Consider the following 54,289-nt stretch of genomic DNA (forward strand, 5'->3'; position numbering starts at 1 on the left):
AGCGTGAATACCCGCCACAGCAGGGTCATTCACCACGAACCGCGAAGAGCCCCCATAGGTCTCAGCCATGCGCTCGATGCTGGTGCCGAACTGACGGTTCACCGATCCAGGGGTCTGGCGGTATCGGAACATCGGCTTCTCGAGCCGGTGGAAACCTACCCCGGCGGCCGTCATGCGCAGCCAGAGGTCGTGATCCTCGCGACCTGATCGCAGGGACTGGTCGTACCCGCCCACGGCGTCGTAGTCGCGGAGCCTGACGACCGCCGCGGCGTGCACCATGTTGTCGAGCACGATGGTACGCGGATCGTAGGGAGGCAGAAGCCAAGGCCGCTCGCCCTGTTCGTCACCGAACAAGACGGCATTGCAATAGACAACGCCCACGGATCGGTCAGCTGCCAGAACCGACATCGCCTCCTCCGCATACTCCGGGGCGATCAGGTCGTCGTCTGCGAGGAAGAGCATGGCATCGGTTCCGAGCTCGGCGCGGCCGGCATTGAATGCGCCTCCGGGACCCCGGTTCTCGATCCTGACGAGGCTGATGCCTCCGCCCTGGTCGATCCTGTCCAGGAACTCGATGGTCTCCTCCCGGGAGCTCCCGTCGTCGACCAGAACGATCTGGTCGGGAGGGAGGGTCTGAGCACGCACGGATGAGAGAGCCTCTTCGAGGTACTCATGCCTGTTGAACACAGGGATCACAACGCCGTAGGTCAGGGCACTGCCTTCTTCGATGTTTGGACTCATTGGCTATCCACTCTCCTGGTCTCGTGCAGCATGTCGTCGACCCGTCCACGGATCGCGGCGATGAACCGATCCTCCCCGAACGCTGCCACGTGGGCTCTGACGTCCTCCCGATCCTCGGGCATGGGAGCTTCCTGGACGGCACTTCGAATGCAAAGTGGGGTCGCTTCGTCGAAGAAGATCCCGTTCACGCCCTCCTCGATGGTGTCGAGATACCCCCCCGCCCGCAGAGCGATCGTTGGCACCCCGTGAGCACCCGCTTCCAGGGGGGTGAGCCCGAAGTCCTCATGGCTCGCGCAGATCAGGGCCGACGCGCGGGCGTACGCCCATCGCATCTGCGCGTCAGAAAGCCCCTCCACAAGGCGCACGTTGGCCGGTGCCATAGCTTGGAGGCGGTCACGCTCGGGACCCTTCCCGACCACCAGCAGTCGATTCTGGGGCATCGAACGGAACGCTTCGATCACCACATCCACGTGCTTGTAAGGCTGGAGCCTTGAGACCACAAGGAAGTAGCCGGGATCATCGGCCCACCCGCTGATCTGGGCGTCGATCCGTTCCTGCGGCCCCTCCGCGACGTCCGGGGAGAAAGGTGGGAACAGGGTTTCGGCTTCAAAGCCGTACACGTTTCTGATCCGCTCCTTCACCACAGAGGAGTTCGCGAGGTAGGAATCCGCCTGGTGCGCAGCTGTCCTGTCCCAGCGCCGCACGAACGGGGACAGGACGGAGAGCGCGAGCCGCTTGGGATCCAAGCGCCCGGCAACGCCGAGGTAATCCTCGGCAAGGTAGAGCCAACGGGCCGGCGAATGGCAGTACACGATCTTCCGTCCCGTGGTCGGGTAGGCGTGCGCCCAGCCAGACGAGGACGCGATCACGACATCCGCATCGATCCTCATCCGCGACGAAGCGGAGGCGAGAAGGGGCAGAGCGATGCGCGGGTCCCGCCGGAAGGCGCCGATGCGGTTCAGTCCGCTCGTGCGGATCCGCATCTCCCGGAACTCCGGGTAGGTCTGTTCGGGTTCGTAGAACAGCGTGTGGATCTCCGCCTCGGGGAACGCCTTGGCGAGGGAGAGCACCACCCGCTCGGCTCCCCCGCGCTGGGTGAGGTAGTCATGGGCGATCGCAACCCGGGGACGACCGGCAGCCGCTGTCCTCCGGGTAGCCGCTGTCCTCCCGGAGGTCGGTTCCGTGGCGGCACCTCTGGAGCTCTCTGCACCCAATGCAGCTCCCTCCACGGCCAGCGCCACCAACTTGCGGCCCACGGCGTTGGGAACCAGGGGGAGCACCTGATCGACAATGCCCGCCACGCGACGCACGCGGTCACCGGTGGAGAGCACATGTGAAGCGATTCCCACGGCCTTCCCCCAGATGCCCTTGCCAGGACCCGCCGCTGGGAGCAGCGCCCCGGGGTGCAGTTGCCTGAACATGGCGCTAGCGGCTCCTGACTCGAATGCCTTGTGCGCGCGGGATGCCGCGGTGCGCGCCGGCCCGTGATGCTCAGCCTCAGCGGCATCTGCGATCACGAGATCGAGCCCGGCCTCGGCAAGGCGGTAGCCGTAGTCGACGTCCTCCCACCCGTAAGCGCGGTATCGGGTGTCGTAGGGGCCCACCTGTTCCCAGGTGTCCCGCGTGATGGAGCAGTTCGCGGCCCACAGCCGCCAGCGCTCCTCAGCGGTCCGGTTCCGGGCAGCGCGGTGAGCACGGTCACCAGCATCGGTGCCATAGGCCCGAGCGTAGGCCGAGTCCCGGTGGATGTCCCGGGTGAGCCCGATGACCCCGACCGCGGGGCCCTGATGGGCGGAGACATGAGCAGAGACGAACGTGGGCGGCACCACCAGGTCGTCGTCGCAGCGGATCAGTACGCGGCCTCGAGCATCGTCGAAGCCGGCGTTGAGCGCCGCCACGCGGCCCCTGTTCTCGGGGAACTCGACGGAGCGCACAGCAATCCGGTTCTCGGCGTCGACCACCGCGGCGGATCCGTCATCCACCCCGTCGATCACCACGATCACCTCGAAGTCAGGGGTGCCCTCCTCCTGCGCAGCGAGTGAATCGAGCAGGGCAGGCAACCGGGCGGCACCTCGATACGAAGGGATCACGACCGAGGCCGCGGGCTCGCCAGCAGTCTTTGGCACCGATACGACGTCGAGCTCGCTCATCGGGCCTCCTTCCTGTCGCCCTGTGCAAGTCCCTGGAGCAGCGATGCGACCCGTCGCCTTCCCGCGGCAGGCGAGTAGTTCTGCTCCCAACGCTGTCGCGAACCCTCGATGACGAGGTCACGGGCAGGCTGCTCCGTCGTGACTGCTTCCACGATCACCCGGGCCAGGTCCTCCGCGTCCCCGGATCGCGCGATCCACGGGTGTCCGGGACCCACCACTTCCGGGAGGGCACCGGCGTCGGAGACCACCACGGGGACACCGGCAGCCATGGCCTCGGCAGCGGTGAGGCCGAAGGTCTCCGCCGCCCGGGATGGGCACACAACGAGATCGACCTGCGTGAAGAAGTCCTCGGGGCGAACCCAGCCCAACCTGTCGATGCGCTCGTCCATGCCAGCCAGTGCCTGTGCAACGGTCTGATCGTCGTTCGCGGTGCCGAAGCGGCTCTCCCCTGCCAGGACCAGACGGAGGGGACGGCCCTCGATGTGATCGATGCTGCCGATGGCGTGTGCGAGGAGATCGACACCCTTCTCCGGCGAGAGTCGGCCCAGGAAGCCGACCCTGATCGGCGCATCCGAACGGGTCGCGTGCGGCTCGTACGGCAGTTCTGCCGTCCAGTTCTCGAACACCTTCGTGTGGGGAAGTCGGGCTGCAATGGTGTGGGAGGGGACCAGTACTCGACGTGCGCCCTTCCGGGCAGGGCCGAGGGCATGCGCTTGCTTGCCCTGCGGGAACCGGTGCAGGTGCGCGATCCGAGGCCCCATTCCCGCAGTGGCGAGTGAGGGCACCAGCCCGTTGCACCACAGGGGAATCGCCCGGTGACGCAGGCGCCAGGCGGTGAGTGCCGCCATGTAGCCAGCTCGCCCGCGGCCGGGGAGGGCAGTCGTCGTGAATCCACGTTCCCTCGCGGCTAAGACCAGTGCGCCGGGCCGTGCCGGGCCGATGACCGTCACACCGATGCCCAGATCATGCAACGCCTCGGCGATGTTCAGGAGCATCACCTCGCCGCCGCCGATGTCACCGTTGTTGGTGGCGATCGCGATTCGACGCTGTGATGCGCCGCGTGCTGAGGCGTGCTTCTCATCGAGAACCAGCCGCCGAGAGGGAAAACCCTGGATCCGGTACTGGGCCACCGCAGTGACCCGGCCCAGTCCAGCCACGAGTCGAGACGCGGCGCCTTTGGCTGCGGGCCGGTCACGCGGAACCGAGCGGAGAAGCGCGAGTGCATCGTCCGCCACGCCACGGAGGGTCGACGTGAGTGTGTACTGGGTCGAGTCGTATGCGGGGAACCTCTTCGCCATCAGTACCCGGCCCTTGCCCAGGAGGTACCGCTTCCGTATGGACGCCCGATTGCCACTGACGGTGAAGCGCACTCGGGCACCGGGTACGTAGATGAGGGGGAACCCGGCTTCCTGCACACGCCAGGACAGGTCCACATCCTCGAAGCCGTACCGCGGAAGGGATTCGTCATAGCCGCCGACGGCGAAGAACAGGTTCCGTGAGATCGCGCAGTTGCAGTTCCCCACATGCGGGCGGTACGGGGTGGCGACGAGTTCTTCTCCGAAGATGTCCGGTCGGGGCTCGCCGTTCTCGCTGCACGCGATGATCCTCCCGCCGGCCAGCTGATCACCGTCAATGGCCGTGGCGAACGCCGAGACCCACTGTGGTTCCACCACATCGTCTGCATCGCAGAACGCGAGCACACGGCCGCGAGCCAGAGAGGCCCCCAGGTTCCGGACCCGTGGGATCCCGGGCTCTGTGCCACCGTCCACCAGCCGGGCTGCCACGTGCGCGTGCTCCGGCTCCTCGATCCATTCGCGGACGAGGTCAGCGGTGGAATCGGTCGATCCGTTGTCGATGACCAGGACCTCGAACGTGGCCTCGCCCTGCTGTGCGTCCAGGGCGTCGAGCTGGCGACGCAGGGTGGCCTCACCGTTGCGGACGCAGATGATCACGCTGACATCGGGTGCTTCGGTGTTGGAGGTGGTCACGAGTGAGCCCCGGCTGCTTCCAGAGCACCGCCCAGCCACGACAGGCTCGACTCCCGCGCGGCCTGGCTGATGGCCTCCGGTTCGCGAACCAGCGGCTGGTCCACGGGGTCCGATGCCGCCCCGAAGGCGGTATCCGCATCGGCACCGAAGGTATGGAGCAGTGTCTCCAGCCGGGCGTCCTGCCCAGGGCCCCGGCGCAGGACCCGCACTGGGGTCTCGAACATGATCGCGAACAAGGTGGCGTGGAAGGAGTCGGTGATGACCTGCTCCGAGTCCCGGATCACCCGCAGGAAGTTCGCTATCCCGTACCAGCGGGACGACAGGGCGAAGGGGGAGATGAGGTCGGCGACCTTCAGCTTCTTCGCCCGTGCGACGGCTCGGACTCCGGAGCGGGTGCTGCCTCCGCTGGACACCAGCAAATAGGTTCCCAGCGTTGGCGACGTGAGTGCAGGCGCCTGATCAGCGATCCGGCTCCATTCCTCGACGCTCAGCAGCAGCGTGGGATCCAGGACCACGGGGACTTCCCGGCCGGTGATCTCGGAGATCAGCCGGGACCCTTCGGACTCTCGGACCGAGATGTGCTCGAATCCCTCCAACATGCGCGCGTAATGGGCCCGGTACCCATCGCTGAGCTGAGCCGTGCCAAGACTTGCTGCGTAGGAGATCCGCTGATGCGGGTGCGCGAAGCGAAGGAAGTCGGTCGGACACCCGCCCCGATACGCCGGGTTCCACACCTGATCAGAGCCCACGATGAAGGAGCCGTAGCGATCCTTCAGAGGTGCAGCGTCACCTGGGCCGCGCACATGGGTGCTCTCGAGGCGCATCCGCGACAGTGTGAACTCCGTCAGGGGGCTGCGCCGACGTTCCTTGGTCGCGCGGGCCGGAACAGTTCTCAGCTCACCGTCGCTCACCGCTTTGAGCACCTTCGCCCCGAGGTCGGTGCCACGCCGAGCTGCTTTGAGAACGACAGAACGATGGCCCTGCCTCGCCGGGGATTCGACGGCCTCCTCCCCGGGGGCAACGGCCTCCTCCCCGGGGGCGACGGGCTCCGCCTCCCGGGGAGCGACCGTCTCCGTCCCTTCCCGCGAGTAGTGGTAGGGCTCGTTCGGGATGACGAAGGGTTCGTGGCCGAGGTCCTCCAGAGCCCGGTACAGCGCAAAGTTCTGCAGCCGGTTGCCCACGTTGGCCATGTCGTGGATGGTGACGATGCCAACCTTCATCAGCAGCTCTCCCTCAGCAGATCAGCCATCAACGTCCACGCACCTTCTTCACCCATCGCGTCAAGCCCGGCAGCCTCGTCCTGACGAACCGCTTGGCACGGGGAACGAGCCCCGCACTGTAGATCTCGCGATACCGCTGGATCTCCGGGGTGATGCGAGAGCGGAACACCTCGAAGCTGCGGGCTCGGAGCGCATCGTCGTACGCTTCGTCGCCAAGGACCACGAAGCGTCGGCGCGCATCGTAGATGCGCTTGCGCTTCGCAGGGATGTTCGAGTTCGGCTGCACTCGCTTGGTCGGCACCGGCTTCCCGGCCTCGATGTCCTGGGCCAGACGGTACGAGAGCCCTTCCCTGCGATGCCGGAGGCCGGCCTCCTGCGACTTCGCAGCGGAATCGGCAGTGATATCGGTAAGGGTCAGCTGCTCCCGCCCGCTGTCGAAGATCGCCGCTGCGTGCGACGACCGGGTGATGACGATGTTGTCGCCTGCGGGATCGGGGGTGAACTGCGAGAGCCAGGCATCGCCGAAAGTGATGTCGGCGGTCTCGTTCATGACGTCATCGCAGTAGTCACAGGCGTTGTACTTGAAGAGTCCCACTCCCCAGTCCGTAGCCAGGTAGTCGTCCTTCGACTCCGTCCTCGTGGTCCCCCCGCCGGACACCGATACGTCGTAGAGGTCGGCGCGAACATCCCCTTCGACGCGGAAGTCGATCTTCTCGAGCTCTCCCGGCTGGATTCCCTTCTCCCAGCCGAGGCTCTCTGCGAATCGGGCCGACTTGAAGTGACCGCAGACGATACCGACGCAGTAGCGCACCCGCTCGCGGAACACAGGGTCCTCCAGCTGAAGCAGGCGGACCGCCTTGATGAAGCAAGGAACACCCACCACCGCGTAGCGGCCGGGATTCTCCCGAACGTGGGACAGCACCCCACTCATCTCGACCGGGTAGTACCGGGTTCCAGCGCCTCCCGCGGCCGACTCGCGGCTGGTGGACACGGAGTACTTGAAGAGCGGACCCGCCGCCCCTCCGCGCGGGGTCACGTGGAGGACACCGTCTATCTCGTCCTCGGCGAGCAGACGGTCCAGGAACCAGCTGGTCATGCCGCCTGAACTGCCATCGCCTCGAAAGCTCCCCGCGTGGACATGGCCTGCGGCCACTGTTTGGTGAACACCCACCTCGGGGTGCTGCTGAGCAGCGGTCGGCTGGATGAAGGCACGTGCGAGGGCGTCCTCGTCGACCTCCGACGAGAACGGACACACCTTCAGGAATGCCCCCTCGGTATCGAGATCGCCGTCTGCAGCCGGGGCTGCCTGGTACCGCCCTTCCGCGTTCATCCGGACCGTGAGGGGCGAGCCGGGAGCACGGCACATGCACCGCAGCCGATGCAGAGACCGGGCTCGACCACCTTCTCAAGCAGTTGCCTGGCTGTACTCATCGCTCAACCCCTTCTGTCGATCTGTCACGTCAGCGCCCGGCGCGCTTCGCACCTTCGGACTGGAATGGACCTGCAGGGCGAATCCGATTGCTATCGCCCAGGAGAGAGTGAGGAACACTTCCCCGAGGCGCAGCGCACACAGCAGCAGCACCAGACCAAGAGCTTGACCGATGATCTGACCGTGAGTGAGCTCGGACTTCCAGGGGCGCACCATGACAGCCACGGTCAACCCGACGATGACAGCGGCCCAGATCCACCCGCCCTCCACCAGCAGCGTCCAATACGAGTTGTGGAAGAACCACACCCTGTACGGCTCATCCGTGAAGGTGATGTACGCCTCCCCCAGTCCGGAACCGAAGAATCCGGCGTCCTGCACCTTGATCTCAGAAGCGGCATCGATGCGCTCTCGGAGCAGGTCCGAACCCTCTCGGTCAGAGAAGGCACCGATCTGCGAGTAGTCCTCCTGCAGCAGTTCTACGAGCCAGTAGATCGCGATCGCAAGGAGGACCCGACCCAGAGCTTTCAGATGAGGGGCGGCAAGCGACCACACGAGCGCTGCGCCCAGTGCAGCGATCGAGGTCCGAGATCCAGTCAGCCACACGGAGTAGGCCAGGAATGAGAAGAGGCCGTACTTGAACCAGGGATTTCTCACGAGGTACAGGACAAGCACGCCTGCGACCGCATAGATGAGGCCCGCAACGTTCTTGTCTCCGATCATGCCCGTCAAGTACTCGCCATACGGGGCCGGCAGCAGCCCGGCCAGGAAGAGCGGCACGTTGACCACCAGGGCAAGGACGAAGCCCCAGAGGCCCGACCTCAGATCAATGCGCCCCGACGCGATGACCATCGCGAACGCGAAGGTGACGGTGAGTCGGATGACCCTGCCCTGCCAGTCCGCGGCGAGTTCTGTCGGCTCCTGGAAGACAGAAAGCGTAGCGACGTAGAACAATCCCAGCGCGAAAACGGGGATGACCCACTGATTGGAACGCAATTCGAAGGTGGGGCGCCTGAACACCGCCAGACCAACGACCGCCGCCATGATGAGATTGCTGATCGGAAAACCGATGGACGGCAACGGGAGCACGGAGTGCGCGATGAGGAGGAAGAACAGCGCGAACTCAAGGATCTTGATCGAGGAGATCTCGTCGACCGCGCTGCGTGCGCTGTCGCGAAGCCGTGCCCCCAAAGCATCCGTGCGATAGTCGGAGGTCGCGCTCACGCCCCCACCTCCTGGTACACCCTCGCGATTCCCTGACACATGTCTCGCACCGATTGTCCGGTACGCCCCGCCTCCGGTCGAGCCTCCAGCTGCATGCCTTGCGACACGATCGCGCTGGCCACGGCGTCGGGATCCGCTGCATCGACAAGGCAACGGGCGGGCACGATCTCTCGGTTGCCCCCCACATCCGTGGCGACCACACCCAGGCCGTAGGCCACCGCGTCCAACAAGGTGTAGGAGAGGTTCTCCCACGCCGAAAGCTGCACCGCCACGTCATGCTCGCGCAGCGCCTGATCGGCATCCACGTGCCCGCAGAACGTCACCGCGTGCTCCACGCACAGCCGCTTCGTGCGCTCCCGCAGCTGCTGTTCCCGCGGCCCGGTACCGGCCACGGTGAGGCTGGCCCCCGGGTGATCCTTCGTGACCAGTGCGAACGCGTCCAGCAGAGCATCGATGCGCTTCTCCGGTGCTAGGCGTGCCAAGGACAGCACCCGCAATCCCGGCGAGCGTTCCGCCCGCTTCCCTGGCCCCTTAGCATCTGGCCCGTCCACCCCATTGCGCACCACCGTCACCGGAGCTCCGCTCCCCCACTGTGCGAGCACCTGCTCTCGCGTGGACTCGCTCACCGCGATCACGTGGTCGGTGCGCCACAGCCGCACCCGGTGCACCCCGGCCTTCACGCGCGCAGCTGCGGCGGAGCCCTGGTACAGGCCCTTCACCCCGGCGATGCCGTGTTCGGTGCTCACCACTCGGATCCGCTGACCGGAAGCACTGCGCACCCCTTGCGCTGCCGCGGCCCCGGCGATGTCCGCGAACGCCAAGTGCGTGTGCAGCACATCCGGCCGCAAACGGCGCAGCGACCCGCGGATCGACCGCACGGCCGTGGCGGCACCGTCAGCCGGGCTCACAGGGCCGGTCACGACGGGCACGCCACGCCCTCGCAACTTGGTGACGAGCGGGCCCTCCGGGCACAGCACCACCAGCCGCCAGCCGGGGATGCCCTCGGTGGCGGCGTCGAGCACGTGGCGCGCCACCCCGGCGAGCTCCGCCACCGGCACCACCCACAGTGCGGTGCGGATCAGAACCACTGCTCGAGCCGGTCCAGTGCGGTGAAGAAGCCTTCGCCGTTGTTGACGTGCCCCATCCATATCTCCGGGATGAACGGCGCGTCAGGGGCGAGGCGGTCCATGCGCTCGGCGAGGTCCTTGAAGTCGACCTCGCCCTCGCCCACCTGAACGCCCTCGCCGTCCACGCCCACCGAGTCCACGATGTGCAGGTGCTCGGTGTGCGGGCCCATCAGGTCGATGTACTCGCTGAAGGGGCGCTGGTAGAAGTTCGCGGCGAGCTTCGAGTGGGACACGTCGAAGGTGAGGCGGCGGCCGTAGGTCTCGCAGAACCACACCGTGTCCTCGGGCTCCATGAACAGGTTGTGGAACTGCTGGCCGCCCATCAGCCACGGGAACGGCGGGACGGTCTGCGGAGTCAGGCGCACCCCGGCCTCGTCGATGCGCTCAAGGCCCCGCTGCACCCGCTCGTACAGCGGGTAGCGCTCCTCTGCGCACAGGTGACGATCGGGCAGGAAGCCGCCCATCGTCACCACGACGATCGGATCCTCCTCGCAGGTGAAGTGCTCACGCATGTCGCGCGTCATGTCGATGACGCGCTGCACCTCGTGGATCGAGCGCTCCCAGATCGCGTCATCCGGGGAGGCGAGGTCGATGAGGAAGTCGCCGGGGTACAGGTCCGGGGCGTGCACGGTGAAGAACTGCGGCAGCTTCTCCCCCGCCTCGAAGAACTGGCCCAGCTCGAGGTCCATGTCCTTCCCGCTCTGGTGGAACTCGAGGAAGTCCGGCTCGGACACCTCCAGCAGTGCGCGGAAGTCGTGGAAGCGCACCGGCAGGCCCCAGGGGCGGTGGAAGCTGTAGTCGCTCCGGGACTGCGGACGGCCCGCGAGGTCGCCGGGGTAGAAGAAGTCCCCGGCGGGCACGTCGCGATGCAGGGTGACGCCGAGAAGTGCCTCCCGGCGATGGGGCTGCAGGCCGCGGCCGGGGCTCTTGACCTCGACGTCCGTCGCGGTGACGACGTCGCCGATATGCAGATCCCGTGCGGCCACGAGCGACTTGGCGAGGTTGACTCGGTTCATCAGCTCTCCGGTGGAGACCTCGCGCGGCCTGTCGGTGCCGAGAGCTTCTTCCACCTCGCGGATCTCGCGAACCATCGTCGTGAGCTCCTCGGGCAGCAGGGAGACCTTGTGGTCCGTGCCTTCGAGGGTCTTGTCCAATGTCACGTGCTTCTCGATGATGTTCGCCCCGCGGGCCACCGCGGCGACCGGCACGTGCCAGCCGCGTTCGTGGCCGGAGTAGCCCACCAGGCAGTCGCCGAGCTCGGCGAGCCGCCCCATGTACCGCAGGTTCAGGTCCTTGTAGGGCGCGGGGTAGGTCGACTGTGTCTGCAGCAGGGCGAAGGGTGCACCCTGGCCGCGCAGCACGTCGACCGCGGCCGTGATCTCCTGTTCGCTGCTCATACCGGTGGAGACGATCATCGCCGCTCCGAAGCCGGCCACGTGGCTGAGGAGGTCGTGGTTGGTGAGATCGGCGGAGGCGATCTTGTAGCCGGGCATCCCGTAGCGGTGCAGCGCACCGGCGGAGGGGATGTCCCAGGGCGTGCAGATCACGTCCATGTCCCGCTCAGCACAGTGGTCGAACACGCGATACATGTCCTCCACTGACAGGGAGTACTTGCTCAGCAGGTTCATCGTGTACTGCGGACCCAGGTCCTCACCGGCGTCCCCGGCGCTGCTGGTGCGGTAGAGCGCCTCCATATCCCGCAGCTGGAACTTCACGGTATCCACACCGGCTGCGGCGCACTCGTCCACGAGCTGCTTTGCGAGCTCGACCTCGCCCTGGTGGTTGTTGCCGATCTCGCCGATGATCAGCGCCGGATGGTCCTCGCCCACGGTGCGGCGGCCGATGGTGAGGGTGCGAGTGTTGGGGGTCGCGATCGCGGTGAGCCGGCCGCGCTCGTCCACCACCGGGATGCGGTCCACGCCGCGCCCGAATAGTGCGGTGATCTCCTCCACGGGGGCGCCGGGGGCGACCGCGACGAAGTCGGGGTTCGCGGCGTCCACGGCGGGGGCGCCGAGGTCCGGGGTGGGCTGGGCCACCAGCCAGCGGCGGAGATCCCCGTCGCTGAGGGTGCCCCGCACGGTGCCGTGCTCGTCGACGAGGAACACCACCCGGGACTGGTTTTCGGTGATGCGGCGCAGGGCGTCGAGGACTGTGGCCTGCACGTCCACCGTGTAGGGCGCGGTCTGGCGGTCGAGGATCACGTGGTTCTCCATCCGAGTCGGGTGAGCATGCTCTCTGCGGCGGCGACGTCGGTGAGGGTGTCGATGTCCACGCCCTCCACCTCGTCCAGGACGAACAGTCCGGTGCGGCCGCCGATGCGGTTCTCATGGGTGCGGTAGATGTGCGGCGCCGTGACGTACAGGCTGCCGTTCTCGAAGTAGTGGAGCTGCTCGGGGGTGAGCTCCTGCCGGCGGGGCCGGGCGGTGACGTCGTAGGCGGGGCGGGCGCTCTGTCCGGCGGATTCCGGCAGTCGCCAGAAGAACGGCGATTCGGGGACGACGCCCACCAGGGAGTCCACCGCGGTGCGGCGGAACTGGGCGATGGCGCGGCGGATGGTGTCCGGCCGGCGCACCGGGGAGGTGGCCTGCAGCAGCACCACCGCGTCCAGCTGCGCACCGTCACCCTCGACGACGTCCATGGCGTGCAGGACGGTCGGCTCGGTGGGGGCGGTGTCGCCGGCGAGCTCGGCCGGGCGGTCGATCACGCTCGCGCCGTGCGCGCGGGCCACGGCTGCGATCTCGGCGTCCTCGGTGGAGACGGCGACGATCACCTCGCCGTCACCACGGGCTTCGAGGGCCTGGGCGATGGTCCAGGCGATCAGCGGTTTCCCGCCGACGGGCAGGAGGTTCTTGCGGGGGATGCCCTTGGAGCCGCCGCGGGCGGGGATCACTGCCAGCACGCTCATGCGGGGCCCTCGAGCACCTGGGCGATGACGCGGGAGGGTTCGTCGGCCGGGACCTGCGGGGGCGGGGTGGGCTCCCCTCCGAAGCGGCGCATCCCGTAGCGGTCCCAGAACTCGTGCATCCAGGCGGGGGCCTGGATGGCGTCCACCCACGCGGGCAGGCCGCGCATCGCCGCCTCGAGCACGCCGGTGGAGAACACGCCCACCACCGGGTTGCGCAGCTCATGCAGCGAGAGGGCCGGATCCTGGAACTCGATGCCGCGCCGTCGCATGAGGGAATGCGCGCTGCGGGAGAGGACGTCCGTCTCGGCCGGGTGAGGGCGGTACAGGGCGTTCTCGCGACGGCAGAAGCGATAGGCGGTGCCGGCGGTGATGCGTCGCGGCAGCTCCGCGCCGTGCATCTGGCCCAGGAACACCATCTGCTCGTCGATCTCGTCGCCGAGTTCGTCGGCGTCATGGCCTGCCTGCCACAGCAGCTGAGAGCCGACGGTCCGAACCTCGAGATCGTCACGACCCGAGCGGTAGAACTGGGCGTCCGCATCGCTCCAGGCGAGCAGGGTGGTGCGGGGCGGCAGCGGCGGGGCGAAGGGGGTGAGCGCCCCGTGCTGCACGACGGCGGCCGGGATGTCGTGCTCGAGCGCCCAGGCGTGGGCCAGGCGGCCCACCTGCAGGTGCCAGCCGATGCTGAGCACGGAGGCGATGCCGCGGGTCTCCAGCAGCTCGCGGGGTGAGGCGACGGTCTGCCGTGTCCATTCCTCGCCGGTGAGTTCGGGCAGGTCCACAGCGGCCGGGGCGAGCACGTCCACGGCGACGCTGAGGTAGGGCAGGGCGGTGAGCAGGCTGATCCGGGAGGTGGGGGACGCGGAGTCCACCGCGATCAGGATCCGGTTGCTGGTCTCGGCACCGTCCCGGGAGTGCAGCACCAGGCTCGGCTGCTGCGGGGCATCGCCGCGGCGGGAGCGGATAGCCCCGGTGACGGTGTGCTTGAGCTGGCGGGCGCGGTGGCGAGACGTCTGCCATTCCTGCCAGCGCTCGAGGCTGCGGGGGTGGATCAGTGCCATAGGGCGTCGACCTCCTCGAGGCGATGGTCGAAGGTGTGCTCGGCCAGGGTGCGTCGGCGACCCGCCTCGCGCATCCGCTCGGCCCAGGCGGTGTCGTGCAGGGCGCGGCGGGCGAGGTCGGTGAGCTCGTCGATGTCGTGCCAGACGGCAACTTCTGTGCCCACTTCGTAGAACTGGTCCACGTCATCGCGGTCCACGAGCTGTACGCCGCCCATGCCGGGGATCTCGAACGTGCGCATGGCGTGGCCGTTCTGGAGGCCGTGGATGGCCACGGCCGCGGCTGCCTCGGCATGGATCTGGTAGGCGCGCTCGAGCGGCACCTCCCGGGAAGAGGTGAACGGGGGGCGCTTCCAGGAGAAGGTGCGGGCCCGATCGATCACGTGGCGGGAGAAGTCGCGGCCCCAGGCGTGGACGGGCAGGCCCCGCTCCCCCAGGGTCTGGAGAGTCTCGAGGCGGTTGTCGTAGCCGGAGCCGATGAACACGATCTCGCCAGAGCGGTGCCCGGTGGGCGCGGCGCGGTGCGGGTCGAAGGCGTTGGGGACGAAGTGCGCGTCCACTCCGCGGCGCTGCAGCTCCTCGGTCTCGGAGCGCGCGTAATCCACCACGGGGCCCACCGAGCGCAGGAAGTCTTCGGTGTAGTCATGGCGGTGCAGGTCGTCGTACAGCCACAGGATGCGCGGGGTCTCGCCCAGGGCGTCCCAGAAGCGGTCGTCGAGGCCGTCACCCTTGATGATGACCACCCTGTCCGGTCGGACGCCGCGCATCATCGCGATCACCCGATCGGTGAGGCGGCGATTCTCCACGCCCTGGCGATCGCGGGCCAGGCGCAGGCGCTCGGGCAGCTGCACGGTCGCCTTGAGGCGCACCTTCTCCGCCATGGTGTCGTAGGCGTCGTACCGCGCGGTGTGGACCTCGTAGCCGCGGCGGGCGAAGGCATCACCGATGCTCTGCCAGTAGCCGTGGAAGGAGGGGGAGATCAGCAGCAGCCGAGGTGCGGTGCTCATCGCGGCAGCTCCTTCCCGGCCTGGTGGATCAGCTGCAACTCCTCGCGGGCCACGGCGAGGGGGCGCACCTCGCGCCCAGCTGCCCTCCTGCCAGCATTCCACACCAGGTTCGCACCCGTGGCCAGGGACATCCCAGCTCGCAGCAGGTGCAGATTGCCGTGCTTGCGGGCGTAGCGCATGCGGGCGCCCACCAGCCAGCGGCGCCGTCGCTGCTCATTGCCCGAGGACGCGCCGCCCACGTGGCAGACCTCGAGGTCCGCGTCGAGCAGGGAGGGGATCCCCGCCCGGCGCAGGCGCAGCTGGAGATCGACTTCCTCCGTGTACATGAAGTAGCCCTCGTCGAAGCCGCCGATGCTGCGTACCTGCGTGAGCGGCAGCAGCAGCACGGCGCCGGAGACCCAGTCCACGGGGATCATCCCGGCGCCGCGCTCGGCATCGAGATCATGGCCCACGGCGCGGTGCAGCACATCGCGGTGACGCTGCGAGGCGAGCGGGACGAGCCACTCGACGATCTGGTGGCCGATGGTCGGGAAGTACCGGGCGGCGTAGCCGGAGTGGCCGTCGGGGCCCACGATCCGGCAGCCGACCACGGCGGGCTGCCACGGCGCGGCATGCGCCAGAACTGCCCGGCAGAATCCCTCTGGGATCTCGAGGTCCGAGTTCAGCACCAGAGCCTGATCGATCACGGGACTCTGCGCGAGGGCGGCGAGACCGGTGTTCACCGCGGCGCCGAAACCTCCGTTGGCCCCCCGGCGCAGCAGCTCGACCCCAGCGGGGAGGTCGCCGGCGTCGACCGGCTGGGGGCTGGCGTCATCGACCACCACCACCCGGGCAGCTCGATCCGCGGTGGTGACCGAGGGGCCGGCCAGTGCGGTCAGCAGGGGCAGCACCGGGGCGATGTCGCCGTGCACGGGGATGACCACCCCGAGCTGCTCGAGGGTCACTCCTGTTCCCGGTCCGCGGGAGCGGCGCGGCGGCGCCGGGAGCGCTGGGGCGGTTCGGTCGGGCTGGACGTCGTGGGAGCGAGCGGCTCGGCAGGCCCGTCGGCCTGCTCGACGTCCACATCCTCGGCGTCCGGTACGAGCGCGCCGTCGTCGTAGCCGGTGGCGGCGCCGTAGCCGTAGGTGCCGTAGGCGGCGTACCCGTATTCGGCGTCGCCGTAGGCCAGGCGGGTGAAACGGCTCGCGGATGCGCGGTTCAGGACCACGCCGTAGACCTTCGCGCCGATCCCGCGGATCGCCTCGACCGAGCGGGTCAGGCCGATCATCCGGCTCTTCCCGGGCACGCCTACGAGGATCGCGCCGTCTGCGTGCCGGGCCAGCAGCTGCGCATCGGTGACCGCGAGCACCGGGGGCGCATCGATGATCACGAAATACTCGCGGGAGAGTTCCGTGATGAGCTCCTTCATGCGCCGGGAGCCCAACAGCTCGGAGGGGTTCGGCGGCACCTGCCCGGCGGGCAGCAGCGTCAGCTTCGCCACCGAGGAGTGCTGTGCGGCGTCCTCGAGGCTCACCGAGGCGGCCAGCAGCTGCGACAGACCGATCGCACCGTCCACGCCGAACTGATCGGCCACCATCGGGCGGCGCAGGTCCGCATCGATCAGGAGGGTGGGCTGACCGGCGCGGGCCATCACCCGGGCCAGGTTCGCGGCCACCACGGACTTGCCCTCGCCGGGGGCGCTCGAGGTGACCACGATCGAGCGCGGAGGCTCGTCCACATCCACGTACCGCAGATTGGTGCGCAGCTTGCGGATCGCCTCCCGGGCGCCGAAGGCCTTCGGCTCCGGCAGCGTGCCGTCCTTCGCCCGGATCATCTCCTTGGCCTCCGGCAACGTGCCCAGGACCGGCAGATCGAGGGCTTCGGTGATGTCATCGGCGGTACGGATCCGCGAGTCGTTGCGATCGCGCAGCCAGGCGACGCCGAGCGCGATCAGCAGCCCGGCCGCCGCGCCGGCGGCGAGATACCGGTTGCGGTCCGGGGAGACCGGCGCACCTGGCACCACGGCGTTCTGGTACGTGGTCAGCTGCACGCTGACCGCAGCGTCCTCGTTGCCGCCGGTCTCGAGCGCATGAGCTTCCGCGGCGGTCGCCTCGACTGCTGCGTTGGCGATCGCTGAGGCCTCCTCCGGAGAGCCTGCCGTCGCGCTCACCGTGATGATCGGGGCGTTGGGGTCCAGCTGGGTCTGCAGGGAGCCGGCGACGGCATCGGGGTTCGAGGAGAGGCCCAGCTCGTCCACGATGCTCTGCCCCACCGCGCGAGTGTTGAACAGCGGCAGGTACGACTGCGCCTTCGAGTACTGGAACTGCATGTTCCCGCTGGCCTGTTGGATCGGGTTGCCGGCCTCGTCCGTCTGCGCGCTCGCGGAGACATAACCGAGAGCACTGGCGGAGTAGACCTCCGGTTTCGTGTACGAGAAGCCGAAGCCGGCGGCGGCACCGATCACGGTGATCACCACGAGCAGGACCAGGTTGCGCAGAAGCAGCCTGAGGAAGTCTTCGATGGTCACCAGCACACACCGTTCACAATGCAGGAGAGGGGTCCTGGCTATCGTAAGTGAGCGCGGCAGAACTCTGTCCGGTTCGACCACGACCAATGGTCACGACTTGGGAACCTGTGCCCCGGATGAGCCGCTACTCACCGGTAACGGGCTCGTCGTCAGCGCTTGAGGTGCTCTCCCAGCGCCGCGAACTGGTCCCTGGGAACGCAACCCGCCTCGCGGATCTTCGAAAGGTCCAGCGTCGACTGCGCCGGGCGCGGCGCGATACCGGTCTTGCCGGTGTAGTACTCGGCCGTGGTCACGGGCCGCACCCGCGCGGGATCGTGGCCGGTGAGCGTGTAAACCTCTGCGGCGATGCGGGCCCAGCTGACGGGCTCGCCCTCGCAGGTGACGTTATAGGTCCCCGCAGCGGGGCGAGCGGTGAGCAGGTGATCGATCGCAGCGGCGAGATCGGTCGTGAAGGTGAGCCGGCCGATCTGGTCATCGACCACGGCCGGGTCGATGCCGCGCTCGGCAAGGCTCGCCATCGTGGCCACGAAGTTGCTGCCCTCACCGATCACCCAGCTGGTGCGCACGATGTAGTGCTCGGGCAGTGAGCCGGCCAGCTGATCGCCGGCAGCTTTGGTCTGCCCGTAGACACCCAGCGGACTCGGCGGCTCATCCTCGTGGTGCCGCTCGGCGGTGCCGTCGAAGACGTAATCGCTCGAGACGTGCACGAGCGTGGCGCGGTGGGTACGGGCAGCCTCGACCAGGCGCGCAACAGCGGTGACGTTCACGGCCCAGGCCTCGCGCCGGCCCTCGACGGTCTCGGCAGCGTCGACCGCAGTGAACGCGGCGGCGTTGATGATCACGCCGTAGGGCGAGAAGTCGAAGGCATCGAGGCTCGAGGGATCGACGAGGTCCAGGCGGGTGCGGTCCACGATGTCGACGTCGGCCCGCCCGGCCCAGAGCGCGGCGAGGGCTCGGCCCAGCTGGCCGTTCCCGCCGGTCACCAGGGTGCGGCGCGGCGGGACGGGCACCACATCGGCCAGGCGCGGGTGGTGCTGGTCCTTGGCGGAGAGCTCCGCTTGCGGCAGCGGGATCGGCCAGGGGATCGCGGCGGTCTCATCGGCCAGGTGCAGGAAGGTGTACTGCGACTGCGCCGCCGCAGTCCAGTGGTCATTGACCAGGTAGGTGTAGGCGGCGGGCGCCTCTAGAGTCTGGAAGGCGTTGCCCACACCGCGGGGCACGAAGATCGCCACGTCGGGGGTGATCTCGTGCCAGTAGGTCGCACCGAAGCTGAGCCCCTCGCGCAGATCCACCCAGGCACCGAACACGCGGCCGGTCGCGACCGAGATGTACTTGTCCCACGGCTCGGCGTGGATCCCTCGGGTCACGCCCACGGCCTGGTTGAAGGAGATGTTGTTCTGCACCGGCCCGAAATCGGGAAGTCCGGCCGCGAGCATCTTCTGCCGCTGCCAGTTCTCCTTGAACCAGCCCCGGGCGTCGCCGTGCACGGGCAGGTCGATCACCAGCAGTCCCGGGATCGGGGTGGAGCGGACGGCGAGCTCGGTCATGAGGTCCTCTCGAGCGCGGTGGTTCGACGGGGCGATCGCGCGGTCACTGTCCGGTGACCTGATACTTCGCCTCGGTGGCGGTCTTCTGCGGGCGCCACCAGTCTTCGTTGTCGCGGTACCAGTCGATGGTTGCGGCCAGGCCCGCCTCGAAGTCCTCGAACTGCGGGGACCAGCCCAGCTCCTCCCGCAGGGCGGTCGCGTCGATCGCGTAGCGCAGGTCGTGGCCGGGGCGGTCGGTGACGTGGTCGTAGTCGTCAGCGTCCCGGCCCATCAAGCGCAGGATCAGTTCGACGACCTGCTTGTTGCTCTTCTCCCCGTCGGCCCCGATGAGATAGGTGCGGCCGATCTCCCCCGCCTCGAGGATCCGCAGCACCGCGCTGGAGTGGTCCTCGGCGTGGATCCAGTCGCGCACGTTCAGTCCCTCCCCATACAGGCGGGGGCGGATCCCGTCGATCAGGTTCGTGATCTGGCGCGGGATGAACTTCTCCACGTGCTGGCGCGGGCCGTAGTTGTTCGAGCAGTTCGAGAGCGTCGCCTGCACCCCGAAAGACCGCACCCACGCCCGCACCAGCAGGTCACTGCCCGCCTTCGTGGCGGAGTAGGGGCTGGAGGGGTTGTACGGGGTGGTCTCGGTGAACCGCTCGGGCGTATCGAGGGCGAGATCGCCGTACACCTCGTCGGTCGAGATGTGATGGAACCGCGCCCCGTGCCGGCGCACCGCCTCCAGCAGCATGAAGGTCCCGATGAGGTTCGTCTGCAGGAACGGCGAGGGGTCCGAGAGGGAGTTGTCGTTGTGGGACTCGGCTGCGTAGTGCACCACGGCGTCGGCCTGCGCGACCAGCGGGTCCACCGTCGCCGCATCCGCCACGTCCCCCACCACCAGGCGCACCCGAGCCTCCGGCAGATCCGCGAGTGACGAGCGATGACCGGCATAGGTGAGCTTGTCGAGCACCGTCACCGTGTCCTCGGTGTGCGCGATGACGTGGCGGACGAACGCGGAGCCGATGAACCCAGCCCCACCGGTGACGAGCAGATGACGCGACATGGACGTACCTCCAGAACAGGACCCGCGGGTCAGAAACGCACGGGGTGGTGGGCGCGCTCGCGGGCAAGCACGTCGAGCAGGTAGCGGCCATATCCGGACTTCACCAGCGGTTCAGCGCGCTCTCGCAGCTGCTCATCATCGAGGTAACCCATGCGCCAGGCCACCTCCTCGGGAGCGCCGATGGTCAGGCCCTGCCGCTGCTGCACAGTGCGGATGAAATCGCCGGCCGCCGCGAGGTCGTCGAAGGTGCCGGTGTCCAGCCAGGCCGTGCCCCGGGTGAGCACCTCGACCTGCAGACTGCCGTCCTCCAGATAGGTGCGGTTCAGGTCGGTGATCTCCAGTTCGCCTCGCGGCGAGGGCTGCAGGGCCTTGGCCCGCTCGACCACCGTCTCGTCGTAGAAGTACAGGCCCGGCACGGCGAGGTTCGATCGTGGCTGCGCGGGCTTCTCCACCAGCGAGAGCGCGCGGCCGTCCTCCCCCATCTCGACCACGCCGTAGGCGGCGGGGTCCGTCACCCAGTAGCCGAACATGGCTGCGCCCTCCAGGTCGCTGAAGCGGCCCAGCTGCGCGCCCATCCCGTGCCCGTAGAACAGGTTGTCGCCCAGCACGAGCGCGGCCTTGCCGCCTTCGAGGAACTCCTCGCCCAGGGTGAAGGCCTGTGCGAGCCCGTCCGGGGAGGGCTGGACCGTGTACTGCAGGTTCACGCCGAAGCGGTCCCCATCGCCCAGCACTCGCTGGAAAGCAGACTGGTCCTCCGGGGTGGTGATGATCAGGATGTCGCGGATCCCGGCGAGCATCAGCGTGCTCAGCGGGTAGTAGATCATCGGCTTGTCATAGACCGGCATCAGCTGCTTCGAGACACCGATGGTCAACGGGTGCAGCCGCGAGCCGGTGCCCCCGGCGAGGATGATTCCGCGCATGTGGCCAGTATGTCAGCGTTCCCCGGTGGAAGGGTCGGCGCCGCAGGCAGTGTCACCGCGGCATATTGCGCAGGTTCGTCGCCGCCATGTCGATCATCCGGCCCACACCGCCGCCGAGGACGATCTTCGTCGACGCCGCCGCGAATCCGCGGATCTGCTGCGCGGTGATCTTCGGGGGCATCGAGAGGGCGTCCGGGTCGGTCACCACATCGATCAGCACCGGGCCGGGCGTCGCGAGCGCCTCGGCGAGCTGCTTCTTCAGCGTCTTCGGGTCGGTGATGCGTACCGCGCCGATGCCCACTCCTTTGGCGATCGTCGCGTAGTCGACGTCCTCGTGGTCGGTGCCGTAGTCCGGCAGGCCCTCCACCAGCATCTCGAGCTTGACCATGCCGAGGCTGGAGTTGTTGAAGACGACGATCTTGGTGTTCAGCTGATGGAGCTTCACGGTGAGCAGCTCACCCATCAGCATGCCCAGACCGCCATCCCCGCTCATGGAGATCACCTGGCGCTGCGGGAATGCCATCGAGGCGCCGATCGCTTGCGGGAGCGCGTTGGCCATCGAGCCGTGGTGCCAGGAGCCGAACAGGCGACGCTTCCCGTTGGGGGTGATGTAGCGGGCGCCCCAGACGTTGCACATGCCGGTGTCCACGGTGAACACTGCGTCCTCCTCGGCGAGCGTGTCGAGGGTCGCCGCGAGGAACTCCGGGTGGATGGGCGTCATCTTCTCGACGTTCTTCGTGTACGCGGCGACCACCCCGGTGAGCGCCTTGTGGTGGGCCTTGAGCATGCGGCGCAGGAAGCGGGAGCTCTTGGTCCCGGTCAGCAGCGGCAGCACGGCCTGCAGGGTGAGGGCCACGTCGCCGTGGACGGCGAGGTCCAGCGGCACGCGCCTGCCCAGCCGCGACGCCTCCGCATCGATCTGGACGATCGTGGGCGGCTGCTTCCCGTCGGCTCCGGGGAGGAACTCCGGGTAGGGGAAGTCGGTGCCCAGCAGGATCACCAGATCCGCCTCATGCATGGCGTCGTAGCAGGCGCCGTAGCCGAGCAGCCCGCTCATGCCCACGTCATACGGGTTGTCGTACTGCATGAACTCCTTCCCGCCGAAGGCGTGGCCGATCGGGGCCTTGACCTGCTCGGCGAGCGCGAGCACCTCCTCACGGGCGTCGCGCACCCCGGCCCCGGTGAAGAGGGTGACGGTGCTGGCGGCGTCGATCAGCTCGGCGAGGCGGCCGACGGGGGCTGCGGCGGGCTGGACCCGGCCGAGGTCCGTGGCGAGGTCCTTGGTGAGCGGGCCGTCCACCTCCTGGTCGGCGACATCGCCGGGGACCACCAGCACGGAGACGCCGCTCTTGGCGATCGCGGTCTGCACGGCGATGTGGAGCAGCCTCGCGCCGTGCTCGCCGGAGTTGACCATCTCGCAGTAGTGGGAGCACTCCTGGAACAGGATCTCGGGATGCGTCTCCTGGAAGAAGCCGGTGCCGATCTTGCCCGAGGGGATGTGGGAGGCGATCGCGAGCACGGGAGCGCCGTCGCGGTGGGCGTCGTAGAGGCCCTGGATCATGTGGGTGTTGCCCGGGCCGCAGGACCCGGCGCATACGGCGAGCTTCCCGGTCAGGCGGGCCTCGGCGCCGGCGGCGAAGGCTCCGGCCTCCTCATTGCGCACGTGCACCCACTCGATGCCGTCGGTGGTGCGCACGGCGTCCACCACAGGGTTCAGGGAGTCCCCGACCACCCCGTAGATGCGTTCGACGCCGAGGCCACGGAGCTGGGTGACGAGGAGCTGGGCGAAAGTGCTGCGGGCCATGGTGGTGCCTCCAAGGGTGATGAGTCCGGATGGGCACCGTCCGGGGCGCAGTGCCCGACCCCACCACCCTACCCTCGCACCGGCAGGAGCTCGGGTGCAGGCCTGGACGCGCTCGGCTCAGCGCTCGGCGTCGCCGCTGAACTGCTCGTAGGCCCTGAGGATCTCTGTGAGGGAGGGGTGCAGCAGCGCCGGGTCCAGGCTGAGATTCTCACCGGGCAGGCTCACCCGCAGCCGGTCGTTCCCCTCCCCGGTCTGTCGCCTCAGCTCCGTCTCCGCGTAGGGGATCTCGAGAGGCGGGCCGTCCCCGGTGGTGCGGCGCACGCCGTGCGGCGTCAGCACCAGCAGGGAGGTGTCCGGCGCAATGGGGATGTCTGCGGACTTCTTGGCCAGGCCACTCAGAATCCGAGGCATCACGACAGCGCTCGCAAGGCCGTAGGCGCCGCCGATGATCGCCAGCAGCAGGCTGCGGGGCTCCATGACGAACAGGGCGACGGCGACGATGACCGCACCGACGAGAAGGCTGGTGCCGATGAGCAGCGGCTGCATGCGCCGCATCTTCTCGGCGCGTGCCGCCGCGCTCTCTCGGTTGAAGTACACCGTCAGGTCATCGCCGGTGCCGTAGTTCGAGTGCATGGTCCGGAAGTATGCCAGCCGCACCATATGGTCGGAGGCCTCAGTCGCCGACCGGCGCGAAGAGCTCAGTCGCCGACCGGCTCCTCGAGCGAACTCTCGGCGGCCGGTTCCTCGGCGGGGCTGAACCGCACCGTCTGCACCCGGCGCTCGTCGACCTCGACCACCTCGAGCAGCCCTCCCTCGACCTCCACGCTGTCGCCCGCCACGGGGATCCGGCCCAGCTGGGCCATCACGAAGCCGCCGACCGTCTCGTAGCCGCCGGTGTCGGGCAGGGCGATGTCGGTGGCGGATTCGAACTCCTGCAGGATCAGCCCACCCTCGAAGGTGCCGTCGGCCGCGAGGATCCGGTCCAGACCGCCGGGGACGGGCCAGCTCTCACGGTCGAACTCGTCGTAGATCTCGCCCACCAGCTCCTCGAGCAGGTCCTCGAGGGTCACGATGCCGTCGGTGCCGCCGTACTCGTCCACCACCACCGCGATCTGGTCGGCGTGGGCGCGCATCCGGTTCAGCGCCTCGAGCACCTGGACGGTGCCGGGGATGTGCTCGATGGGACGCACCAGCTCCGACAGCAGCGTCTCGCCCGGCTCCTCGACCAGCAGCATGTCGCGCACATGGACGAAGCCGAGCACGTCATCGACGTCCTCCCCGGTGACGGGGTAGCGGGAGAAGCCGGTCTCCCGGATCTCCTCACGGACCTGCACGACCGACCGCTCACCGTCGAGGAAGCGCACCTGGTGGCGGGGCTGCATGACCTCGACCACCGTGCGCTCGGACGCGTCGAAAACATCGGCCAGGACCCGCGACTCCGCCTGGTCCAGCGCCTCCGAGCTGCGCACCATCGACTTGATCTCCTCCGCGGAGACCGACTCCCGATTGGCGTGAGGATCCCCGCCCAGCAGGCGCACCACGATGTTGGTGGAGGTGGACAGCAGCCAGATCACCGGGCGCATGAGCTTCCCGAAGACACTCAGCGGGGGGCCGACGATCTTGGTCATCGCCATCGCGTTCTGCATCGCCAGCCGCTTGGGCACCAGCTCGCCGAACACGAGCGAGAGGTAGGCGATGACCAGGGTCATCCCGATCAGCGCGACCGTGCCGGCGCTCGACTCGGCGAGCCCCAGCTCGGTGAGCATCGGGACCAGCGAGGGGGCAATGGTGGAGGCGCCATAGGCGGAGGAGAAGAACCCGGCGACGGTCACGCCGATCTGCACGGCGGAGAGGAAGAGGTTGGGGTCCCGCACCATCTCTGCGGTGCGCTCACCGCCGGGGCCGCTCTCCTCGAGCTGCTTGATCTGCGATTCGCGGAGGTTGACGATCGCCATCTCGGTGCCGGCGAACAGGCCGCCGACGAGCACGAAGGCGAAGACCAGGCCGAGGTTCAGGAGCGCTGTCCAATCCATGGGGCAACGCTACCTGGGGGCGGAACCGGGAACTGGGCTGATCCTGCGCGTCTCACCGAATGCGCACACCGTTGCTGCAGTTCACAGCAGCGGCAGCAGCTCCTGCCAGACGGCGCGGAGGATCTCGGCGGCGCTTCGGCCCTCGAGCCGCGAGGTGACGGTCAGGACGGCGTCCTGTTCAGGAAGCACGATGAGCAGCTGGCCCATCGCGCCGTCGGCCCGCCAGGCACCGTCGGGCGTGCACCGCCAGATGCCGTAGCCGTAGTGAACGCTCTCGGGCTCGGCGTCCCCGGTGTCCACCCAGTTCTGCTCGGCGTGCATCGCGTCGATCCAGGCGGCTGGGACCAGCTGCGCCCCGTCGTGCTCCCCGCGCTGGAGCAGGAGCCTCCCGATCCGCGCCAGCTGCCCGCTCTTGAGGTGCAGCCCGCTCGCACCCCAGCTGTAGCCGTCGCGGGTGGTGTGCCACTGGGGGTTGAGGATCTCGAGCGGTTCGAACAGCCGCGGCATCAGCCAGTCGCGCAGGCTCTGCCCGGTGCGCTCGCTGAGCACCCGCGAGAGCAGCAGGATCGAGCCGTTGGAGTACTCCCACCGCTGGCCTGGCTCGGCGACCAGGTCGGTGCTGAGGAACAGGGAGGAGAGGTCGGCGTGATCGCGCTGCTCGTCGAGGAAGCCGAGCACCGGGGAGCCGGAGGTCATGGTCAGCAGGTGGCGCAGCCGCACCTGCTCGATGCCGCTGCCGTACCCGCCGCTCGGCGCGGGGAGATGGTCGACCAGCAGGTCCTCGGGGTCCAGCAGCCCTTCCGCGGCGGCGATGCCCACGGCGAGCGCGGTCACCGTCTTGGACACCGAGTAGATGTTCTCGGCAGTGTCCCCGGCGAAGCGGTGGCTGATCTCCGCGTGGCCGACGCGGTGCAGGTGCAGCGCGCGCACGCCGAGATCCTGTTCGAGGATCCGCTGTCGCAGCGGGAGCAGCAGCAGCTGATCGGGGACGGCAGGACTGGCAGTGGCAATCGGAGTGGCAGGGGCAGGCGGAGTGGAGGTGACGGCAGGGCTGGCGGCAGCGGCGGCGTTCATGGGTCGACAGTACCGCCCGCCCCGTACTCCGGGATCCCGGATCTTCCCCGGATCTCCACCAAAGTCGGTGGTCAGGGTGTTCTGCAGCAGGTAGAATGAGCGCACTGCAGGTGCCGAGCACCTCCTCGCGCTGCTCGCAGCACCGCAGTCCCTTCCCCCGTCGGCACCGCCGTCGACCTGAACGAAAGGCGCCCATGGACGCCCTGCGCCGCTATGTCTTCCCCGTGATCTGGATGCTGATCCTCGGTCTGATCGCCCTGGCTCTGGTGAAGATGGCCTTCTTCCCCTCCGGTGCCGATGCCGCGGGCGAGGATCCGCTCGTCCCTGGTGCCGATTTCGATCAGTACGCCGTGGTCAGCGTGGAGACCGCAGACCTCTCCTCCGAGCTCGTGCTCCCGGCGATGGTCCAGCCCGATGCGGGCAGCGCCCTGAAGGCCACCACCGATGGTGAGATCAACAAGATCTGGCTGAAGAACGGCGACGCCGTCGAGAAGGGGCAGCGCATCCTGCAGGTGCGATACGAGGTCGAGCCGGAGATCGTCGACCTCCCCGCGCTGCCGGTCGGGGAAGACGGTGAGGAGGACGGGGAGCTCGCCGCCCCGCAGCCCGCGCCGCAGCCCGCCGCGGCCGAGCACCGCTACGTGAACCTGGTGGCGACCACCTCCGGTGTGCTCAGCGGGATGGAGGTCGCCGAGTGGGATGCCCTGGCCAAGGGCGACACCGTCGCGACCATCTCGCCCGGTACCTACTCGATCGTCGCCGACCTCACCCCCGAGCAGCAGCTGTCCCTGCTGGACGTGGAGCTGAATGCGACTGCCGAGCTGCCCAACACTCCGGATCCGGTGGCCTGCACCGCGCCCGCCATCACCGAGGACTCCGAGATCGAGGAGCCCGACGCTCCGCCCGCGCCCGAGGTCGATCCCTTCACCGGCGAGGTGATCTCCGGGGGCGATGCTGGGGTCTCCGCCGCACAGCTGGTATGCCCGGTCCCTGCTGAGGCTCGGGTGGTCCCGGGTCTGAGCGTCGAGGTGACCGTGGACCTCGGCACCCGCACCGGCGTGCTCACCGTCCCCACCACCGCCGTGGAGGGCGAGGGCACCGCCGGCACCGTCTACGCACTGGACGAGGCCACCGGTGAGCCCACCCCGATCGACGTGGTCCTGGGGATGCGCGGCGATGGCTCCGTCGAGGTCACCGAGGGCCTCGAACAGGGCCAGGAGATCCTCGAGTTCGCGCCCGGCATCGACGGCGCCGACGACTCGATGAACGTGGAGATGTGGTGAGCGCGCCTCTGCTCGAGCTGCGCGATCTGCGCCGCTCCGTGCGCCTGCCCAGCCGGGAGGAGCTGCACATCCTGCGCGGCATCGACCTCACGGTCGAGGCCGGGGACCATGTGGCGATCGTCGGCCGCTCCGGTTCCGGCAAGACCACTCTGCTGAACCTGCTGGGCCTGATCGACCACCAGAGCGGCGGCGAGCTGCTGTTCGACGGGGTGGACGTCTCCCGGCTCGGGGAACGCAGGCGCGCCCGCATGCGCGGCGCCTCGATCGGCTTCGTCTTCCAGCAGTTCAACCTGTTGGACAAGCGCACCGCGCTCGAGAACGTGATGATGCCGCTGATGTACGGCACCGCTGGCCAGTTCTGGCGGCGGGAGAAGCTCGCCCTGGAGATGCTCGACCGGGTGGGCCTGGCCGACCGTGCGCAGCAGCAACCCTCCCGTCTCTCCGGCGGCGAGCAGCAGCGAGTGGCCGTGGCCCGTGCCCTGGTGCGGGGGCCCCGGCTGATCCTGGCCGATGAGCCCACCGGAGCTCTCGACGTCACCACCGGCGAGGCGGTGATGGCGCTGCTGGACGAGATCGCGCGCGACTCCGACGCCGCACTGGTCACCATCACCCACGACTTGCAGGTCGCCGCGATGTCCCGGCGCTCGTTCCTGCTGAACGAGGGCACTCTGCACGACGTCGGCGGGGCCGACGCTCGCGGGGCGCTGTCGGCGACCGTGGGAATCCGCGCCGGACGGGAGGCGGTGGCATGACCGGCCTGATCGCCTCGATCGTCGAGGCCTACGGCGAGCTGCGCGTGAACAAGGGCCGCATCCTGCTGTCCCTGATCGGGGTGGCGTTCTCCGTGTTCGCCCTGACCGCGGTGATGGGCGGCGGCGGCATGCTCACCAGCGCCCTCACCCAGTCCACCGAGACGTGGGCGGGACGCGATACGACCCTGACGATCTACCCGGCAGGCTCCGCGGCCGAGGTCACCCCCGAGGAGCAGGATGCGGTGGTGCTCGAGCAGATCGAACGGCTCGGCATCGACCAGCGCACCCGCCGCATCAACGACTCGCTGCGCGTGCAGACCCCGCATGGCGTGAAGTCGGCGCAGCTGACCGGGGTGGACCCCGCCTACGGGAACATCTACCGCACCACGGTCGCCGACGGCCGCTGGCTCGCGGACTCCGACGCCCGCCGCCTGGCCCCTGCACTGGTGGTCAACGCGCCGATGTACGAGCAACTGGGACGCCCGGACCTGGGGACCGAGCCGGTCACGATCTACGGACCCACGGGAGCGACCGACTCCGACCAGGCGATCGTGGTCGGCGTGCTCCCCGCGGCCGAGGAGACGGACTGGGGACTGCAGGCGTACGTCGCCGCCGGCAGCATGAGCGCGCTGCCCGGCCGGACCGAAGCCCCGGTGGTCTCCGACTACATCCTGTGGGTGCCGCCGGAGCAGGCCGACGAGATCCGCGAGCGCCTGGGCGCCTCGCTGCGGAACACCGCGGTGGGATCCTTCGAGGTCCATCCGAGCTCGATGTCCGCCGAGGATCTGGGCTTCCAGTTTCTCGCCTATGCGGTCATCGGCGTGGCGCTGGTGATCCTGGTGCTCGGCGCCCTGGGCCTGGTGAACATCTCCCTGGTCACGGTGCGCTTCCGGGTGCGGGAGATCGGGATCCGACGCTCCTACGGCGCCACCGGCGGCCGGATCTTCGTGGGCGTGCTGATGGAGTCGGTGGTCGCCACGGTGCTCGCCGGCGCGGTGGGGGTGACCGGCGCGATCGCCCTGGTGAAGGCCCCGTTCGTCTCCACCTTCTTCAGTGGTATCGGGCTGGTGGAGCTGCCTCCCTTCCCCGTGGAGGCGGTGGTGGTGGGCCTCGGTGCGGCGACCCTGGTGGGTGTCCTCGCCGGCGCCCTCCCCGCGCTGATCGCCACCCGGATCAAGGTCATCGACGCGATCCGCAGCTGAGGAAGGGCAGGCCCGTCAGTCCCCGTCAGTCTTGGGGCAGCGCCGCAGGTGTGACAGGTCAGATCAGCACGGGCCCCGGAGCCGGTGCATCCGCAGCCCGGCCGACGGGCTCGAGCAGGCGCAGCCCCTCGCGTCGGCTGATCATCACGACGATCAATGCTGTGAGCAGCAGGGCCGCGACCGCGGAGGCCGCTCCCCCGGCGAGGGCCGCGTCATCGAGGCCGGCGAATGATCCTGCACTGGCCAGCTCGTCATAACCGGCAGCCGCCCCGTGATCGGCGAGCGCCGCGGCCGAGGTGCCGGGGGCGGCCACCGCGGCGCTGAGCGCCGAGGCACCGGCACCCGCACCGGTGCCGGCGGCGAGCGCGGAGACGATCAGCGAGCCCACGGTGAGCGTGAGGGTGAGGATGATCGACAGCTCGAGGCCGCCGCTCTTCCAGGCGAGCACCGCGGCGGCGAGCGCCAGGGCGAGGGCCGGGATCACCACGGCGGGTGTGAGCTGACGGCCGATCAGAGAGATCCCGGCGACGACCACGAAGGGCACCACGGGGCTGCGCAGCCAGGTGCCGACGGCCTGGAGGATCATGCCGCGCAGCGCCAGTTCGAGGCCCACGGCCTGGAGCGGGGCCAGGACCAGCACGATCACCACCACCAGCAGCAGCTGGAGCACCGAGACTCCGCCGCCCGGAGCACCCGCCGACTCTCCGGAGCTGGCGAGATGACCGGCCACCGCGGCGATCGCGACCGTCGCCAGCGCCCCGGCCGCCACCCATGCGCCGAGCGGGCTCAGCAGGTCACGACGGAACCGGGCAGCGACGGACCAGGCCGGGCCCAGAGGCCGCCAGCCGCCGACGCGCACTCCCACGATCCCGGCGGGGAGCCACAGGGCGCCCATCAGCAGCGCGAGCACCGCATCCAGCGGACTGGTCGGATCACCGCTGGTCACACCGATGGCGACGTTCACGCCGGGCGCGACGGCGAGCACCAGGATCATGAGCACGAGCACCACGGAGGCCAGCACCACATAGGCGATGAAGGCCGCGACCACGGTCAACAGTGGCCGTGCCCGCGCAGACCATTCCGGTCGCAGCGTCGCGAGCCGGTGATAAGGGATGGGACGCTCGGTCCCGAGGTGATTCATGCGGCGTTCTCTGCACTCTCGTGAGGGCGCGCGGGATCGGCGCCGGCGGGGTGGGCGGTGCTGGCAGTGCCGGCAGTGCCGGCGGGGTGGGCGGTGTTGGCGGTGCTGGCGATGTTGGCGGTGCTGGCAGTGTTCTCAGTGAGGTGCCGGCGGCGGGCATCGTGGGCGCGGGCCTGCGCGGCATGGGCCTGGGAGGCTGCGGCCGACAGGCCGAGATCCTCGATGCTGAGCGCGTGGGCGAGCGGACCGAAGGGACGGTCGCTGCGGACCCGCCCGTCGGCCGTGAGGTGCACCAGCTCGCCGGAGTCGAGGAGTCGCCAGGCGGGATCGTCGTCCAGGGGTTCGCTCGCGATGACGACGGAGCGTGCCCCGCGTGGGTCCTCACTGCGGGCGCGCACGGTGAGCGAGTCCGAGGACTGCTCGAGGGCGTCATCCCGCGTGTCCACGACAGCAGGGCGATCGAGGATCCACAGCTCGTTGGTCGCGGGCAGACGCACGGCGATGAGCTCCTCCCCCTTCATCACCAGGACGTTCACGGAGTAGACGGGGACATGACCGGCGATCCAGCACAGCGCGGCGGTCACCCCGGTGCGCAGGTCACCGCCGTGGGCGGCCACCTCACCGGTGATCAGTGCGGCCATCCACTCGCTGTCGGTCGAGCCCTGGACGTGGTGAGCGGCGCCGAGCGCGGCGACCCGCTGCCGCATCTCCTCGGTGATCTCCAGGACCCCGTTGTGGGCGGAGATGATGCCGTCCTGCAGGAACGGGTGCGTGTTCTCGTCGCAATGCCCGGTGCCGGAGGAGAGACGCAGATGGGCGAGCATCGCGCGGGAGCGGAGCGTGGTCGCGAAGCCCGTGAACGCTTCCGATGCGTACGCCGCGACGGGGCGCTTGCGGATCCGGGGCTGTCCCTCCTCATCGATCCATCCCAGGCCGGTGCCGTCGGCGTTGAAGCGCGACTGGTTCAGCAGGGAGTAGGGCGCATCGAGCAGCCACAGATCGGCGGTGACGGGGTGGTCGGAATGAAGAGCGAAGAGTCGGCACATGACCCGTCCACTCTAGAACTCCCTGGCTGAGGGTGCAGTGAGCGTCACCACGAGCACCGTGTTCCGCGCACCTCGTCCGTCCCGCAGCGGTGCCGGGGAGCCGCCCGCTCCTCAGCCCGGCAGAAGCATTACCTCCGACGCTGTTCCGTCCGTCGGCCGCCGGTGGCACGATGACCCGCACGAGGGATCGCAGCGCGACCCCGCACCTGAGGAGGAACCGTGCCCAGTTCCACGCCGTACATCTCGTTTCCCGGCAATGCCGCCGAGGCCATGTCGTACTACCAGGAGGTCTTCGGGGGAACCCTCGACGTCATGACGTACGGCGACAACCCCATGGAGGGCATGCCGTTCACCCCTCCGGCGGAGTCCATCGCCCATGCTCAGCTGCAGGGAGGTCTGGTCACGCTCGCCGGTGGCGACGACATCGGCGAGAGCCCTCAGCCGCTGGACGGCTCCGCCTACTCCCTGATGGTCATGCCGAGCTCCGTGGCAGATGCCCGAGCCCTGATCGAGAAGCTCACCTCCACCGGCGCCAGCATCGAGCTCCCGTTCGAGCAGGCTCCCTGGGGCGACCACTACGGGCAGGTCAAGGACCGCTTCGGCGTTCTCTGGCAGATCGACGTCCCTGCCTCGCAGAGCTGAAGCGCCCGCACTGCCGGCCACCCGGGGCTGCGCGAGCTCATGCAGGGTGGGCCCATGCAGGGTGAGCTCAGGCAGGCCCGGCGGGCGAGCGCGAGTCCGGTCACGTCCGGGAAGGTCGCGCCCGCCCGGCGCGTTGCTGGGGGCATGAACTCCTCCCTCCCCCGCACCCTTGGCATCCTCGGCGCTGGCAAGGTCGGCACCGTGCTGGCCCGCCTGGCCCTCGCCGCCGGACACGAGGTGCTGATCTCGGGCTCCGGTGATCCCGCCGAGATCGAGCTGATCACCGAGGTCCTCGCCCCCGGGGCCCAGGCCGTGACCACCCGGGAAGCCGCCGAGCGCGCGGATCTGGTGATCCTCGCGCTGCCACTGGGGAAGCACGCCTCGATCCCCGCCGACGCCCTCCAGGGCAAGCTCGTGGTGGACGCCATGAACTACTGGTGGGAGACCGACGGGATCCTCGAGGAGTTCTCGCATCCCGGCGCCTCGACGAGCGAGTTCGTGCAGGGTCTGCTGCCCGGCGCGACCGTGGTGAAGGCTTTCAACCACATGGGCTATCACGATCTCGAGGACCTCGCCGGCCGTGCCGCACCCCGGGCCGCGATCGCGATCGCGGGCCCCTCCCCGCAGGCCGAGACCGTGGGCGCGCTGGTGGAGGAGCTGGGCTTCGATCCACTGCTGATCGGCCCCCTCGCCGAAGGGGTGCGCCTGCAGCCGTTCAGCGAGGCCTTCGGCAGCAGCGGCGACGCCGCGACGTTGCAGGAGATCGTGGACCGCTTCCCTCAGACCGAGCACGGGCGCGAGGTCATGGCGGCCCTGGGAGAGCGGGTCTGAGCTGAGACGCTCCGAGTCACGACGTTCTACGCCGCGAGGGTCTGCACGCTGCCTCGCTGCGGCTCCCACAGGCCCAGGCCGGCGCGCCGCGAGTACCACCACCAGATCCCGGCCGAGAGCAGCAGCATCGGCACCATCGCCAGCACGAACCCGAGCAGCTGGACCTCTCCCTGCTCGGTGAATCCGGGGATCAGCGGCGCGATCGCGAACAGGGTCCAGTTGTTGGCGGCGTGCAGCAGGATCGGGATCTCCAGCCCTCCGGTCTTCCAGGCCAGCAGCCCCATCACGATCGCGAAGACGGCGATGTCGATCTGGCCCAGCCAGTTGTAGCCGTGGCCCAGCATGAACAGCGGCACCGGGACCAGGATCCCGATCAGCGGCCATCGCAGCCAGGTGCCGAGGAGCTGCATCGGCAGGGCCCGGAACGCGAGCTCCTCCCCCGCGCTCTGCAGCGGGGAGAGCAGGAGCGCCAGCAGCCAGGCGATGATCACGCCCGCCTCGAGCGGCGGCATCACGATCGCCTCGCGCTCCAGGATCAGGTTCAGCACCAGGTTCAGCAGCACGTACACCGGCACCACCACGAGCGCGGCGCGGCCCAGCAGGCCCCAGCGGAACCGTCCTGTCACCGAGAGCGCGATCCCGGCGCGACCGTACCCGGCGAGGGTTCCCACCAGCACCGCCGGGACCAGCAGTGCGAGCATGCCCAGGCCCATCAGCTGCTCGACGGGGTTCAGGGGATCCATCAGGGTGGCGCTGGGCGCCAGGTTCGGCCAGATCACGCTCGCGATCACCAGCGGCACCAGCAGCTGGAGGTTCATCACGACATAGGCCGCGAAGGCCACCACGATCGTCACGAGGGGACGCCACCAGTAGCGGCGGTGCGGGATCGCACGAGCGGCGCGATGGTAGGGCTGCGAGATCGCACCGGAGCCGCGCTGGGAGATCTGAAGGCTCGCAGGGGCAGTGCCGTGGGAGACGCGAGTGTCCATCGCCGGCAACGGCCCCGCGGTGCTGCGGAGCTCGCTGGCAGCAGCAGGAGGGGAGGACGGCGGGGACGGGGGAAGCAGAGCGTGCTCGTTCATGCCTCGATCCTGTCTGTCCCGTCGGCCGCTCCGCATCCGCCCCGCGTCGGGGCCGCCCTGACCGATCGACCGACCCTGCCGGCCACACCATCAGCCGCGCGGACGATCCGTCAGCCGCCTCCCGCTCTCTACGCTGGCTCCATGACCCTCCCCGTCCTGCACCCCTCGGCCGCACCCTCGGTGCGCAGCCCGCACCAGTGGGCGATCGCGGTGGTGCAGAGCCTCGTCGGCACGGCGCTGGGACTGCTGCTGTTCCTGATCAGCTTCGGGTCACTGCTGATGGAGTTCTCCGACCAGCCTCCCGGCGGCCTGGTGGCGCTGTACGCCGTCGATGCGCTGGTGGGGATCGTGGCGACCCTGGCGATCGGGCCGCTGCGTTTCCTGCGGCCGGGGCGGCTGCACAGCGCGGCCCATCTGCTGCTGGCCGCTTCTGTCGGGCTCAGCGTGTGGTCGATGCCCGCGGCGGCGCTGGCCCTGTACCGGATCGGGCTGCGACGCCGCACCGTGCTCGATGTCGGGACGATCCTGCTGGTCGCGGGCACTTCCCTGACGGCGCTGAGCCTCGATGCCCGGCTCCGCGAAGACCAGCCGGACGCCGTGGTGCTCTCCGCGGTGGGGGTGATGGTGGTGCTCGCGCTGATCCCGCTGCTGATCGGCCACGTGGTGGGCACCCGCCACGAGCTCCTGGCCTCGCTGCGGGAGCGGACCGCCTCGGCGGAGCGGGAGCGGGAGACCGCTCAGCGGGAGCGCGCCGCCGCCGAGCGCGAGGCCACCGCCCTGGTGCGGGAGCGAGAGGCTGACACCGCCCGGGTGCGCGCGGAGGAACGGGCGGCGCTGGCCCGCGACATGCACGACAGCATCTCCCACCACCTCGCCACGATCGCCATGCACGCGGGCGCCATGACCTACCGCGAGGACCTCTCGCCCGAGGCGCTGCGCCGTTCCGCAGGCACGGTGAGGGACGCCGCGCAGCAGGCGAACCGGGAGCTGCGCACAGTGCTGACCGGACTGCGCAGCACCGAGGGTGATCAGCCGCTGGCCACCGCCCCGACCCTGGAGGGCATCGTGGACCGCTGCCGGGAGGAGGGGCAGGAGGTCGAGCTGAACTGGGAGGGCCTGACCGCGGAGGATCTCCTGGCCCGCGACCGCAGCACGGTGGTGGCGCTGGCCCGGATCCTCGGCGAGGTCACCGTGAACGCCGCCAAGCATGCCCCGGGCGCTCCTCTGCAGGTGACCCTCCTGCGCGAGGACCAGCGAGTGGTGCTGCAGGCACGGAACCCGCTGCCCTCCGCGCCGATCACCGCGGCAGCCTCGACCGGTCACGGACTGCTCGGGGTGCAGGAGAGAGCACGCCTGCTGGGCGGAGACGCACGCTACGGAGCACACGACGAACTCTTCGAGGTGGAAGCATGGATGCCATGGTGAACAGTGCAGAGAGTCAGGACGGCATGGCTGCCCGTGGCCCGGAGAACGGGGTCCGGGTGCTGCTGGTCGATGATGAGGCGCTGATGCGCGCCGGCCTGCGACTGATGATCGATGGTGCCCACGGCATCGACGTGATCGGAGAGGCGACCGACGGCGGCTCAGCCCTCGAGCAGATCCGCTCCCTGGCCCCCGACGTGGTGCTGATGGACATCCGCATGCCCCGCATGACCGGCCTCGAGGCCCTGCAGATTCTCCGCACCGAAGGCAGCGCCGCCCGAGTGGTGATGCTGACCGCCTTCGACACCGACACCTTCCTGCTGGAAGCGCTGCGCGGCGGGGCGGTGTCGTTCCTGCTCAAGGACTCCCCACCCGAAGAGGTGGTGCAGGCGGTGCTCGACGCCGCCGATGACCGTCCGCGCTTCTCCCCCGAGGTGCTCACGCGCCTGGTGCGGCTCGCCGCCTCCGGCACTGGCGGTTCCGCCGCCGCGGAGGTCGAAACGGCCGACGGCACCGAGACCGCTCCCGCTACCGCTCCTGCGGGCATCACCGAGCGTGAGTGGGAGGTGGCGCGCCTGGTCGCCCGTGGGCTCGCCAATCAGGAGGTCGGAGAGAGCCTGTTCATGTCGGTCGCCACGGTGAAGACCCACCTCGGCAGGCTCTATCACAAGCTGCAGGTCACCAACCGGGTACAGCTCGCGATCCGGGTGCTCGAACTGGGTGGCTGACGGGGCCGGCTGGGGTCGGAGATCAGAGGTCAGAGACGACCGTGGCTGCGGCATCAGCGCGTCGTCGACGCAGCATCGACGCAGCACGGACGCAGCGGCAGCCCCGCGTCAGCGCAGGTCGTCGCGGCCGCGGTCGCTCAGCTGGGCGACCAGTCCAGCGAGCCGCTGGGCGTCGTCGTCGGCGATCACGAGCAGGGCATCCTCGGTGTCGACGATGCTGATCCCCTGCACCCCGACCAGCGCGATGAGGCGATCCGTGGATCCGTAGACCGTCGCGGTGGAGGACAGCGCGGCGACGGCCTGGCTCCCCAGCACCCGGACGTCGGAGTCTGCAGCGCCGACCGCACGAGCGCCCAGCACGGGGACCCGGCCGTCGGCCGAGGTGGAACCGCTCGCGCCGCCAGTGGCAGCACCTGAGCCGGGGCCGTTCTCCCGCAGCTGCCGGGCGAGCGCCGCGAAGTCACCCACGTCATCCCAGCCGAAGGTCGCGGGCACCACGGCCACCTTGCCGGCGGCGGCGAGCGGCTCGGCGAGGGCATGATCGATCGCGATGCTGGTCAGACGCGGCCAGGTCTCGGCGAGCACCCGGTCGTAGTCCGCCGTGCCATGCACTGCGGCGATCTCCCGCACACCGGCGGCGAGACCAGGGATCTGTGCGGCCAGCTCGTCGAGCAGCACCCGGGCGCGCACCACGAACATGCCGGCATTCCAGAAGAACGTGCCCGCGGTGAAGAACTGCTCCGCGGTCTCGCTGTCGGGCTTCTCGACGAAGCGGGACACCGGCCGAGCACCGGTCGCATGCAGGGCCGCGGCGCCACCGTCCGTGCCGCCGACGGGCCCGGCGTCCCCGCCCTGCTCGATATATCCGAAACCGGTCGCCGCATGAGTGGGCTGGATGCCGAGGGTGACCAGGTAGCCGAGCTCGGCGGCACGCCGTGCCGCTGTGACCGCCTCGCAGAAGGCCTGCTGATCGGTGATCAGATGATCCGCCGCGAACGACCCGATGACCGCGTCGGGCTCCTCGCGCTCCACCAGCGCGGCAGCCAGCGCGATCGCCGGCATCGAGTTGCGTGGGGACGGCTCGACGAGGATCCGTGCCGAGTGCGTCGGGTCGCCGCTCTGCGCCTTGTCCTGCGCCTCGCCCTGCCGCGCGCCTTGCACGCCATGCCGCCCCCGGGGGATGCCCACCTGCTCCTGCACCGCAGAGACATGAACCGCGCCGGTGACCACGATCGGCGAGCGGTCGGCGAGCGGCACGAGCCGCTGCACGGTCTGCTGCAGGAGCGAGGACCCGCTGCCGGTGAGGTCGAGCAGGAACTTGGGACGAGCGCGGCGCGAGAGCGGCCAGAGCCGAGTACCGGCACCGCCGGCCGGGATGATCGGAACGAAAGGAGCCTGCGACATGCGGCGAGCATATCCAGGCCCCGACGGGCTCACAGACTGGTCACGAGCGCCACGATGGCGACCACCAGTGCGGCCGCCCCCAGCCACATCACCCACGGAGGGATCCCTCCGGGCTTGGCGGTGACGTTGGTGATGTAGATCGAGATGACCCAGGCGACGCCGAGCACCGCCGCGAGGACCACCAGCACCACGGTCAAGGCACTCATGCCTCCACCCCGTATTCCCAGTCGGGCACTGTTTCCTCCGTCATCCCAGTCCTGCCTGCATGGAAACCCGCAGTCTATCCGGGGCAGCAGTCTATCCGGGGCAACTGCCTCGGCAGCTGCCTTCGCAGCCGCCCCGGAGACGGTGCGGTGCACGGCGCCCACGGGCGCTCGGAGGCGAGCTCTCGAGGGCAGGAGTTCACGATCCCGAGAGACCGCCGCCACCTCTCGAGCTGCGCACTGACCGCCCCCCCTGGTCGATGCGGCCGGCCCTGTCACGGGGCCGGTCGCATCGACATCGGCTCACCAGGCGCTCTCGTAGGGCCCGGGAGCAGAGCGGCATACTGTCAGCGCCTCGCCTGCTCTGGTCACCCCGCAAGCTCGCGGCACACTCCCGCCGATGAAAGGCCGCCTCCGATGACGACACCCCCGTCCCGCACGCTCCTCGTCCTCATCGCCGGACCGATCGCCGCGGGCAAGAGCGCCGTCTCCCGGGCTCTCGCCAAGGCGCTGCGAGCCGACGGGCACCAGCTCGCGCTGGTGGAGCTGGACCAGATCGCGGACATGGCGCGGCCGACGCTCCCGGACTGGGCCGACGCCCACCGCATCTTCGCCTCGGTCACCACCCAGTGGCTCGACGCAGGCCTGGACCTGGTGATCGCCGAGTCCGTGAGCAGCCGCAGCGAGTTCGATCTCGTGCTCAGAAACGTTCCCGCGGGAACGCCTCTGCTCACGGTGGTTCTCACCTGTGCTGTCGAGACCGCACTGTCCAGGGCTTTGACTGACCCGACCCGCGGGGTCTCCCGGCAGGAGGGTCTCCTGCGCCGCGTACATGCCGAATGGGCACAGCAGAAGCCGCTGATCCCGGCCGACGTCGTACTCGATACCGCCGCTGTGCCGCTCGCCGAGAGCGTGGACCGGATCCGTGCCACGCTCACTGCGCATCTGCCACGAACCGACCGGCAGAGTTCGGTCGACGAGCTGATCGCCGAGGCAACCGCGGCAGACGTGGACGGCTGGGGCTTCGGCTGGCTGGACGGCCGCGCCGCGGAGGAGCGTCCGGACTGGGGCTACGCCGGGCTGCTCGCCGAGGCGGTGGCCGGTGCCGAGCTCGCGATCGATCTCGACACAGGGGGCGGGGAGGTGCTCGGGCAGTGCCCGCGCCTCGCCGCTCAGCAGCACGTCACCGAGTCCTGGCCGCCGAATGCCGCGCAGGCCCTAGCACTGCTGGGCCCGCGCGGGGTGCAGGTGCATGAGACCGAGCCCGGCGCCCGGATCCCGTTGCCCGATGGCACCGCAGATCTGATCACCTCCCGCCACCCGGTGCGCCCGGACTGGCCGGAGATCGCCCGCGTACTCGCCCCGGGAGGCGAGTACCTGGCCCAGCATGTCGGCCCGGGCTCCGCCTTCGCGCTGATCGAGCATTTCGTCGGGCCCACCACCGAGGCTCAGCGCCGCGGCCGCCACCCCGAGGACGAGACCGCCGCGGCGGAGGCCGCGGGACTCGAGGTCACCGTGCTGCGCACCGCGCGCCTGCGGATGGAGTTCTTCGATGTGGGGGCCGTGGTGTGGATCCTGCGGAAATGCGTGTGGTGGGTGCCGGGCTTCGACGTGGACCGCTACCGGGAGCAGCTGCTCGCGATGGACGAGATCATCCGCCTCGAGGGCTCCTTCGTCGCCCACTCCACGCGGCACCTGCTCCGGGCGCGGCGGCGCTGATCCCTCGGTGCGGATAACGTCTGCAGGTGTGGAGACCATGACACCGACCTGTTCCGTCGTCGTGCCCGTGCGGGACGACGCGCGCGAGCTGCGCGGGCTGCTGAGCGCCCTCGCCCAGCAGACGGAACCGCCGCTGGAGATCATCGTGGTGGACAACGGATCGAGCGACCACAGCGCCGCCGTGGCACGCTCCGGGGGCTGCACCGTCCTGACGCACCCGGTGCCGGGCATCGCCGGGGCGGCGGCGCTCGGGTACGACGCCGCTCGCGGTGACCTGATCGTCCGCTGCGATGCCGACAGTCGGCCCCCGCCGGGATGGCTCGCCGCGCACCGGCGGGAGCACACCGCCGCGGCCCCCGGCACGGTGATCGTCACCGGGCCGGGCCTGTTCCGCCTTCCTCGGCCGTGGGCGGGGCTCGTCTCTGCCGTCTACGTCGGCGGATATCTGCTGCTGACGGCGGCGGCGCTGGGTCACTTCCCGGCGTTCGGCACCACGATGTCGATGCCGCGGTCCTGGTGGGAGCAGGCGCGGGAGGGGGCCTCGCGCAGCGCGGAGGTGCACGACGACATGGACCTCTCGTTCCAGGTGCGGCCGGGCCAGAGGGTGCAGTTCTCGCGCGAGGTCGGCGTCACCATGTCCTCGCGGGCACTGGCCCTGGACCGCGGCCAGCTGCTGCGCTGGCGCCGGGCCGCGCTCACCCTCCGTCGCAACTGGCGTCGAGAGCGGCCGTGGGAGCGCTGGGTGGCACGGTGTCGCGGGTCCCTCACCGTCACCGCGGCGCGGCCCGGCAGATGAGCGGCCGCGCAGCGGGCGTCGCCCGATCGGTGGCGCTGCTGCCGGTGCGGTGGTCGGGGTTGGCACTGGCCCTCGGCTTCGCCCTCACCGGCCATTGGGTGGAGGTGGCGGTGTCGATGCTGGTCGCGCTCGCGCAGGTGGTGGCGTGGCGGTCGGGCTTGCCGATCCGCTGGGAGATCGCGACCTCGCTGGCGTGCCTGGTCGCGGCGATCAGCTCGTTCCTGCTGCTGTACGAGAGGCTTCCGTGGTGGGACCTGCCCGTGCACGCAGCACTCACCGGCCTGCTGGCCGTGCTGGTGGCGCGCGTGCTGCACCGTTCGCGGCCGCCGGCGGCGAGGGTGATCACCACCGGGGCGCTGCTGGCGGTGGTGTGGGAGCTGATGGAGCTGGCCGGCCACCGCTGGGTGGACCCCACCGTCCACGTCACCCCGGCGGACACCCTCACCGATCTCCTGGCAGGGTTCGCGGGGACCATGGTCGCCGCACTGCTGTGGAGCCGACGCGCGGCCGTCACGGAGAATTCATGACGGCCGCCGGGGCGCGCTTCAGTCGTCCGAGACGGTGACGGTCACCTGGATGTTGCCGCGGGTGGCGTTCGAGTAGGGGCATACCTGGTGGGCGGCGTCCGCGAGCTCCTGCGCCTGCTCGTGCGCGAGGTTCGGGATGACCACCTCGAGCTCGACGGCCAGCTGGAAGCCTCCGTTCTCGTCCGGCCCGATCTGCACCCGTGCGCCGACGGTCGAGTCGGTGACATCGGCCTTGTTCTGGCGTGCGACCAGGGTCAGCGCGGAGTGGAAGCAGGCGGCGTAGCCGGCGGCGAACAGCTGCTCGGGATTCGCGCCCGCGCCGGTGCCGCCCATCTCCTTCGGCGTGGCCATGTCGAGATCCACCGCACCGTCCACAGTGCGGACGTGACCGTCGCGGCCGGAGCCGGTGGACAGGGATTCTGCGGTATAGAGGGCCTTCATGGGATCTCCTTCATCGATTCCGGCCGGGGCCGGGTGGTTCCTCCGGCGGGGACGCCGGGGGCTCGGTGGCGGCGACGGTGTGCATCGTCCGGGTGAGCGCCTGCAGGGTGTCGATCAGCTCTCGCGCCGCGGCGATGCTGCCGAGCCCGGTGCCTTCGGCGATGCACGCCGGGACGTGGGCGAGCTCATCGCGCAGCTCGCCGCCGCGAGCCGTGAGCACGACGCGCACCACCCGCTGATCCACCTCGCCGCGCGTGCGCTGCACGAGACCGGCGGCCTCCATGCGGCGCAGCATCGGCGAGAGCGTCCCGGAGTCGAGCTGGAGGGTCTCCCCCAGCGCCGAGACGGTCTTCTCCTCATCGCTCCACAGCACCACGAGCACCAGGTACTGGCCGTAGGTCAGCCCCCAAGGCTCGAGCAGGGCCCGATACGCCTGGGTCGTGGCCCGCTGGGCCGCGTAGAGGGAGAAGCAGACCATCTCATCCGTCGTCGCCATGCGGAAAGAATTGCACACAATTAAATTGCGCACAACCTTTTAGGCGCGACTGTGGCCACCGCCGCGCCACCGCGCCACCGTAGGCGGCGCCACCCGGGCACGGCGCCGCCGGCCCGCGCGGCGCTCGGCCCCCGGTGGAGCGGGTCAGCGGCGAGAGCCCGGGGGCCGTCCCGGGACGCTCTCGCTCGGCGCCAGCGCACCCGAGACCTGGTGGGGGACGTACGGCGCCTCGAGCGCAGCGATCTCGTCGACCGTGAGCTCGAGGTCGAGCCCGCCGAGAGCACTATCGAGATGGCTGATCTTCGTGGCGCCGATGATCGGGGAGACCACCGGATCCTTCGCGAGCAGCCAGGCCAGTGCCACATGCACGCGCTCGACGCCGCGGTCCTCGGCGATCCGCGCGACGTGCTCGACGATCGCGCGGTCCGTGTCCTCTGTCGAGTCGTACTTCGTCTGCGCGGTGGCGTCGGTGCGGGCGCGTTCGGTGTCCGCGTTCCAGTCGCGGGTGAGGCGCCCGGCGGCGAGCGGGCTGTACGGGGTGGAGGCGACGCCCAGCTCCCGCAGCAGCGGCATCATCTCCCGCTCCTCCTCGCGGTAGAGGAGGTTGTAGTGGTTCTGCATCGAGATGAATTTCGTCCACCCGTTCACCTCGGCCACGTGCTGCGCCTGCAGGAACTGCCAGGAGAACATCGCCGAGGCGCCGATGTAGCGGACCTTGCCCGAGCGCACCACATCGTCCAGGGCGCGCATCGTCTCCTCGATCGGGACCGTGTAGTCCCAGCGGTGGATGATGTAGAGGTCGATGTAGTCGGTGCCGAGCCGCCGCAGGCTGGCCTCTACCTCGGCGAGGATCGCCTTGCGGGAGAGACCGGCGCCGTTGGGCCCGTCGTGCATCCGCCCGTGCACCTTGGTGGCAAGCACGATCTCGTCCCGCTTCGCATAGTCCACCAGCGCCCTGCCGAGGATCTCCTCGCTGCGGCCGATCGAGTAGACGTTCGCGGTGTCGAAGAAGTTGATGCCGACGTCGAGGGCGTGCCTGATGACGGGGCGGGCCGCATCTTCCTCGAGCACCCACTGGTGGATCCAACTCTCGGGGTCCCCGAAGCCCATCGCGCCCAGACAGAGGCGCGAGACGTCCAGACCAGCGCTGCCGAGCTTCACATACTCCATGGCGTGCTCCTCCTGCTGGGTGCATCCGGGCCGCGACTGCCCGGCGGGCCCATCCTCGCATCAGCCGCGAAGCGGTCAGCTGCACTTCCGGAAGGTCTTCCCTCCGGGCATGCCGTATCGCTTACCCGTGTACCCGCCGGCGTCGGCGTGCGGGATCTCGGGCCCGTACGGGACGCAGCTCGAGCTCGACGGGGATCCAGATCCGTTCGAGCCGCCCCGGCCCGAGGACTTCCCTTCGGAGGACGAGCCGCCAGAGGACCCAGAGCTGCCCGAGCCGCTGCCGGAACCACCGCCCGAGCTGGACCCTCCGGACGAGGAGCTCTTCGACCCGGAGCTCGAGCTCTTCGACCCGGAGTTCGAGCTCTTCCCGGCAGGCTGCTGCGCGGTCGTGGAGGCGACGGGCCGCTTCGGCTTCTCCCGCTCCTCGCGCTCCTTGCGCTCCTGTTCCTCCCGTTCCAGACGCTCCTGCTCCTCGCGTTCCAGGCGCTCCTGCTCGAGGCGCTCCTCCTCCTTGCGACGCTCCTCCTCGAGGCGCTCCTGCTCGATCCGCTCCTGCTCCTCGTCGTAGGCGATCTTCAGCTCGTCGAAAGTGGTGTGTGCGGACTCCGCCTGCTCGCGCAGACCGCCTGCGTCCTCACGCAGATCCTGGAGATACGACTCGAGCAGCGGTCCGGCCAACACCGCATTGCCCAGGCCGGGCAGACCGCCGACGTCGAGGCCTGCGATGAAGACATCCAGCTCCTCGAGCACGCTCGTCGCGCCGGCGAGCGCATCGCCCGGGTCGCCCTCCACCGTCGTCGGCACCTGATCCACAGCGGCGCCCTGGGCCTGAAGCTGCGAGGGAAGGGTGCACTCGATCTCCGCCGAGAACAGACCCACCTGACTCTCGCGTGCCTCCAGCGATGCCTTCTCCACCTCGGGCAGGAAGCGATCATTCGGGGCGAAGTAGACCGGCACTCCCAGCCCTGCCGCAGCGATCTCCGCGTTGATCAGCGATTCCGATTCATAGACCGTGGCCAGAGTGCGGTCATAGCGGTCCAGGCGCTCCTCGTCGTACTCGAGTTCGATCTCCGTTCCAGCGGGCAGCCGCTCGGTAAGAAACGCTGTCGCCTCGGGCCCGAGGCACTGGACCTCTTCGTCCGGGTGCTTGGTCTCGGGGGTGTCCACGTTGAGCAGCCGAACGGTGGTCTCCTCGCCATCGATGAGCGCCACGAGGGTGTCGCCATCGATCACCCGCACCACCTCACCCCGACGGTCGCCGTCCCCGCCGAACGCAGCGAACGCCGTCGCGCCGACGAGAACGATGCCGATGAGGGCCGCACCCCTGACCGCCCACCAGCGGACACCCCTGACCGGACTCAGCGGCGCACCGCTGTGCATGCCCATGACCACCTGTGACGCTCCTTAGCTCACCTGACAACTCCTCCCGTGAGCATCCCCCAGGTGGCTGACTCTGGGACACGTGCCGGCCGTAAGTACCCGACCTCACACTCGTGACATGGCAAGCTGTCCGCCGCCCCTCCCCACAGGAAGCAGCTCCACGATGCCCACCTCGCACGATCTCGCCATCCCACTTGGTCACGCCCGGATGCTGTTCGCAATGCTCTCGACCCCGAAGCTGCGCCGCGGTCTCGCCCAGCTGCTGGCGGGCGATGGACCTTCGGAGGATCCTGCGGTGCGTGGGCCGCTCTCCCGGCTCGGCTGGCTCGCGAGCGACGGCGAGGCCGATGTGGCGACCCTGCGCGAGATCACCGAGGCGCTCGGCGTGATGCGTTCCGACGAGGCGATCCTCGCGGCAGGCAGGCTGGAGGGGATCCCGGTGAAGACCGAGGAATCACGCGCGGTGAGCAGCCGGATCGCGCAGATCGTGTTCGAGCGCGTCGGGTCGGAGCGCACCCTCACCGAGGGTGAATTGAACGCCGCGATCGCAATGTTCGCCGCGGATGTCGCCCTGGTGCGGCGGGATGCGGTAGATGCGGGAGTGCTGACCCGTTCCGCCGACGGTGCTGCCTACCGTCTCACCGCCGAGTGACCGCTGGTCGTGCCCCGCGGGTCAGCCGCCGAGGTTCTTCTTGAGCAGGTGGATCACTCTTCTGATCACCGGCAGGCCGAAGAGCACGACGACCCACAGCATGCTGATGTTGTAGCCCATGGCCCTCATGGCGATGATCGCGAAAACCGCTACGCCGATGAAGGGGACGAGCATCGCGATCACCCGGCTGATCGTTCCGCGAGTGCCCCGGGTACTCCCTTCGCTCGACGTCCCGGTGAAGCTCGATGTCCAGGGAGAGTTCTGACCGCGGCCTTCCGAGTTCGCAGCATCTCCGGTGGCATCTCCGAAACGAGGCGCCATCGACTCCGCATCCTGCGCGCCGTCTCTTCCGTGGGGGTCCGGCTCCGCTGCGGGCCAGGAGTCCCGAGCGCCCCGGGGGTTCTGCGGGACGTCGGAGGAGAAGTCGGAAGAGAAACCTCCGGAGTCTCGCCCTCCGCCCGGTGTTCCACCGCCGCTGCGGTCCCCTCCACCCAGCCAGGACGGGTCCCCACCCGGTCCGTGATCGTCGTTCCCCCATCGATTCGTCATGCGAATACTGTAGGCGCCCGGGCCGCTCCCCGAGCTCGCATCTCGGTGTCCCACTGCGCGCTGCGGGCGTGCGCGATACGGTCGACGGATGCCCCATCTCAGCGATGACCAGGTCCGTGATCTCCTCCCCTCCCCTGCGCGTGCGGTCGAGCTGATGCGCGAGACGCTCCTCGCCCTGGCCGATGGCTCCGCCTCAGTGACTCCGAAGTCCCAGGTGATCCATGAGCAGGGTGGGTTCGCGAACGCGATGCCCGCGGCCTGGCCGGAGCGCGGGCTGCTGGGAATGAAGTGGGTGGTGGTCACGCCCTCGAACCGTGCCCGCGGCAAGGACATGATCGGTGGCCTGATGGTGCTCTCCGGGGCCGACGGCACCACCCGCGCCACGTTGGATGCCGCCGAGCTGACGGCCCTGCGCACCGCCGCGGTCACCGGTGCCTCGCTCGCCCTGGACGGGCGGCCGATCACCTTCGTCGGCACCGGCGTCCAGGCCCGCTCCCATGCCCGGGTCATCGAGGCGCTCGGTCGCGGCCCGCTCACGGTCTGGGGACGTCGCCCGGAGGCCCTCGAGGAGCTCACCGCCTGGTGCGCCCAGCACACCCCGGACCTCGAGCTGCGCACCACCACCGACCGCGCTGCCGCCCTGGACGGGGCGGGCGTCGTGATCAGCGGGCTGCCGATCGGGCTGACGGGCACCGCGCTCGCCCCCGGCGAGGTCGCCCCCGACACCACCCTGCTCCCCGTGGACTACGCCTCGGTGGCGGGCGCGGAGATCTCCCGCACGGGCACCGTGGTCGCGGACGATCCGGCGCAGTTCGAGGCACTGCGCCCGCTCAAGCACGGAGCGGACTACCCGCACGCGACCGGTGCCACCGGCGATCTGCTGCGCAGCGGTCGGCCCGAGGGACTGCTCGTCGTGCAGAACCTGGGCTCGGGCCTCGGCGACGTGGTGCTCGCCGACGTCGTCGCCCAGGCGGCCGGCGCATGAATGCACTGAGCATCCGCCCGCTCACGGAGGAGCTGGTCGAGGCGATGTCCGTAGCGAAGCCGGGCTGGGGTTCCGCCGCTCCGGCCTGGCTGGAGAGCATGCGCGCGGGTCGCAGCACCCTCCTGGTCGCGGTCGACGGCGAGGACCCGGTCGGGGTGGCGCAGCTGGTCCACGACGAGATCCCCGAGGCCTGCAACGTCGGCGTCCTGGAGTCGCACCGCGGCCGGGGCATCGGCGCGGCGCTGATGCGCGAGGCCGAGCAGCTCGCTGAGCCAGCCGGGCGGCTCCGCCTCGGCGTCGGCACGGACAACCCCGACGCCCGCCGGCTCTACGAGCGGCTCGGTTATCGCGGGCTCGGCGAGCTCGTCACCACGACCTACGACTACATGGACGACGAGGGCGTGCGCCGCACCGCCACGGAGACCGACGAATGGATGGAGAAGGACCTGAGCTGACGCGCGCCGCGCCTCCCGCCGCGCGGCGCCATCGCCTCTCCGTCCCGTCACCCCTCCGTCCCGTTGCCCTTCGTCCCGTCGGCCCCTTCCACGCCGTTCGACACGGGCGTACTCTGAAATCCACAGCGTCGAGCGGATCACCCGCTTCCCAGCCGTGCGGTCGGTGCGAGCACCGCCCCGGCCGGCCCGTCGGAGCTCCTGCACGGAGCACACGAACGGAGGGACAGACATGTTCATCGACGGCCCCGTCCACCCACCCCTGACCCGCGCGGACGACGACCCCGCGCGCGCACCCGTGAGGTGGGCCGCGATCATCTGCGGGATGTTCTTCCTCGCGATCGGCTTCGCAGGATTCTTCCCCGGCTTGACGTCGAACTAGAACAACATCGAGATGGGCTACGGCTCCGAGGCGATGGTGCTGGGCATCTTCCAGGTGTCCGCGCTGCACAACCTCGTCCACCTGCTCTTCGGCGCCGTCACCATCGCGCAGTCGAGATTCTCGTACTCGGCGCGCCGGATCCTGCGCATCGGCGGCGGCCTCGCCGCAGTGCTGTGGCTCTTCGGCCTGCTCGTCGACCCGAACTCGTACTCGAACTTCCTGCCGCTGAACCTCGTCGACACCTGGGCGTACTTCGTCCTGGCGATCGTCATGATCGGGCTCTCGTTCCTCTCCGGCGACGTCACGCACGCCACAGCGAAGGCCGACCACCGCTCCTGAACGTCGGCCATGGGCCGACGACGCGCGTGCTCCGACGCCCCTACCGCAGCACGGCGCGCGTCGCCGTGGCATCCGCCGTGCTGCCTGGCAGGTGGATGAGCGCCGAGAAATCGGTGGAGGCTCTGCGCACCTCGAAGGTGTCCCGCACGGCCCGTGAGTCAGTGAACAGGGACGTGTCCACCTGCCAGCCGATGAACCGGCGGGGGCCGGGGTGCACGAACTCCTCGCTGGTCACGACGGCTCGGCCGAGCTCGGCGAGCGCGCGGTCGGTGGTGTCCGCGTGGACCGGCGGCAGCGGCACCGCCGCGTAGTCGTCTCTGCCGGTCGAAGGGTCCACAGCCCGGCATTCACCCTCGCCGCACAGCATCCCCACTGGCACGTACCGCTCCCCGAGCGCCTGGTCGATCAGGTGCCCCATCGTCGGTCCGCCCCAGCCCTCGGGGTTCCGGGCGAGGTGCTCGTTGTGCGCCCAGAGCACGGTGATCCCGTGGCGGGGCAGGTTCTCGAGCAGGGTGTCGGCCATGTGGGCCTCGCGGCGGTGCAGCCGGGTGAGGTCCGGCGCGAGCAGGTACGCGTCGGCGTGACGGCGGAGATTCTGCGCGAGCGCCGCCGTCTGCGGATCTCCGTCGGCCTCGAGCGTGCGGCACACCTGCACCAGCGCGCTCACCCCGTCGGCCGTGAGCGCATCGCGAGCAGCGACCGCGCGCAGCGCCGGCGCCTGTGCACCCCTCTCGAGCAGCGCGCGAGCGGTGCGATAGGGCTTGGAGATGTCGACCCCGAGGAACCGGGGTCGCCCCGCTGTGGGGAGGGTCGCGATGATCTGCTGCAGGGTGCGCAGGCCATCCCGGATGGTCGTGGTGTTCCAGAGCGAGCTGCCCAGGTCCCAGGCGGCGTCGAGGTCTCCCCCTCCGCGCAGCGCGGCATCGACCTGCAGGCCTACCGTGAAGGACTCCTCGAATGCGAGCATCGCGAGGCTGCCCGTCCGGGCCAGCTTGTGGATCATCTCGAACTTCAGGGCGAACGCCTCAGCGGTTCCGTGCGTGGGCTCCCCCAGCCCCAGCACCGCGTCCTCCGCGAGGCCCGAGAGGAGTCTGCTGACGAGGGAGGCGCTCATACGGACAGCTTTCCATCACGTTGGTCACCATCGCGTGCGACCCGCACTCCCCCGCGATATGATGATTTCATCATGCCACTATCTCAGAGCCAGCGTCCCCTCTACGAGGTCAAGGCCAACCTGTTCAAGGGGCTCTCCCACCCGTTCCGCATCCGCCTGCTCGAGCTGCTCGCCGACGCCGACGAAGTCAGCGTCGCCGCGCTCCAGGCCGAGACCGAGCTCGAGGCCTCCCACCTCTCCCAGCATCTGGCCGTGCTGCGTCGCCACCACCTGGTGACCTCCGAGCGTCGCGCGAGCCACGTCTACTACCGCCTGGCCGATCCGCGCATCCGCGAGCTGCTGGCGGTGGCCCGCGCCCTCCTGCTGAACATGCTCAGCGAGGACCGTGCACGGCTGGATGCCGCCCAGAGCCTGCCCGAGATCAAGGCGGCACAGCGATGACCGCCCCCGCCCTCTCCGCGCGTCTGCGCACGGCATTGGTGCGCTCCCGCGGCCTGTGGCCCGCCCGCGAGGACTACCGCCTGCTGCCGAAGACCTGGCGGAAGGACCTGCTCGCGGGCGTGACCGTCGGCATCGTCGCGCTGCCGCTCGCGCTCGGCTTCGGCGTCAGCTCCGGCCTCACCGCGGAGCAGGGGCTCATCACCGCGATCGTCGCCGGACTGCTCGCCGCCGTGTTCGGCGGCTCGAACGTGCAGGTCTCAGGGCCGACGGGGGCCATGGTGGTGGTCCTGGTCCCGATCGTCGCCAACTACGGCGTGGGCGCGATCGCGGCCGTGACCCTGCTGGCCGGGCTGATCGTCACGGTCACCGGACTGCTGCGCCTGGGGAAGGTCGTCTCGATCATCCCGTGGCCGGTGATCGAGGGGTTCACACTCGGCATCGCCTGCATCATCTTCATGCAGCAGATCCCGCTGATCACCTCCGCGGATCCGGCCGCGCCGGGCGAGCACAGCTCGAACGCCCTGGTCGCCGCCGCGCAGTCCCTCATCGCCGCGGACCCCGCCTACCTGCTGTGGGCACTGGGGGCGGTGGCGATCGTGGCGGCCTGCATGGTGATCGCGCCCCGGATCCATCCCTCGATCCCCGGCTCCCTCATCGGGATCGCCGTCGTCGCACTGCTGGCCGTGCTGATCCCCGGTCCGCTGGCCACGATCGGCGCGATCCCCGCGAGCCTGCCCGCCCCCTCGCTGCCGCGCATCGATCCCGAGCTGCTGGGCGTGCTGCTGCCGGCCGCCGCCACCGTCGCGGCGCTCGCTGCGATCGAGTCGCTGCTCTCCGCGCGGGTGGCCGGCTCCATGGCGGACACCGGCGCCTTCGACCCCGACCGCGAGCTGGTGGGACAGGGGATCGCCTCGATCGGCGCGTCCCTGTTCGGCGGCATGCCCGCGACCGGCGCGATCGCCCGCACCTCGGTGTCGATCCGCGCCGGGGCCCGCACCCGCGCAGCCTCGATCGTGCACGCGCTGGTGCTGCTCGCGGTGGTGTACGTCGCGGCCGGACCGGTGGGGATGATCCCGCTGGCGGCCCTGGCCGGGGTGCTGTTCATGACCGCGATCCGGATGGTGCGCCTGGCCACGGTGCGGGCAATCATGACCTCCACCCGCTCCGATGCCTGGATCTTCGCGATCACCGCATTGATCACCGTGTCCTTCGACCTGATCGTCGCGGTGCTGATCGGCGTGACGCTCGCAGCGGTCGTCGCCCTGCGCGCCGCCTCCCGCTCGACCGGCGTGACGCTCGAACCGATCCGCGCAGAGCAGCCCAGCGAGCTCGACACCTCGATCGTCGCAGTCCGCTTCCAGGGACCGCTGTTCTTCGTCTCTTCCGAGCGGGTCTTCGAGACGGTCATGGGAGTGGGCGAGGTGACCGTGGTGATCCTGCGGCTGGCCCGCCTCGAGCGGGTCGACGCCTCCGGCGCCCAGGTGCTGGCAGAGCTCGTGCGCGGGCTCGAGCGGCGCGGCATCACGGTGCTGATCAAGGGGGTGCAGGACAGCCACAGCTCCCTGTTCCGCCAGGTCGGAGTGCTCGCGGCACTGCGCCACCACAAGCACCTGTTCGTGGACTTCGACAGCGCGCTCGAGCACGCGAGATCGCACGTGGAGCGGGCGCGCGCCGCGCAGCCGCCGTCCGCCGTCGCGGGATCCTGAGGCGGCAACCTCTCAGGCGACGCGCACCAGCTCCCGGCGGAGCCGGCTCAGCTCATCCCGGGTGCTCCACCCGCTGAACAGACCGGCTCCCGGCTCGAGCTCGCGCCCCTCGGCGAGGGTGCCGACCCGCACGGGCTCGTAGCCGATCAGATGCAGCAACCGGCCCACGGCATCGGCGGCTCGCTGATCGTCGGCCGCCACGGCGATCGCCCGCCGCTGTGGATCGCCGTCCTCGCGGCCGTGGTCCTCGACGTCGTGATAGCCGATGTGGTTCAGGGTCTTCACCACGTGCGCCGCGGGCAGGCGGGCCGCGAGCAGCTCGCTCGTGGACAGCAGTCCGTCGAGGTCGCCGAGCTCGGCGCGGGCGGCCGCGACCGCGGCGGCGTCCGCCTCGCCCCAGGGATTGGTCGCGTCGATCACCACGACGTCCTGGAATGCGGCGGGCTCGAGGGCGAGGGCGACATGCAGAGGCACCGTGATCGCGACGACGTCGCAGCTCAACGCGAGGACGTCGGGGCCGACGTGCCTCGCACCGGGCAGCCTCGCGGCGAGCGCGGCAGCCGGGGAGCGCCCGGCCACGGTGACCTCGACACCGCGGCGCAGGGCGGCGCGGGTGAGGGCGCTGCCGATCTTGCCCGGGCCCAGCACCCCCAGGCGCGGAATGCGCGCCGTGCGCGGGACGGTCGCCCCGGCGGACTCCACCGCCGGCTCCACCGCCAACTCGACGGCCGGCTCCACGGGCGACTCGAGGGGCGACTCGATGGAGAGGGTCGCCGTGCTCGGCCGCGCCGTCTCGCCGTGGCGCAGCGCGCCGTGACGCAGCGCGGCATCCAGCAGATCGCGGGCGAGGGCATCGTTGCGACGGTGGCAGGGGGCGTTGGTGCGAGGGCGGGCGAACGCGCCGACGGGCAGCTCGGAGGTCCAGGGGCCGACGGCCCACAGCCGAGGCTGCGCCTGGCCGTCCGGTCCGATCACCCGGTGGTGGGAATCGACCTCGAGCGTGCCGGGTGAGGCGGCGGACTCCTTGCCCACCGCCGTCCCACCGCCGGTCACGAGGTCCCGCAGCAGCGGATTCGTGGACTCGGCCAGGGACGGCTCGGGCAGGAAGGCGTCGACCAGGGCGTCGGTCGTGACGCGCACGCCCGCCCCGCCGCGCGCAGTGAACAGGCCGGAGGCCTCGTCGGCGCTGACCCTCACCTGCGGTCCCAGGAAGTGGACCACCCCGGCACGCTCGAGCGCGAGCAGCTGGTGCAGGCGGTGCGGCGGGGGCCCGGAGTCGACGAAGCTGAACAGTGAGTGCCACCAGCGCGGGTAGCCGCCGGCCTCGCCGCCGCGGAGCCGTGCGGCGGGCAGCTGATCCACGAGCACGCCGTGCAGGCGCAGCAGCAGCTGGAACAGAGCCCGGGCGGAGCTGACGTCCCCGTGGGTGCGGGAGCGGAGGTCGTGCTCGATGTGACGCACCACGGCGTCGCGGGTGACCCGCGGATGGGCATCGCCCTCCAGCCAGGACAGTGGACGGTCCAGCCAGTCGAGGGGCTCCTCACCAGGGGCTGCGAGGGGCGAGGCCGGCACCCAGCGGTGGATCTCTGCGGCGATCAGCGGCACCACGTCGGCGCGGAAGTCGAGGAGGCCGTCGGCGTCCTCCCGCTCGCGCAGCGCCTCGGGGGTGACATGCACGAGGTCGCCGAGCCCAGCGGGCTCGCCCTCGTCGCGGACCTTCGAGTGGTAGGGCACCCCACGGCGCGATCCCACCCAGAGCCGGGGCTCCCGGCCCGAGGGGACATAGTTCAGGCGCCCGTGCTCTCCCGGTCGCGGATCCGGCGTGAACACTCCCCCGCGCCCCTCGGTGAGCAGCGCCATCAGGTCGATGAAGGCCAGGCCCATGCCACGCACGATCACGTCATGCCCGGGGGCGAGGAGGTCCAGCTGCGCGTCGGAGGCCTGGGACGGCGCGAGATAGGTGCCGCCGTGGCGGCGGGCGAAGGAGGACAGCTGGTGCCGGACGGCCGACGGGCGCGCATCGGTATGTCCCGCGGCCAGGAGCAGCAGGTCCGCGCGCAGCGGGTCACGGTCCTCGAGCTCGACCACCCAGCCCGCTCCGTCGACCGCGGCGGTGGGGCGCACCACCGTGGGACGGACCGCGGGAGGGCGCACCGCGGTCGCCGTGGTGCGGTGCACGGTGACCGTGACCGCCTGCGGCAGTCGTGTGAGGACCTGTCCGAAGAACCATTCGAGGTAGAGCGCCTGCACACGCCGGCTCGGGAAGTCCGCGGCCTGCAGCGCCTCGATCTCGGCGAGGCGCTCGGTGCCGGCGGTGGGTGCCTCGATGGTGCCGCGACGGATCCCCTCGGCCCACTCCGCGAGCGAGGGGCCTGCCTGGACGGGGCCGGCGCAGTCGACCGTGTCATCGGGATAGATCGAGACGTCCGCCGCGCGCGAGTTCATCAGCAGCAGCGGGCTCTCCGTGGCCCGCCAGATGCGTCCGGCTCCGGGCATGTGCGGATCCACGATGTCGACCTGCAGCGGGGCGTGCGCGAGGGTCTCGCACAGCGCGGCATTCGCGCCGAGCCGCTCGAGCACGCCGATCGCTCGCGGTCCGCCGCCGATGATCGCCAGGCGCGTGCTCGCTGCCCTGATCGAGGAGTTCATCCGTCGGGATCCCTTCTGAGGTGCTTCTGTGTCATACCGTGACGATCCATAGCCGCCGCCTTGCATGTTCATTAGATTGGCTTATACCGTCGGGTCCTGCAAGCCCGGACCACGCTCCGGTTCACGTTCCGTCACGGAAGGCACCTCATGACCTCGTCCGTCGTCTCCCCTGAGACCGCACGCCGCACGCCCCCGGCCACCCACGCCGCCGGGCATGCCCCGGCGAGGGGACCGCACGAGATGTCGTGCCCGAACGGCCAAGCACCGCCCGAAGACCTCTCCCACCTGCGGGTCGTCCCAGCCCGGCATCCTGGCCGCGTGGTGCTCGCGGTGGTCGTCGGCCTGGTCGTCGCCGCCGTGCTGTACTCCTTCGTCACCAACCCGAGGTGGGAGTGGGGCGTGGTCGCCCAGTGGTTCTTCGCGGAGTCGATCATCCGCGGACTGCTCGAGACGCTGAAGCTGACCGTGCTCGCCGGCGCCCTGGGCTTCAGCCTGGGACTCCTGCTCGCCCTGATGCGCCTGTCCCCGTCGGCCCTGATCTCGGGTGTGAGCTGGACGTTCTCCTGGGTCTTCCGCTCCACCCCGCTGCTGGTGCAGCTGCTGCTCTGGTACAACCTCGGCTACCTGTACGAGCAGGTGCGGCTCGGGATCCCGTTCACCGATGCGACCTTCTTCGAAGCACGCACCAGCGACCTGATGACGCCGATGCTCGCCGCGGTGCTGGGCCTGGGCCTGCACCAGGCGGCCTACTCCGCAGAGCTGATCCGCGGCGGCATCCTCTCGGTGGACCAGGGCCAGCTGGAGGCGGCGAGCGCGCTCGGCATCCCCGCCCGAGACCGTTCGCTGCGGATCGTGCTGCCGCAGGCGATGCGCGCGATCCTGCCGCCCGCCTTCAACGAGATCATCGGCCTGGTCAAGGGCACCTCGATCGTCTACGTGCTCGCCCATGCGGAGCTGTTCTTCACCATCCAGCTGATCTACGG

Annotated in this window: 51 protein-coding genes; 18 read left to right on the forward strand and 33 right to left on the reverse strand. The window is 69.9% G+C overall.

What is annotated here, in order from left to right; genetic code table 11:
- The 21 genes from ACTH43_RS10335 to ACTH43_RS10435 form a co-directional block, all read right to left on the reverse strand.
- The coding region (locus ACTH43_RS10335) for a glycosyltransferase family A protein (RefSeq protein ID WP_441444816.1) at positions 1-741 on the reverse strand (741 nt) is incomplete at its 3' end.
- Positions 738-2,891 (reverse strand): glycosyltransferase, encoded by a 2,154-nt coding sequence (locus tag ACTH43_RS10340; protein ID WP_441444817.1) that lies wholly within the window; start codon positions 2,889-2,891, stop codon positions 738-740. The genes ACTH43_RS10340 and ACTH43_RS10335, both read right to left, overlap by 4 nt.
- The gene (locus tag ACTH43_RS10345) at positions 2,888-4,879 is read right to left on the reverse strand and encodes a glycosyltransferase (RefSeq protein WP_441444818.1); all 1,992 of its coding nucleotides are present in this window, start codon (positions 4,877-4,879) and stop codon (positions 2,888-2,890) included. Before ACTH43_RS10345 ends, ACTH43_RS10340 begins: the two co-directional genes overlap by 4 nt.
- Entirely contained in the window at positions 4,876-6,099 is a 1,224-nt protein-coding gene (locus ACTH43_RS10350) for a polysaccharide pyruvyl transferase family protein (protein WP_441444819.1), read from the reverse strand. Before ACTH43_RS10350 ends, ACTH43_RS10345 begins: the two co-directional genes overlap by 4 nt.
- 28 nt (positions 6,100-6,127) lie before the next feature.
- A complete protein-coding gene (locus tag ACTH43_RS10355) occupies positions 6,128-7,465 on the reverse strand; it encodes a Coenzyme F420 hydrogenase/dehydrogenase, beta subunit C-terminal domain (RefSeq protein ID WP_441444820.1) in 1,338 nt (445 codons plus the stop codon).
- Positions 7,426-7,530: a 4Fe-4S binding protein gene (locus tag ACTH43_RS10360; protein WP_441444821.1), complete on the reverse strand. Its 105-nt coding sequence runs from the start codon at positions 7,528-7,530 to the stop codon at positions 7,426-7,428. The genes ACTH43_RS10355 and ACTH43_RS10360 overlap by 40 nt, the downstream gene beginning before the upstream one ends.
- On the reverse strand, positions 7,505-8,749 hold the full coding sequence (locus tag ACTH43_RS10365; RefSeq protein ID WP_441444822.1) for an ABC transporter permease: 1,245 nt from the start codon (positions 8,747-8,749) through the stop codon (positions 7,505-7,507). Before ACTH43_RS10365 ends, ACTH43_RS10360 begins: the two co-directional genes overlap by 26 nt.
- Entirely contained in the window at positions 8,746-9,837 is a 1,092-nt protein-coding gene (locus tag ACTH43_RS10370) for a glycosyltransferase family 4 protein (RefSeq protein WP_441444823.1), read from the reverse strand. The genes ACTH43_RS10365 and ACTH43_RS10370 overlap by 4 nt, the downstream gene beginning before the upstream one ends.
- A complete protein-coding gene (locus ACTH43_RS10375) occupies positions 9,828-12,089 on the reverse strand; it encodes an N-acetylneuraminate synthase family protein (RefSeq protein ID WP_441444824.1) in 2,262 nt (753 codons plus the stop codon). The genes ACTH43_RS10370 and ACTH43_RS10375 overlap by 10 nt, the downstream gene beginning before the upstream one ends.
- Entirely contained in the window at positions 12,074-12,781 is a 708-nt protein-coding gene (locus ACTH43_RS10380; RefSeq protein ID WP_441444825.1) for an acylneuraminate cytidylyltransferase family protein, read from the reverse strand. Before ACTH43_RS10380 ends, ACTH43_RS10375 begins: the two co-directional genes overlap by 16 nt.
- Entirely contained in the window at positions 12,778-13,839 is a 1,062-nt protein-coding gene (locus ACTH43_RS10385) for a hypothetical protein (RefSeq protein WP_441444826.1), read from the reverse strand. Before ACTH43_RS10385 ends, ACTH43_RS10380 begins: the two co-directional genes overlap by 4 nt.
- A complete protein-coding gene (locus ACTH43_RS10390; protein WP_441444827.1) occupies positions 13,830-14,843 on the reverse strand; it encodes a CgeB family protein in 1,014 nt (337 codons plus the stop codon). Before ACTH43_RS10390 ends, ACTH43_RS10385 begins: the two co-directional genes overlap by 10 nt.
- Complete coding sequence (locus tag ACTH43_RS10395) at positions 14,840-15,787, reverse strand: glycosyltransferase family 2 protein (protein WP_441444828.1); 948 nt, start codon at positions 15,785-15,787, stop codon at positions 14,840-14,842. The genes ACTH43_RS10390 and ACTH43_RS10395 overlap by 4 nt, the downstream gene beginning before the upstream one ends.
- Positions 15,784-17,349: a polysaccharide biosynthesis tyrosine autokinase gene (locus tag ACTH43_RS10400; protein WP_441444829.1), complete on the reverse strand. Its 1,566-nt coding sequence runs from the start codon at positions 17,347-17,349 to the stop codon at positions 15,784-15,786. The genes ACTH43_RS10395 and ACTH43_RS10400 overlap by 4 nt, the downstream gene beginning before the upstream one ends.
- Positions 17,350-17,498: 149 nt before the next feature.
- The gene (locus ACTH43_RS10405; protein WP_441444830.1) at positions 17,499-18,896 is read right to left on the reverse strand and encodes a sugar nucleotide-binding protein; all 1,398 of its coding nucleotides are present in this window, start codon (positions 18,894-18,896) and stop codon (positions 17,499-17,501) included.
- Between the two features lie 43 nt (positions 18,897-18,939).
- The gene (gene rfbB, locus ACTH43_RS10410; RefSeq protein ID WP_441444831.1) at positions 18,940-19,941 is read right to left on the reverse strand and encodes a dTDP-glucose 4,6-dehydratase; all 1,002 of its coding nucleotides are present in this window, start codon (positions 19,939-19,941) and stop codon (positions 18,940-18,942) included.
- 29 nt (positions 19,942-19,970) lie between these two features.
- Complete coding sequence (gene rfbA / locus ACTH43_RS10415) at positions 19,971-20,861, reverse strand: glucose-1-phosphate thymidylyltransferase RfbA (protein ID WP_441444832.1); 891 nt, start codon at positions 20,859-20,861, stop codon at positions 19,971-19,973.
- A 52-nt stretch (positions 20,862-20,913) separates the two neighbouring features.
- Entirely contained in the window at positions 20,914-22,665 is a 1,752-nt protein-coding gene (locus ACTH43_RS10420; RefSeq protein ID WP_441444833.1) for a pyruvate dehydrogenase, read from the reverse strand.
- 117 nt (positions 22,666-22,782) lie between these two features.
- On the reverse strand, positions 22,783-23,298 hold the full coding sequence (locus ACTH43_RS10425; RefSeq protein ID WP_441444834.1) for a hypothetical protein: 516 nt from the start codon (positions 23,296-23,298) through the stop codon (positions 22,783-22,785).
- Positions 23,299-23,363: 65 nt separating this feature from the next.
- Positions 23,364-24,698, reverse strand: a complete 1,335-nt coding sequence (locus ACTH43_RS10430) for a hemolysin family protein (protein ID WP_441444835.1) — start codon at positions 24,696-24,698, stop codon at positions 23,364-23,366.
- An 81-nt stretch (positions 24,699-24,779) separates the two neighbouring features.
- Positions 24,780-25,772, reverse strand: a complete 993-nt coding sequence (locus ACTH43_RS10435; protein WP_441444836.1) for a serine hydrolase domain-containing protein — start codon at positions 25,770-25,772, stop codon at positions 24,780-24,782.
- Between the two features lie 194 nt (positions 25,773-25,966).
- On the opposite strand from ACTH43_RS10435, the gene ACTH43_RS10440 reads away from it, so the two are divergent.
- The 3 genes from ACTH43_RS10440 to ACTH43_RS10450 are packed head-to-tail and all read left to right on the forward strand — an operon-like array spanning position 25,967 to position 29,009.
- The gene (locus tag ACTH43_RS10440) at positions 25,967-27,055 is read left to right on the forward strand and encodes a hypothetical protein (protein ID WP_441444837.1); all 1,089 of its coding nucleotides are present in this window, start codon (positions 25,967-25,969) and stop codon (positions 27,053-27,055) included.
- Positions 27,052-27,807 (forward strand): ABC transporter ATP-binding protein, encoded by a 756-nt coding sequence (locus ACTH43_RS10445; protein WP_441444838.1) that lies wholly within the window; start codon positions 27,052-27,054, stop codon positions 27,805-27,807. Before ACTH43_RS10440 ends, ACTH43_RS10445 begins: the two co-directional genes overlap by 4 nt.
- Positions 27,804-29,009: an ABC transporter permease gene (locus ACTH43_RS10450; RefSeq protein WP_441444839.1), complete on the forward strand. Its 1,206-nt coding sequence runs from the start codon at positions 27,804-27,806 to the stop codon at positions 29,007-29,009. Before ACTH43_RS10445 ends, ACTH43_RS10450 begins: the two co-directional genes overlap by 4 nt.
- 58 nt (positions 29,010-29,067) lie before the next feature.
- Here ACTH43_RS10450 and ACTH43_RS10455 read toward each other — a convergent pair whose 3' ends face one another.
- Together ACTH43_RS10455 and ACTH43_RS10460 are read right to left on the reverse strand one after the other, a co-directional pair.
- The gene (locus tag ACTH43_RS10455) at positions 29,068-30,150 is read right to left on the reverse strand and encodes a CAAX protease (RefSeq protein ID WP_441444840.1); all 1,083 of its coding nucleotides are present in this window, start codon (positions 30,148-30,150) and stop codon (positions 29,068-29,070) included.
- Entirely contained in the window at positions 30,147-31,196 is a 1,050-nt protein-coding gene (locus ACTH43_RS10460; protein ID WP_441444841.1) for a class II glutamine amidotransferase, read from the reverse strand. Before ACTH43_RS10460 ends, ACTH43_RS10455 begins: the two co-directional genes overlap by 4 nt.
- 219 nt (positions 31,197-31,415) lie before the next feature.
- Between ACTH43_RS10460 and ACTH43_RS10465 the strand changes: the two genes are divergently transcribed.
- Positions 31,416-31,838, forward strand: a complete 423-nt coding sequence (locus tag ACTH43_RS10465) for a VOC family protein (protein WP_441444842.1) — start codon at positions 31,416-31,418, stop codon at positions 31,836-31,838.
- A gap of 144 nt (positions 31,839-31,982) precedes the next feature.
- Complete coding sequence (locus ACTH43_RS10470; protein ID WP_441444843.1) at positions 31,983-32,669, forward strand: NADPH-dependent F420 reductase; 687 nt, start codon at positions 31,983-31,985, stop codon at positions 32,667-32,669.
- A 26-nt stretch (positions 32,670-32,695) separates the two neighbouring features.
- Here ACTH43_RS10470 and ACTH43_RS10475 read toward each other — a convergent pair whose 3' ends face one another.
- On the reverse strand, positions 32,696-33,751 hold the full coding sequence (locus tag ACTH43_RS10475) for a CPBP family intramembrane glutamic endopeptidase (RefSeq protein ID WP_441444844.1): 1,056 nt from the start codon (positions 33,749-33,751) through the stop codon (positions 32,696-32,698).
- 141 nt (positions 33,752-33,892) lie between these two features.
- Here ACTH43_RS10475 and ACTH43_RS10480 point away from each other — a divergent pair, with 141 nt between their 5' ends.
- Together ACTH43_RS10480 and ACTH43_RS10485 are read left to right on the forward strand one after the other, a co-directional pair.
- A complete protein-coding gene (locus ACTH43_RS10480; protein ID WP_441444845.1) occupies positions 33,893-35,176 on the forward strand; it encodes a sensor histidine kinase in 1,284 nt (427 codons plus the stop codon).
- Positions 35,170-35,901, forward strand: a complete 732-nt coding sequence (locus ACTH43_RS10485; RefSeq protein ID WP_441444846.1) for a response regulator transcription factor — start codon at positions 35,170-35,172, stop codon at positions 35,899-35,901. Before ACTH43_RS10480 ends, ACTH43_RS10485 begins: the two co-directional genes overlap by 7 nt.
- Positions 35,902-36,009: 108 nt before the next feature.
- On the opposite strand, the gene ACTH43_RS10490 is transcribed toward ACTH43_RS10485, so the two are convergent.
- Entirely contained in the window at positions 36,010-37,305 is a 1,296-nt protein-coding gene (locus ACTH43_RS10490; protein ID WP_441444847.1) for a mannose-1-phosphate guanylyltransferase, read from the reverse strand.
- Positions 37,306-37,334: 29 nt separating this feature from the next.
- Positions 37,335-37,511, reverse strand: a complete 177-nt coding sequence (locus tag ACTH43_RS10495) for a hypothetical protein (protein WP_441444848.1) — start codon at positions 37,509-37,511, stop codon at positions 37,335-37,337.
- Between the two features lie 414 nt (positions 37,512-37,925).
- Here ACTH43_RS10495 and ACTH43_RS10500 point away from each other — a divergent pair, with 414 nt between their 5' ends.
- The 3 genes from ACTH43_RS10500 to ACTH43_RS10510 are packed head-to-tail and all read left to right on the forward strand — an operon-like array spanning position 37,926 to position 40,550.
- Positions 37,926-39,227 carry a hypothetical protein gene (locus ACTH43_RS10500; protein WP_441444849.1) on the forward strand — a complete coding sequence of 434 codons (1,302 nt, stop codon included), beginning with the start codon at positions 37,926-37,928 and terminating at the stop codon, positions 39,225-39,227.
- A 37-nt stretch (positions 39,228-39,264) separates the two neighbouring features.
- Positions 39,265-40,023: a glycosyltransferase family 2 protein gene (locus tag ACTH43_RS10505; protein WP_441444850.1), complete on the forward strand. Its 759-nt coding sequence runs from the start codon at positions 39,265-39,267 to the stop codon at positions 40,021-40,023.
- Positions 40,020-40,550: a hypothetical protein gene (locus ACTH43_RS10510; protein WP_441444851.1), complete on the forward strand. Its 531-nt coding sequence runs from the start codon at positions 40,020-40,022 to the stop codon at positions 40,548-40,550. Before ACTH43_RS10505 ends, ACTH43_RS10510 begins: the two co-directional genes overlap by 4 nt.
- 18 nt (positions 40,551-40,568) lie before the next feature.
- On the opposite strand, the gene ACTH43_RS10515 is transcribed toward ACTH43_RS10510, so the two are convergent.
- The 4 genes from ACTH43_RS10515 to ACTH43_RS10530 form a co-directional block, all read right to left on the reverse strand.
- The gene (locus tag ACTH43_RS10515) at positions 40,569-40,991 is read right to left on the reverse strand and encodes an organic hydroperoxide resistance protein (RefSeq protein WP_441444852.1); all 423 of its coding nucleotides are present in this window, start codon (positions 40,989-40,991) and stop codon (positions 40,569-40,571) included.
- A gap of 10 nt (positions 40,992-41,001) precedes the next feature.
- Entirely contained in the window at positions 41,002-41,487 is a 486-nt protein-coding gene (locus tag ACTH43_RS10520; protein WP_441444853.1) for a MarR family winged helix-turn-helix transcriptional regulator, read from the reverse strand.
- Between the two features lie 144 nt (positions 41,488-41,631).
- Positions 41,632-42,657 (reverse strand): aldo/keto reductase, encoded by a 1,026-nt coding sequence (locus ACTH43_RS10525; RefSeq protein ID WP_441444854.1) that lies wholly within the window; start codon positions 42,655-42,657, stop codon positions 41,632-41,634.
- A gap of 75 nt (positions 42,658-42,732) precedes the next feature.
- Complete coding sequence (locus ACTH43_RS10530; RefSeq protein WP_441444855.1) at positions 42,733-44,043, reverse strand: thermonuclease family protein; 1,311 nt, start codon at positions 44,041-44,043, stop codon at positions 42,733-42,735.
- Between the two features lie 157 nt (positions 44,044-44,200).
- Here ACTH43_RS10530 and ACTH43_RS10535 point away from each other — a divergent pair, with 157 nt between their 5' ends.
- Complete coding sequence (locus ACTH43_RS10535) at positions 44,201-44,689, forward strand: DUF2087 domain-containing protein (RefSeq protein WP_441444856.1); 489 nt, start codon at positions 44,201-44,203, stop codon at positions 44,687-44,689.
- A 21-nt stretch (positions 44,690-44,710) separates the two neighbouring features.
- On the opposite strand, the gene ACTH43_RS10540 is transcribed toward ACTH43_RS10535, so the two are convergent.
- Positions 44,711-44,872 carry a hypothetical protein gene (locus tag ACTH43_RS10540; RefSeq protein ID WP_441444857.1) on the reverse strand — a complete coding sequence of 54 codons (162 nt, stop codon included), beginning with the start codon at positions 44,870-44,872 and terminating at the stop codon, positions 44,711-44,713.
- Positions 44,873-45,326: 454 nt separating this feature from the next.
- On the opposite strand from ACTH43_RS10540, the gene ACTH43_RS10545 reads away from it, so the two are divergent.
- From ACTH43_RS10545 to ACTH43_RS10560, 4 genes are all read left to right on the forward strand, one after another.
- Entirely contained in the window at positions 45,327-46,223 is an 897-nt protein-coding gene (locus ACTH43_RS10545) for an ornithine cyclodeaminase (RefSeq protein ID WP_441444858.1), read from the forward strand.
- The gene (locus ACTH43_RS10550; protein WP_441444859.1) at positions 46,220-46,678 is read left to right on the forward strand and encodes a GNAT family N-acetyltransferase; all 459 of its coding nucleotides are present in this window, start codon (positions 46,220-46,222) and stop codon (positions 46,676-46,678) included. The genes ACTH43_RS10545 and ACTH43_RS10550 overlap by 4 nt, the downstream gene beginning before the upstream one ends.
- 229 nt (positions 46,679-46,907) lie before the next feature.
- Positions 46,908-47,057, forward strand: coding sequence for a hypothetical protein (locus tag ACTH43_RS10555; protein ID WP_441444860.1), 150 nt, complete (start codon positions 46,908-46,910; stop codon positions 47,055-47,057).
- A 12-nt stretch (positions 47,058-47,069) separates the two neighbouring features.
- Positions 47,070-47,396 carry a DUF4383 domain-containing protein gene (locus ACTH43_RS10560; RefSeq protein ID WP_441444861.1) on the forward strand — a complete coding sequence of 109 codons (327 nt, stop codon included), beginning with the start codon at positions 47,070-47,072 and terminating at the stop codon, positions 47,394-47,396.
- A gap of 40 nt (positions 47,397-47,436) precedes the next feature.
- Here ACTH43_RS10560 and ACTH43_RS10565 read toward each other — a convergent pair whose 3' ends face one another.
- Entirely contained in the window at positions 47,437-48,510 is a 1,074-nt protein-coding gene (locus ACTH43_RS10565) for an erythromycin esterase family protein (RefSeq protein WP_441444862.1), read from the reverse strand.
- Between the two features lie 72 nt (positions 48,511-48,582).
- On the opposite strand from ACTH43_RS10565, the gene ACTH43_RS10570 reads away from it, so the two are divergent.
- Positions 48,583-48,951, forward strand: coding sequence for an ArsR/SmtB family transcription factor (locus ACTH43_RS10570; protein ID WP_441444863.1), 369 nt, complete (start codon positions 48,583-48,585; stop codon positions 48,949-48,951).
- Entirely contained in the window at positions 48,948-50,657 is a 1,710-nt protein-coding gene (locus ACTH43_RS10575) for a SulP family inorganic anion transporter (protein WP_441444864.1), read from the forward strand. Before ACTH43_RS10570 ends, ACTH43_RS10575 begins: the two co-directional genes overlap by 4 nt.
- A 12-nt stretch (positions 50,658-50,669) precedes the next feature.
- On the opposite strand, the gene ACTH43_RS10580 is transcribed toward ACTH43_RS10575, so the two are convergent.
- Positions 50,670-53,306 (reverse strand): FAD/NAD(P)-binding protein, encoded by a 2,637-nt coding sequence (locus ACTH43_RS10580; RefSeq protein WP_441444865.1) that lies wholly within the window; start codon positions 53,304-53,306, stop codon positions 50,670-50,672.
- A gap of 147 nt (positions 53,307-53,453) precedes the next feature.
- On the opposite strand from ACTH43_RS10580, the gene ACTH43_RS10585 reads away from it, so the two are divergent.
- Positions 53,454-54,289, forward strand: an 836-nt coding sequence (locus tag ACTH43_RS10585) for an amino acid ABC transporter permease (RefSeq protein WP_441444866.1), incomplete at its 3' end; no start/stop codon positions are given.

Source organism: Brachybacterium sp., from assembly GCF_052095815.1.
Classification (GTDB): Bacteria; Actinomycetota; Actinomycetes; order Actinomycetales; family Dermabacteraceae; genus Brachybacterium.

Excerpts from the sequence above, each read along its gene's own strand:
- ACTH43_RS10455 (WP_441444840.1), bottom strand. The coding sequence starts at position 30,150 with ATGAATCACCTCGGGACCGAGCGTCCCATCCCTTATCACCGGCTCGCG.
- ACTH43_RS10420 (WP_441444833.1), bottom strand. The coding sequence starts at position 22,665 with ATGGCCCGCAGCACTTTCGCCCAGCTCCTCGTCACCCAGCTCCGTGGC.
- ACTH43_RS10505 (WP_441444850.1), top strand. The coding sequence starts at position 39,265 with ATGACACCGACCTGTTCCGTCGTCGTGCCCGTGCGGGACGACGCGCGC.
- ACTH43_RS10350 (WP_441444819.1), bottom strand. The coding sequence starts at position 6,099 with ATGAAGGTTGGCATCGTCACCATCCACGACATGGCCAACGTGGGCAAC.
- ACTH43_RS10425 (WP_441444834.1), bottom strand. The coding sequence starts at position 23,298 with ATGCACTCGAACTACGGCACCGGCGATGACCTGACGGTGTACTTCAAC.
- ACTH43_RS10480 (WP_441444845.1), top strand. The coding sequence starts at position 33,893 with ATGACCCTCCCCGTCCTGCACCCCTCGGCCGCACCCTCGGTGCGCAGC.
- ACTH43_RS10575 (WP_441444864.1), top strand. The coding sequence starts at position 48,948 with ATGACCGCCCCCGCCCTCTCCGCGCGTCTGCGCACGGCATTGGTGCGC.
- ACTH43_RS10570 (WP_441444863.1), top strand. The coding sequence starts at position 48,583 with ATGCCACTATCTCAGAGCCAGCGTCCCCTCTACGAGGTCAAGGCCAAC.
- ACTH43_RS10375 (WP_441444824.1), bottom strand. The coding sequence starts at position 12,089 with ATGGAGAACCACGTGATCCTCGACCGCCAGACCGCGCCCTACACGGTG.
- ACTH43_RS10495 (WP_441444848.1), bottom strand. The coding sequence starts at position 37,511 with ATGAGTGCCTTGACCGTGGTGCTGGTGGTCCTCGCGGCGGTGCTCGGC.
- ACTH43_RS10390 (WP_441444827.1), bottom strand. The coding sequence starts at position 14,843 with ATGAGCACCGCACCTCGGCTGCTGCTGATCTCCCCCTCCTTCCACGGC.
- ACTH43_RS10440 (WP_441444837.1), top strand. The coding sequence starts at position 25,967 with ATGGACGCCCTGCGCCGCTATGTCTTCCCCGTGATCTGGATGCTGATC.
- ACTH43_RS10430 (WP_441444835.1), bottom strand. The coding sequence starts at position 24,698 with ATGGATTGGACAGCGCTCCTGAACCTCGGCCTGGTCTTCGCCTTCGTG.
- ACTH43_RS10525 (WP_441444854.1), bottom strand. The coding sequence starts at position 42,657 with ATGGAGTATGTGAAGCTCGGCAGCGCTGGTCTGGACGTCTCGCGCCTC.
- rfbA (WP_441444832.1), bottom strand. The coding sequence starts at position 20,861 with ATGCGCGGAATCATCCTCGCCGGGGGCACCGGCTCGCGGCTGCACCCG.
- ACTH43_RS10555 (WP_441444860.1), top strand. The coding sequence starts at position 46,908 with ATGTTCATCGACGGCCCCGTCCACCCACCCCTGACCCGCGCGGACGAC.
- ACTH43_RS10535 (WP_441444856.1), top strand. The coding sequence starts at position 44,201 with ATGCCCACCTCGCACGATCTCGCCATCCCACTTGGTCACGCCCGGATG.
- ACTH43_RS10380 (WP_441444825.1), bottom strand. The coding sequence starts at position 12,781 with ATGAGCGTGCTGGCAGTGATCCCCGCCCGCGGCGGCTCCAAGGGCATC.
- ACTH43_RS10475 (WP_441444844.1), bottom strand. The coding sequence starts at position 33,751 with ATGAACGAGCACGCTCTGCTTCCCCCGTCCCCGCCGTCCTCCCCTCCT.
- ACTH43_RS10490 (WP_441444847.1), bottom strand. The coding sequence starts at position 37,305 with ATGTCGCAGGCTCCTTTCGTTCCGATCATCCCGGCCGGCGGTGCCGGT.
- ACTH43_RS10470 (WP_441444843.1), top strand. The coding sequence starts at position 31,983 with ATGAACTCCTCCCTCCCCCGCACCCTTGGCATCCTCGGCGCTGGCAAG.
- ACTH43_RS10355 (WP_441444820.1), bottom strand. The coding sequence starts at position 7,465 with ATGTGCCGTGCTCCCGGCTCGCCCCTCACGGTCCGGATGAACGCGGAA.
- ACTH43_RS10545 (WP_441444858.1), top strand. The coding sequence starts at position 45,327 with ATGCCCCATCTCAGCGATGACCAGGTCCGTGATCTCCTCCCCTCCCCT.
- ACTH43_RS10530 (WP_441444855.1), bottom strand. The coding sequence starts at position 44,043 with ATGGGCATGCACAGCGGTGCGCCGCTGAGTCCGGTCAGGGGTGTCCGC.
- ACTH43_RS10580 (WP_441444865.1), bottom strand. The coding sequence starts at position 53,306 with ATGAACTCCTCGATCAGGGCAGCGAGCACGCGCCTGGCGATCATCGGC.
- ACTH43_RS10510 (WP_441444851.1), top strand. The coding sequence starts at position 40,020 with ATGAGCGGCCGCGCAGCGGGCGTCGCCCGATCGGTGGCGCTGCTGCCG.
- ACTH43_RS10520 (WP_441444853.1), bottom strand. The coding sequence starts at position 41,487 with ATGGCGACGACGGATGAGATGGTCTGCTTCTCCCTCTACGCGGCCCAG.
- ACTH43_RS10515 (WP_441444852.1), bottom strand. The coding sequence starts at position 40,991 with ATGAAGGCCCTCTATACCGCAGAATCCCTGTCCACCGGCTCCGGCCGC.
- ACTH43_RS10405 (WP_441444830.1), bottom strand. The coding sequence starts at position 18,896 with ATGACCGAGCTCGCCGTCCGCTCCACCCCGATCCCGGGACTGCTGGTG.
- ACTH43_RS10385 (WP_441444826.1), bottom strand. The coding sequence starts at position 13,839 with ATGGCACTGATCCACCCCCGCAGCCTCGAGCGCTGGCAGGAATGGCAG.
- ACTH43_RS10565 (WP_441444862.1), bottom strand. The coding sequence starts at position 48,510 with ATGAGCGCCTCCCTCGTCAGCAGACTCCTCTCGGGCCTCGCGGAGGAC.
- ACTH43_RS10460 (WP_441444841.1), bottom strand. The coding sequence starts at position 31,196 with ATGTGCCGACTCTTCGCTCTTCATTCCGACCACCCCGTCACCGCCGAT.
- ACTH43_RS10435 (WP_441444836.1), bottom strand. The coding sequence starts at position 25,772 with ATGAACGCCGCCGCTGCCGCCAGCCCTGCCGTCACCTCCACTCCGCCT.
- ACTH43_RS10560 (WP_441444861.1), top strand. The coding sequence starts at position 47,070 with ATGGGCTACGGCTCCGAGGCGATGGTGCTGGGCATCTTCCAGGTGTCC.
- ACTH43_RS10500 (WP_441444849.1), top strand. The coding sequence starts at position 37,926 with ATGACGACACCCCCGTCCCGCACGCTCCTCGTCCTCATCGCCGGACCG.
- ACTH43_RS10450 (WP_441444839.1), top strand. The coding sequence starts at position 27,804 with ATGACCGGCCTGATCGCCTCGATCGTCGAGGCCTACGGCGAGCTGCGC.
- rfbB (WP_441444831.1), bottom strand. The coding sequence starts at position 19,941 with ATGTCGCGTCATCTGCTCGTCACCGGTGGGGCTGGGTTCATCGGCTCC.
- ACTH43_RS10360 (WP_441444821.1), bottom strand. The coding sequence starts at position 7,530 with ATGAGTACAGCCAGGCAACTGCTTGAGAAGGTGGTCGAGCCCGGTCTC.
- ACTH43_RS10485 (WP_441444846.1), top strand. The coding sequence starts at position 35,170 with ATGGTGAACAGTGCAGAGAGTCAGGACGGCATGGCTGCCCGTGGCCCG.
- ACTH43_RS10340 (WP_441444817.1), bottom strand. The coding sequence starts at position 2,891 with ATGAGCGAGCTCGACGTCGTATCGGTGCCAAAGACTGCTGGCGAGCCC.
- ACTH43_RS10550 (WP_441444859.1), top strand. The coding sequence starts at position 46,220 with ATGAATGCACTGAGCATCCGCCCGCTCACGGAGGAGCTGGTCGAGGCG.